Source organism: Sulfitobacter sp. SK011 (assembly GCF_003352065.1).
Lineage (GTDB): Bacteria > Pseudomonadota > Alphaproteobacteria > Rhodobacterales > Rhodobacteraceae > Sulfitobacter.
This window is the reverse complement of record NZ_CP025803.1, coordinates 3,135,016-3,191,929: the sequence shown is the minus strand read 5'-3', so window position 1 is coordinate 3,191,929 and position 56,914 is coordinate 3,135,016. Positions and strand designations below refer to the sequence as shown.

Sequence of the window (56,914 nt, the reverse complement as noted above, 5' to 3'; positions counted from 1 at the left end):
CCAGTTTTTCAGCGTCATCCATTTCTGCGGCGGCAACCTGAATCAGAACATCCTCGAACCATGCAATCAGGGCGACCTCCAACTTGCGATCTGCACTATAGCTGAACACATCCGCCCAAGTGCCGCGCAGGGCTTTCATGCGGGTCAATAGTTTAAAGACGTGACCCATCCACGGGCCAAAGCTGCGTTTGACGGGCCGCCCGCGTGTGTCGCGCCCCGTGGGCCAAAGCGGTGGGGCAAGATGGTATTTAATCTTGTAATCACCCTCAAAATCTGCGGCGATGCGTTGGGCGAAGCCCGACAAGTTGTGCAATCGTGCGACCTCGTATTCGTCTTTATACGCCATCAATTTAAACAGCGATTTGGCCGCTGCGACGCGTTGATCGTCGTTCAGATGCGGGGCCGCTGCGTCAAGCGTGGCCTTGTACCGTGCGGCATAGACGGCATTCTGATAGGCGGTCAGAAACGCCATGCGGCGGCTGATCAAGGTGGCGGGGCTGTCATCGGTGGGTGCCGTGTCTTGTGCAATTTCCAGCTTTGCAGGGGACACCGCCATCACCCGTCCGTAGGCAAAGGCAGCTTTGTTTTTTTCTGGTGCAACACCATTCAATTCAATCGCCTGAAAAAGCGCATCCAATGAGACAGGCACCAGGCCTTTTTGCCATGCGAACCCCAGCATCATCACGTTGGCAAATACCGCATCGCCCATCAGCGCCTCAGCCATCCGGTTGGCATCAAACGCCGCGAGGTTTTCCGCCCCCACAGCATCGGCGATGACCTGTTCGCGCAGGTCGATTTTCAGATCAGCATCCCGGTTCAGCACCAGATCACCGGTTGGCATCTCGGCCCGGTTCAGCACGATCCGGGTGCCGGATCGGTAATGCACAGAGGCTTTGGGCGCGGAACTGACCACCATGTCACAGCCGATAACGGCGTCCGCAGACCCCTGACCAATGCGGACCTGATGCACCTCTGCCGGTGTTTGGGCAATGCGGACATATCCCAGCACAGTGCCGAATTTTTGCGCAAAGCCGGTGAAATCGAGCACGCTTGATCCTTTGCCCTCCAGATGGGCCGCCATTGAAATAAGCGCGCCGACTGTCACAACGCCGGTGCCGCCAACGCCGGTGACCAGCAGGTTAAAGGGCGTATCAAGGGGCGGCAGATCAGGATTTGGCAGATCACAAACCAGCGCATCAATATCAAGCTCTGCGCCAGATTTCTTGCGCCTGCTGCCACCCTCGATGGTGACAAAGGAGGGGCAGAACCCATTCAGACAGGAATAATCCTTGTTACAGGTCGATTGGTTGATCTGGCGCTTGGTGCCGAACTCCGTCTTTTTTGGTTCAACGCTCAGGCAGTTTGATTCCAAAGAACAATCACCACAGCCCTCGCAGACCAGATCATTGATCACGACGAATTTTTTGGGGTCCGCCATCTGTCCACGTTTGCGTTTGCGGCGCTTTTCTGTGGCGCAGGTCTGCTCATAGATAAGAACGGTGACACCGGGGATGTCGCGCAATTCACGTTGCACGGTATCAAGATCGCGGCGGTGGTCGAAGGTTGTGCCGGCGGGAAAATCGGCGCGGGCGAATTTGTCGGGCATGTCTGACACAACTGCAATGCGCGCCACCCCTTCGGCGCGCGCAGATTGTGCGATGGCATGCACGGATACCGGACCATCCACCGGTTGCCCCCCTGTCATCGCAACAGCGTCATTGTACAAGACCTTGTAGGTGATGTTGGTTCGTGCTGCGACCGCCTGTCTGATGGCGAGCGAACCGGAATGGTACCACGTCCCTTCGCCCAAATTCTGAAAGATGTGTTTGCCGCCGTTGAAAAGCGAGGTCGCGACCCAAGGCACCCCTTCGCCGCCCATTTGCGCAAACCCGGCGGTGTCCCGGTCCATCCAGGAGGCCATCACATGACAGCCGATGCCGGATGCGGCCTTGGATCCCAGCGGCAATTTGGTTGATGTATTATGCGGACAGCCCGAACAAAAATATGGGGTGCGGTTGGCCCCCGAGACCTTCAATAGGACAGGGGGCGCGGCGGTTAATGCCTGCGCTTTTTGGGTCAGGTTTTCGCCCGGGAAAAAATCATTAAGCCGTGCGGCGATGATCGGGACCAACAGCAGCGGCGACAATTCCCCCGTCCACGGCACCAGTTCATCCAGATTTTCATCATGCTTGCCCACCATGCGCGCGGGTTTTGATCCGGGCCAGTCATAGAAGGCTTCTTTAAACTGCGATTCAATGATGCCGCGCTTTTCCTCAATGACCAGCACTTCACGCTTGCCCCGCACAAAATCCAGTGCGTCGCGGCGTGCCAAAGGCCAGACCATGCCGACCTTGTAGATGTCGATGCCAAGCGACCGGCACTTTGCCTCGTCCAGGCCCAAGAGCCGCAGCGCCTCCATCGTGTCGAGATGGCCTTTGCCTGTGGTCACGATGCCATAGGGTGCATCGCCATTGCCGTAGATATGGTGGTCAATCGGGTTGGCTTCGACAAAGGCCTGCACCGCGTCCAGCTTGTCATGCAGGCGCGTCTCAATGCCAGGTGAGGGCAGATCGCCCAGCCGAATGTGCAGACCGCCCGTGGGGGGCGTGTAGTCGGGGGTATGAAAAACGCGGTCAGGGCTCAGATCAACAGACGCACCGGATTCCACAGTTTCCGAGATTGCTTTGAACCCGACCCATGTGCCGGAAAACCGCGAGAGGGCGAAACCGTACTCACCAAAGCTTTGATATTCTGCCACCGATGCGGGGTTCAGCGTCGGCATGAACCATGCCATGAACGCCACATCAGACTGGTGCGGCATCGACGATGAGACACAGCCATGATCATCACCCGCCACCACCAACGCGCCCCCCTTTGGCGCGCTGCCATAGGCGTTCCCGTGTTTCAGGGCATCGCCCGAACGGTCCACACCCGGCCCCTTGCCGTACCACATGGAAAACACGCCATCGACCTGGGCCTGCGGGTCCAGATGTGCCTGTTGTGCACCTAGAACGGCAGTGGCTCCGAGGTCCTCATTCACCGCGGGCAGAAATTTGATCCCGGCCTTTTCCAACTGATCTGAGATGCGCCATAATTCCTGATCAAGCCCGCCCAGCGGTGACCCGCGATACCCCGACACAAACCCGCCTGTGTTCAACCCCGCGCTGCGATCACGCCGCGCCTGATCCAACATGATCCGCGCCAGCGCCTGTGTGCCGGTCATGAAAACCCGGCCCTGATCCAACGCATAGCGATCCTTGAGCTGATAGGTGGCAAAGGTATGGTCTGCGTTGGTCATGATGGGGCCTCCTCTTTGACCAGCATAATGCAGGTCTGCCGGTTTTTTCGCTCAAAAATCTTGGCAAAACCGGTTGTATATGAAAGGATTTTTCGTCATATTGGCTACACCCGAGAAAAATGACCAAGAGATGCCATGGACAGCACTGACCGCAAACTGATCCTTTTGCTGCAGCAGGATTCGCGCCTGCCCAATGCGCAGCTGGCCGAACGGCTGAACATCTCTGCTTCGGCGTGCTGGCGGCGCGTCAAGGCGTTGGAGGATGCTGGCGTGATTGCGCGCTATTCAGCTATCGTCAATCCAGATGCGATGGGTTTGAAGTTTGAAGCGATCGTGCATGTCCATCTGACCCGGCACGACACTGAGGCGCTTGGCCGGTTTATTGCAGCGGTGCAGCGGCGTGACGAGGTGACGGAATGTTACGCCACAACAGGTCAGGCTGATTACCACCTGCGCATCCTGTGTCGGGATATCGAGGCCTACAACGAATTTCTGGAAAAGTTTTTATTCGTGCAACCTGCGGTTAATTCAGCGCAGACAAACGTGGTGCTGCGACGGATCAAGTCGAACGCGCCTGTTGGGTGATATCGCGCTATCGCAAGCAATATCAGGGCTTAACGCGCTATCGTTCCAAAATTTAGCCGTGCATCCGCGCGTGGTTGCGGGTTAGGGTAATGGCGCTAACAGCGGCAGAACGTGATTCTGGACTGCCGGAAAAAACCGATAAAAGAAAAGTCTGGGAGGACATTCATGAAACATCACTTTTTTAAGGCGCTGATTACGAGCGCCGTACTGGCAACAGGTGCAGGTACCGCCGCAACAGCGGCAGAGTGCATTGCGCCTGCCAACCCCGGCGGCGGCTGGGATTTCACCTGCCGTCAGATTGGCAAGATCATGTTTGACATCGGCGCTGTTGATCAGCCCGTTCAGGTCACCAACATGGCCGGTGCTGGCGGTGGTCTGGCGTTCAGCCATGTGGTCAATGATCAGAACGACAATGCCGATCTGATCATCGCGGCATCATCTGCGACAACCACGCGTCTGGCGCAGAATGCCTATGCAGGGATGACAGCAGATCAGGTGCGCTTTGTGGGTGCCATCGGTGCCGATCCGGGGGTTATTGTCGTAGCTAAGGACAGCCCGATCCAGAATCTGACTGACATGGTTGATATGATCAAAGCCGATCCGTCATCGGTTGCATTTGCGGGTGGTTCAGCGGTTGGTGGTTTTGACCACATGAAACCTTTGATGATCCTGCAAAAAGCTGACTTCACCGACATCAAGTCCATCAAATACATCGGTGTTGACGGCGGCGCGGACGCAATTACGCAGACCGTCGGCGGTTTCACCCAAGCCATGACAGGCGATATGTCCGAGGTTGTCGGGTTTGTAAAATCCGGCGAAGTGCGGGTCATTGCGGTTCTGACAGAAGAGCGTGTACCGGGCTTTGAAGACATCCCAACTGCCAAAGAGCAGGGCTTTGATGTGGTTGCGGTCAACTGGCGTGGTCTCTATGTGCCCAAAGGCATCTCTGACGAAAAGTTCGAAGAATGGGCTGGCAAGCTGCAACAGGTTGCGGATAGCGACGAATGGAAAGCCGCGATGGAGGCCAATGGCCTTGCGCCGTTCACCAAAGTTGGTGGTGATTTCCAGTCCTATGTTGACGGATTGATTGCCGATATCAACACCATGTCCAAAGAACTGGGAGTAATCCAGTAATGGCTTCTGACCGGATTTTCGGTCTGGTCACCTTGTTCATCGCGCTGGCCTATATGGCCAGCGCGACAAAGATTCAGACCAGCTTTCTTGCCGATCCCGTGGGGCCAAAGGCGTTTCCACTGCTGATCGGTGGTGTCGCCGTCATTTGCGCGCTTGTGATGATCCTGCGCCCTGATCCTGACCCGGATTGGCCGGCGGCCAAGACATTTCTCTCTTTGCTCATCGCGGTGGTTGTGCTGGTTCTTTATGCGTATTCCCTAAAACCATTTGGGTTCATAATCCCAACGGTGATGGCCGCTGGCATCCTCAGCTATCAGATATCACCGCGTCCGGCCTCTGCCGCGCTGGCGGGTGTCGGTTTGTCGGTCGGGCTTTTCATTCTTTTCAAATTTGCATTGGGTCTGGGTCTTGTTGCCTTCCCGAAGGGCTGGTTTTAGACCATGGAACTCTTTTCAAATCTCGCGCTGGGCTTTGGTGTCGCCCTTTCGCCCTTCACTCTCATGCTGGCGATTGTTGGCTGTTTTCTGGGTACGATCATCGGGGCCTTGCCAGGGCTGGGGCCTTCAAACGGTGTTGCGATCCTGATCCCGATTACTTTTACACTGGGCCTTGATGCGACATCGGCTCTGGTCCTGATGACATCCGTCTACTACGGCGCGATGTATGGCGGGCGGATCAGTTCAATCCTGCTCAATATTCCCGGTGATGAACCGGCGTTGATGACCACGCTTGATGGCTATCCGATGGCCAAGGCCGGACGCGCCGGCGATGCGCTGGTGCTTTCCGGTGTGGCGTCATTTGTGGGGGCGTTTCTCGCGACTGTCGGTTTGATGCTGCTGGCCCCGATGCTGGCTCGGGTTGCATATTTCTTTGGCCCTGCTGAATATTTCGCGCTCTACCTGCTGGCGTTTTGTACGCTGGGCGGCATGGCGTCAAACAATCAGGCAAAGTCGGCGATTGCATCCTGCCTTGGCCTTGGCATAGCCATGATCGGTGTCGATAATAATTCCGGTATGCCGCGCCTGACGGGAGGCAATCTGCACCTGATGGACGGAATTGATTTTCTGGTGGCCATTGTCGGCCTCTTTGCCATTGCTGAGGTGTTCTTTTTCATCGAAAGCCACGGCAAGGGGTCTTCCATTGGCGTGAAGCTCGACAAGGTCGGTATCCCCTGGAAGGACATCAAGGAAACCAAATGGACGATGCTGCGGGCGTCCGGTGTGGGCTTTATCGCGGGTATTCTGCCGGGGGCGGGGGCATCGCTGGGGTCGTTCATGGCCTATATGTCGGAAAAATCCATTGCCGGTGAAAAGGGTGGTTTTGGGACAGGCGTGCCAAAAGGTGTTGCCGCACCCGAGGCAGGCAATAACGCCGCTGCGGGTGGTGCGCTGATACCGATGCTGACCTTGGGGGTGCCGGGGTCCGGTACAACGGCCGTGTTGCTGGCGCTTTTGATGACGCTGAACATCACGCCGGGGCCGACCCTGTTTACCGATAATCCAGAGGTCGTTTGGGGGCTGATCGCCTCGCTGTTGATTGCCAACGTGGTGCTGCTGCTGATGAACGTGCCAATGGTCAAGGTCTTTGTGAAAGTCCTGATGGTGCCTGCGTGGGTCCTTTTGCCGGGTGTGACGATGATCAGCTTTGTCGGCATCTACTCGCTTTCAGGAAGCTATTTCGACCTGTTGCTGATGGTTGGTTTCGGGGCACTTGGATACGTGCTGCGCAAGCTGGATATTCCAACCGTGCCGGTGATCCTGGGCATTCTGCTGGGCGGCAACATGGAAAATGCGCTGCGCCGCGCGATGGTGTTGTCGGATGGGGATGCAATGTTCCTGTGGTCCTCGCCGATCTCCATCGGTCTTTGGATATTCGCAATCGCGGGATTTGTGGCACCGATGTTCATGCGCAATATTCTCAGGAAACCACAGGCCGTGACGGATTGATCTGATGGTGCGGGTGTTGATCCCTTCGGGTGCGCTGGGTCTCAATTATGACAATGTCGCCCTGCAACGGGGGATCGACGCGCGGCCCGACATCATCGCGATTGATGGGGGCTCCACTGATAGCGGACCATCCTATCTGGGGCGGGGCGTGTCAAAATATGCCCGCGCTTCGACCAAGGTTGAATGGGCCGGTTTGATGGACGCGCGGGCGCAGGCGGGATGCCCTCTGGTGATTGGCACAGCGGGCACATGCGGTGCAGACGCAGCAGTCGACTGGATGTTGGACATCACCCGAGAGATCGCAGCAGAGCAGGGCAGGCCGCTTAAGATCGCGGTGCTGCGTTCACAACAAAATCCTGACGACATGGTGCGCGCGCTGGCGGCGGGCCAGATTACGCCACTGTCCAACGCCCCCGAGATTTCCGAACAAACGATCGTGAGGTGTTCCAACATCGTTGCTCTTGCCGGGGCCGAACAGATCGCAGCAGCGCTTGAAACAGATGCGGATATCATCATCGCGGGTCGCACCACGGATACTGCCATCATTGCTGCTTTGCCTTTGATGGAGGGCTGTGACGCCGGGGCCGCGTGGCACGGTGCCAAGATCGGTGAATGTGGTGCGCTTTGTGCAACCAATCCGCAATCGGGTGTGATCCTGGTCGATTTCGACGATGCGGGCTTCACCGTCACGCCGCTGGCCGATGGCGCGCACGCCAGCCCGCATACGGTCTCGGCGCATATGCTTTATGAGAATTCCGATCCTTTCATCCTGTTTGAACCGGGCGGGCATCTTGATGTAACAGACGCGCAGTACACGGCGCTGGATGACACCAGTGTCCGGGTGACCGGGTCAAAATGGGTCCCTTCGGATCAGTATACCGTCAAGCTTGAAGGCGCGCGCCCGGCGGGGTTTCAAACCGTGCTGATGGCGATCCTGCGCGATGCGCGATATGTGGCACATGCGGCAGAATGGGCCGCAGATATTGAGGCGAAATGCACTGCAAAAACCTGTGAACGGCTTGGTCTTTCGGTGCAGGATTTCAACATTGAACTGCGTCTGATGGGCCAGTCCGCCAGCTTTGGTGCGTTGGAAAGCCGCATGACAACGCCGACAGAAATTGGTGTGGTCGGGATTGTGACCGCCTCGACGGATGCGCTGTCGATGGAAATCGGCAAGCTTTTGAACCCCTATATGCTGCATCATCCGCTGACCGCCGATGAGGAACAACCGACCTTTGCCTTTCTGTTTTCACCCGCCGAAATGCCGCGCGGTCAGACCTATGAATTTGCGCTCAACCATGTGTTAACGCTGGATGACCCGATGCAGGCCTTTGCGCTTGAGGTGCTCGACGTATGAAAACGCTTGGCACACTTGTGCAAAAGGTACGGTCCAAGAATGCCGGTCCTTTCTGGCTGACAATCGACATCTTTTGCGGCTCGGAAGCGGCATATCAAGAAGTGCTGGGTCAGCTCAAAACGCAGAAAATTGCACAAGTGTTGGGGGCCAATACCCAGGATATCAAACGTTTTGATATTCCTTCCTTGAATGTCATCAAGATCAGCCTGCCGCGCCCGACGATCCAGGGATCAATCAAGGATCGTGATATGCACGGCGCATCCTGGGCAGCGCTGATCGCGGAAATGAACCTCTGAGGACCAGCCCCGCATGCCTTGACAAGTTGCAGCGTCTCAGGCCTTTTCGGATGAAAATACCCAACCAAAGGATACCGCCATGATGAAAACCCGCGCCGCCGTTGCCGTTGCCGCAGGCCAACCACTTGAGATCATGGACGTGAACCTTGAAGGGCCAAGGCGCGGTGAGGTTTTGGTTGAGATCAAGGCCACGGGTCTGTGTCACACCGACGAATTCACCCGCTCGGGCGACGACCCGGAGGGGATATTCCCGGCCATTCTGGGTCATGAGGGCGCTGGCGTCGTGCTGGAAGTCGGCGAAGGCGTTACGACGCTGGAACCTGGCGATCACGTGATTCCGCTGTACACGCCCGAGTGCCGCGAATGCGAGTATTGCCTGAGCGGCAAGACCAACCTGTGCCAGAAGATCCGCATCACCCAAGGCCAAGGCCTTTTGCCCGACGGCACTACGCGATTTTCGATGCTGGATGGCACCCCGATTCACCATTACATGGGGTGCTCGACCTTCGCCAATCACACGGTTGTTCCGGAAATTGCGCTGGCCAAGGTGCGCAAGGACGCGCCGTTTGACAAGATCTGCTATATCGGTTGCGGCGTGACCACGGGCATCGGTGCGGTAATCAACACAGCCAAGGTCGAGATCGGCGCGCGCTGCGTGGTGTTTGGTCTCGGCGGCATCGGGCTGAACGTTATTCAGGGGCTGCGGCTGGCCGGGGCTGATCAGGTGGTCGGTGTTGATCTGAACGACGACAAGGAGGAGGTCGGTCGCTATTTCGGCATGACCGATTTTGTGAACCCGAAAAACGTCGAGGGCGATCTGGTTGCGCATCTGGTGGACCTGACCAAGGGCGGTGCTGATTACACCTTTGATGCGACCGGTAATACCCAGGTGATGCGCACAGCCTTGGAGGCCGCGCACAAGGGCTGGGGCGAAAGCATCATCATCGGTGTTGCGCCTGCGGGTGCCGAGATTTCCACCCGGCCCTTCCAGCTTGTCACGGGCCGGGTCTGGCGCGGGACGGCGTTTGGTGGGGCCAAGGGACGCACCGATGTGCCCAAGATTGTCGACTGGTACATGGACGGCAAGATCGAGATCGACCCGATGATTACCCACAAGCTGACACTGGACGAGATCAACCATGGTTTTGATCTGATGCATCAGGGCAAGAGCATCCGCGCCGTGGTTGAATTCTGAGCCACACCGCGTTGCCGCCGATCCCGTATATCGCCACGGGTTTTGTCGTGGCGCTCGCCAGCCGTGCGGGCCTATCTTTGGTGAATGTACCGGCTGGATAGACCAAAGCGGCGTTTGCCCAGCCAGCAGACCGCGAGGCCGTGATTGTCACCTTGTTGGCCACTGCATCCGGGATCAGCCTTCTTGATATCAGCGCGCCGGTTTGAGGATTGCTGATTGGGGGCGCGGTTTACCTGATCGGCAAAGGCAGTGAGCTAGGCCAACTGCCGCAACGGTAGGTGTTGCATCCGGTATCTGGTCTTTACAGTCTTAAGTTGTGCGCTAATTTCAACCCATAGTTCAACTGACCGGAGCCACGCACATGCAGATCACTGTCAACGGAACCGATCATAAGATTGATGTCGAGGATGACATGCCGCTGCTTTGGGTGCTGCGGGATGTCGTCGGGATCACCGGACCAAAGTATGGGTGCGGTATCGCGCAATGCGGGGCGTGTACGGTGCATGTCGATGGGGTTGCCGTGCGTTCGTGCCAATTGGCTGTGGGTGATCTGGACGGTGAGGTCACCACCATCGAAGGGCTGGGCACGCCTGAGGCTCTGCACATCGTGCAGGCCGCATGGGTGGAACATCAGGTTGCGCAATGTGGATACTGTCAGTCAGGTCAGATCATGCAGGCGGCATCCTTTCTGGACCTGAACCCCGCCCCAACCGACGATCAGATTGATGCCGCGATGAGCGGAAATTTATGCCGTTGTGGGACCTATCCGCGTATTCGCGCAGCGGTCAAGACGGCTGCGGCCAAATTGCAGGGGGTTTGAGGTATGGGGCGCATCAAGACCATCGCACGGCGCAGTTTTCTGGTCGGGTCTGCCGCTGTTTTTGGCGGTGTGGCATTTGGCACCTATATGTACAAGCGCGACGTCGCGAACCCGTTGCTGGCGGATGTCAAAGCAGGTGAGGCGACCTTTAATCCGTTTGTCAAAATTGACGCGCAGGGGGTCACATTGATCACGCCGCGGGCTGATGTGGGGCAGGGGGCCTATTCAATCCAGGCGCATCTGATTGCCGAGGAAATGGATGTCGACCTCGCAACCGTGCGCATTGATCCCGGCCCGCCAAGTGCCGCGTATTACAACGGGGTTGTCGGGGCCGAGGCCATGCCGATTGCGGCAACATCTGACACGGTTCTGGCGCGCACTGGCCGCGGGGCGGCCGATGTTCTGGGAAAGCTTTTGGGTTTGCAGATAACGGGTGGCTCTTCAACAGTTCCCGACATGTATGAGAGATTGCGCACCGCCGGTGCGGTGGCACGCGAGACGTTGATTTCGGCGGCAGTTGAGCAGACCGGCTTGCCGCGTGAGCAGTTAAAGACTGACATGGGGGCTGTGGTTCTGCCTGATGGCACACGGTTGGACTATGTCGATCTGGCTGCCACCGCGGCAGAGATTGAGCCGGTTCAGGACGTCACGCTGCGCGATCCTGCGACATGGAAATATCTGGGGAAGCCGCAGGTGCGCACGGATATTCTGGCCAAGTCGACGGGCACGCAAACCTACGGCATTGATATGGTGATGGATGGGATGGTCTATGCAACCACGCGCACAAACCCGGCCATTGGTGGCGGCATGCTGGGCTTTGATTCAAGCGTCGCGGACAAGATGCGCGGCGTGCAGGCGATCTTGCCGATCAAAGGTGGTATCGCGGTCGTCGCTGATAACACGTGGCGGGCGTTCCAGGCAGCGCTGGCAGTGGAATGCGATTGGGGCCCGTCGCCCTATGTCAGCGATACAAAGGCACAGTTTGAAGCGGTCGCAGCTTCTTTTATGGATGATTTCCAAGACAGCCGGTTCAAGGATCTGGGCGACGTTGAGGCGGCATTTGGCGAAGGCGAGGTCTTTGAGGCCGAGTACCGCATACCCTATCTGGCCCATGCGCCGCTGGAGCCAATGTCAGTGCTGGTGCGCCTGTCAGACGGGCGGCTCGACATTTGGACCGGCACGCAAATCCCGCGTTTTATGCAGGACAATGCGGCAAAACTAGCAGGGTTCGAGGCGGACGCGGTTCATGTGCATGTGTTGATGTCCGGCGGCAGCTTTGGGCGGCGGCTTGAAGATGATTATGTTTTGCAGGCTGTTGAGATCGCCATGCAACTGCCCGACACACCGATCAAGATGGTCTGGACCCGCGAAGAGGATTTCACCCACGATTTTCCCCGACCTCTGGCCATCGCGCGCGGGCGCGGCAAAGTGATGGACGGCGCAGTTGACGCCTTTGATCTGCGCATTGCCGCGCCTTCTGTGGCGGAATCGTCTCTGGCCCGGCTCGGTCAACCCGCGATTGGGCCGGACGTGGCGATTGTCGCAGGTGCCTGGGACCAGCCGTTTGACATTCCAAATTACCGGGTGACCGGATACCGGGTGCCGGCGATGGTGCCGATCTCGTCCTGGCGATCGGTCGGGGCCTCGGGCAATGGATTTCTGCACGAGAGTTTCATGGATGAGATGTGCCATGCGGCGGGTGTTGACCCTTTGGCCGAACGGCTGCGTTTATGTTTCCACGAACCATCAAAAAAGGTGCTTGAGGCGGTTGGCGAGATGTCCGGTTGGGGCAGCGCGCTGGAACCACGCCGGGGGCGTGGACTGGCGTTTACACTGGCCTTTGGTGTGCCAGTGGCACAGGTGGTTGAGGTGACAGACACCGATAAAGGCATTCGCATCGACAAGGTATTTGTGGCCGCTGATGTGGGCCGGGTGATTGATCCGGTGAACTTTGAAGCGCAGGTGAGCGGTGGTGTGATCTGGGGGTTGGGGCATGCGATGAACTGTGAACTGACCTATCAGGGGGGCGTCGCCCAGCAGGACAATTACCATGCGTTTGAGGGGATGCGCCTGTATCAGACGCCAGAGATTGAAGTGCGGGGGCTGGAAAACGGCGACAAGATCAGGGGGATCGGAGAGCCCGGCGTGCCTCCGGCGGCACCGGCGCTGGCCAATGCGATCTTTGCCGCAACGGGTCAGCGGATCAGGGAACTGCCGCTGTCAAAATCAGTGAGGTTTGTCTGATGCGGATGCTTATTGCCGTGATGTTTATCGCGCAGCCACTGGCCGCGCAGGACGTGACCGTGACCCGTGAAGAAGGGCTGGCGGCCTGGGACCGTGTGTTTGCGGTGGCGTCCCACCCGCGCTGCACCAATTGCCATGTGGGAGAACAAGGCGCGCCGATGTGGGACGGGTTGGGATATGGCGAGGACAGGGTGCACGGGATGAACGTGCGCGCTGACGAAAGCCGCATTGGTGCCGAAAGTGTGCCGTGCCGCACCTGTCATGTCACCAGCGCATCTGAAAACACAGTACCGCACGCGCCGCCGCATATCGATGAAGCGTGGCGGTTGCCGCCTGCTGAATTTTCGTGGCTGGATAAAACCAGCGCCGAGATTTGTGCACAGATGCGCAACCCCGATACCAATGATGGCCATAGCATCGCTGAATTGATGGACCACGTGAAGACATCCAAATTCGTAAACTGGGGTTTTGCGCCCGGTGCAGGGCGTTCAATGCCACCCGGCAGCACAACGCAGTTGGCGCAAGATCTGGACGTATGGGGGGCTGCAGGAACGCCTTGCCTGGATGGCTGATGGCACCCTGTGCCGCTGATGCCGCGCAAGGTATTTAAGAAAAGGGTGAAGGGGGAAGAAGGGCGTTAAAAGCTCTGGTTCAATTCATCAGCGGCCGGGATTTCGCTTTCACGTCGGGTAATGTAGGCCAGCAGTTCTTCGTTCTTTGCCGCGTCCAGTGTTGGTTCCTGATACTCGCTGAGCATCTTTCTGGCATGCTTCAGGGCACGTTCGGTAATCTCGACCGATCCATCTGCCTGCCATTGTTCGATGGAATTGTTGTCGAAAAGCTCTGGCATGAAATAGGCCGTTTGAAAGTTCTCTTGGGTATGCGGATGACCCAGGTAATGCCCGCCCGGCCCCACATCGGGAATGGTGGCCAAAGCCGCGTCAAAGTCATCAAAGTTGGGTCCCTGGGCCATGCGGTAGGCCATGGCGCATTGTTCGGCATCGACCATGAATTTGGCCACCGAGCAATGCATGCCGGCCTCATTCCACCCCGCAGAATGCCAGATGTAATTTGCCCCCGCATGCATGACAGCAGAAAGTGTCGTCGCACTTTCATAACCCGCTTGCGCGTCAAATGTCTTGGCCCCGCCCAGCGTATTTGAGGTGCGCCAAGGCACGCCGTAAAACCGCGCCATCTGACCAATCATGAAATTCATCAGCGATATTTCGGGTGTCCCAGCCATGGGTGCGCCGGATTTCATGCTGACCGTGCTGAGGTAATGGCCGTAGATCGCAGGACAGCCCTTGCGCACAACCTGTGTGTAGGCCAGCGCGCTGAGGGCCTCTGCATTCAACTGCGCCACAGATGCCGCGACAGATGCGGGTGTGTTCGCCCCACCCAACACGAAGGGTGAGCAGAGCACCGGCTGGTTTGCCCTGTTAAACGCGCGCATTGCGCCCAGCATCGTTTCGTCCCAGACCAGTGGCGAGTTGCCGTTGCAATTGCCTGTCACCACAGGATGCGTGTCAATGAAATCAGCCCCAAACAGGATCTGGCACATCTCGATCACATCCTCGGCGTTTTTCGGGCTGGTGGTCATGCCCATGAAAGTCTTGTCAGAATATTTCATCGAACTGTAGGTGATGCGCAAATGGCGTTGGCTGATCGGGTGATCATAGGGTTCCACGATGTGATGCGCTGATGAATGTAGCGCCGGCATCATCTGGGCCAGTTTGTGGAACATCGCCAGATCATCAAGCGTGGGATTGCGGCGCACATCCTCAAGATCACGCAGATAGGGGGCCCCGGTCATCGGGACAAAGATGCATTTGTTGCCGCCGAGGGCGACGTTTTTTTCAGGGTCGCGGGCGTGGTAGGTGAAGGCAGCCGGGATCGTGGCAATCAAATCACGCACCAGCGCGCGGTCCAGATAGACCCTGTCGCCTTTCACCTTGGCCCCGGCGCGCTTCCAATCGGCCAGCGCGATGTCATCACGAAACACGACGCCGGTGTTTTCGAGTATGTCCATAGAGGCCGCGTCAATGCGTTCGATCTGTGATCCGGTCATGATTTCGCAGGTGGGGATCTTGTTGTGCAGCCCCGGCAACATCTCGACATTTGGCACGGCACGCAGGGCGCGACGGGCGGCCCGGCCACCTGAACGGGCACGGACGGGATTTTCTGACAACATGATGTGATCCTTTGAGACGTGTCCGGACTATTGCAGATCAGCGCCACTGATGCTTGTCTGCTGGCGAAGTGTTTTATGCCGATTGTGCCGCGAAAGGGTTGACTGTTGCGCCGGGGCGATGTCGGGTGAGCTATGGATATTTTACATGTAAAACGCCCCGTACCTGTTGCCGGATTGGATGACATTCCTTTGCCGTCGATTGACACCGCAGCCCCGCAGGCTTTGGTCGCCCGTTGCCCTGTCGCGGCGGAAACGCCGCTGGTGGATGCACAGGCAATTGCAACTGAGGCGGGTGTGGCGCATGTGTGGGTCAAAGATGAACGCGGGCGCATGGGGCTTGGCAGCTTCAAGGCGCTGGGTGCTGCCTATGTCATTGCCCATGATGCATCGCAGGGAAAAGCACGGGGGCAGACTTATGTGACCGCCAGCGCGGGCAATCACGGGATGTCGGTCGCTGCGGGTGCTGCGGCGTTCGGTGCTTCGTCGGTTGTGTATATTGCTGAGACGGTACCAGAGGCCTTTGCACTGCGTCTGGCAGAGCAGGGGGCCACGGTTGTGCGCGAAGGCGCAACCTATGAGGCGTCGATGGCGGCCGCAATGCAGGCGGCGGAGGATCAGGGTTGGGCGCTCTTGTCAGACAGCTCATGGCCCGGATACACCACGCGCCCGCACCGATTGATGGAAGGCTATCTGGTCTTGATGGCCGAGGCGATTGCGCAGATGCCACAGGTCCCGACCCATATTTTTCTGCAGGCGGGCGTCGGCGGTCTGGCCGGTGCCTGTGCCGCACTGGTGCGCAAGGTCTGGGGGGACGGGCCGCGTATTATCGTGGTCGAGCCAGAGGTCGCACCGGCATTGCACGGATCGGTCGCCGCCGGGTGCCCCGTGGAAAGCAGCGGCCCGGTCAGCGATATGGGCCGTCTGGATTGCAAGATGCCGTCCCTGATTGCGCTCAAAGGGCTGGCACGGGATGCCGATGCCTTTGCGTTGATCTCGGAAAGTGAAGGTCAGGCAGGGGCTGGCACGGCGATGGTTGCAGGGTTGCCTTCAACACCATCTGGTGCTGCGGGGATCGCAGGGCTGCTGTCGCTGTCCGAGACACAGCGCGCGGAACTGGGACTTGATGGCACATCAGTGGTGTTTTGCGTGCTCAGCGAAGGGCCGGAATAAGCGCTAAGGCGGGATTTCGCGGCAATAGGGTCACCCCCACCTTATCTTGGGCCGATAGAGACCCAAAGCATCAGGTGACATGCCGCCCTGAACCGCAGCCATGTCGCCCAGATAATACTGCAGGCCCCAGAAAACGTGGACGTAGAGCCGCAAAGTGCGTTGGCCGTCCGACATTGTCCTGATCTCGTCGAAGGGTTTTCACATCCGCACTTGCTATCAACTGCATGCTGCCCAATGATCCATCATTGCCATTTCTAATGTGGATTAAGGTCTAATGGACGAGACAACTGAGTTTTCCAAATCCACGCTGAATGCCGCCATATTTGCTGGCTGTATGATTGCATTCCTTGGTTTTGGGTTTTCCGCGACCTTCGGGGTTTTCCTGCGGCCGATGTCAGCCGAACTGGGATGGGGCAGGGAGGTCTTTTCGCTGTCCGTCGCGATTCAGGCGTTGGCCTGGGGCATTACGCAACCTTTTGCAGGCATGGCTGCGGACAGATACGGCACTGCGCGCGTTCTGGCATTTGGGGCGATATGTGCGGCGCTTGGCTTTTACCTCAGAGGATCAGTCATGATTCCACAGGTATTTGTATTTTCTGGCGTCATTGTCGGAATGGGCACTGGCGCATGTTCGTTCCCGGTGGTGATCGCCGCATTAAGCAAGGTCGTGACGGCGAGGCAGCGCAGCTTTGTCATGGGGCTTGGGACGGCTGCCGCGTCTCTGGGGATGTTCGCGGCAGCGCCAGCCACCTCTGCGATGATCGACTATTTTGGCTGGCAGCAGACCATTATTCTCATCAGCCTCAGTTTTCTTGCCATTCTGCCGTTTCTGATCTTTGTGTCTCGTGTGTCCATGCCGACAGCGTCGTCGCAGGGTGTTGGCGCATTCGGAAGTGCAATCAAAACTGCGTTCCAAGACCGAAGCTATTTGTGTCTGTTCTTTGGCTTTTTCGTCTGTGGATTTCATGTGGCGTTCATTGGCACGCATCTGCCTGCGTATATTGCGGACCTGGGCTTACCGATCCTTGTGGGCGGCTGGTCGCTTGCCCTGATCGGGCTTTTCAACATAGCCGGGTCGCTTTTGGCCGGGTGGAGTGGGCAAAATCATTCCAAAAAGAACATGTTGGCCGGCATCTATCTGTCGCGGGCCATTGTGATCGTTGTTTTTATTCTGACTCCAGCGTCGCCGACCACCATCTATGTCTTCTCTGCTGTCATGGGGTTGCTGTGGCTGTCGACAGTTCCGTTTACGATGGGATTGGTCGCCCAGACGCAAGGGCTCACATATCTTTCAACGTTGGCGGGCTTGGTTTTCTTTAGCCATCAGGTGGGCAGCTTTACCGGTGCATGGCTGGGTGGACGCATTTTTGATATCTACCAAAGTTACACGCCGATGTGGTGGGCTGCCGTCGTGTTCGGGATTCTTGCCGCGATCATCCACATGCCCATTCAAGAAAGCCAAAAACCCAAGTTTGCCTGACTTAAGTGGCGGCATTTGGATGCAAACATATCAGGCCCTTTAGTCGGCGGTGAAAACTGCTATTTTCATCCGAGAAAGTTCACCGAGTCATCATAAACCCGTCAAAGAATTCTGCGATGCCGTCTAAATCCGTCAAAGGTTGAACAGATGCCACAAATTGATCGGGGCGCAGGATGATCAGGGCACCACGCAGCCGATCAATGCCGCGATGGTCAAATATGTCGGGGCTCGGTTTAGAAGCCGGGCAAAAGACCTTTTCATAATCAACCAATCCGTACTGGCCTTTGTTCGGCAAGAGCAGCTTTGGCAGCGTTTCAAGCGCGATGTCATGATGGTGCGGCTGAAACACCGCGCGCAGGTCTATGACGCTGTCGATATCGGCACCCCTGGCGGTATATCGCAAGACAGGGCTGGCGGGGTCCTCAGCCAGATAGCTGCATAGATTTGCGATGTCGCCGCCGGGCTGTCCAACATCATCCGACGCAGCAAATGCGATCAACCGCCATCTGCCGTCTGCCTTGAGGACGTGACCAAGATGCATGGGTTTGCCGTCGCCCAGTCGGATCGCCGGGGCGGAATGAAACCTCGTTCCTACTTTCAGGCCTGAGGCGAGGGGCTGATGCCGATCCGTTCGGGTGATCAATGAGGGTTCATAGCGCGTCTCGACCCCGGCGGTATACCGCCCGTGTTTCTTGAAATACGTCTGGAATTGTTCGGCCTCTGCGGCGGTTTTTGGCTTTGCGCTGAACAGCCGGGCCATATCACGGTCGAAATCAACTAATTCCTTGGCTTTGACCTGCCGCTCTTGCGTATACGTGTGCAACAGTCCCGGTACGGCCTGAAAACGCAGAACAGCGGCCAGTTTCCAGCCCAGATTGAACGTATCGGCCATAGAGACGTTCATGCCCTGTCCAGCCTTCGGGCTATGGGTGTGGCAGGCGTCCCCGGCGATAAAAATGCGGGGCGCGCGATGGTGTCTTTCTGTATCGGGCACATCATCAAAAGCGTCACACACCCGTTGTCCGATCTCATAGGCCGACCACCAAGCAACCTCTTTCACATCAAGCGAATAGGGTGAGAGGATATCGCGGGCCTTGGAGATCAGCATCTGCGGCGAAACGTTGCGATCTGCGGCGCGTTCATCACCGTGCAATTCATCAAGCTCGATGTACATCCGCACCATATAGCCGCCTTCGCGCGGGATGATCAGAATGCTGCCGTGATCCACAGACTGAATGGCGGATTTCAGACGAATATCGGGAAAGTCTGTAACCGCAAGTACATCCATCACCCCCCAAAGCTGACGCGCGGCTTCGCCCTTTAACACCTGACCCAATGATTTGCGGACAGCACTGCGGGCACCATCGCATCCCACGACGTAACGCGCGCGGATGGTTTCGGTCCTGCCCTCTGCATCAAGGCAGTTGAATGTTGCGCAGACCGGATACTCTGTGTCGTCGGTTGTCGCTAATGCAACCAGTTCCCGGTTGTAGTCAGGCTCCAACCGGTGCGGAGATTGCCGCATGATGTCCAGATAGAAGTCATGTACCCGTGCCTGATTTAGGATGACATGCGGCATTTCCGAGAGGTCGTCTTCGACATCCTGAATGCGGTCGGCACGGTGCAGGCTGGTGCCGTCCTGATCTTGCCGCCAGAACGCCACTTCGTTTACCCAATACGCTTCTTTCAGCACCCTTTCGGCAAACCCGAAAGCCTGGAACATCTCGATGGACCGGCAGGCAATGCCGTCAGCCTGCCCCACGTCCAGCGGACCGGATTTGCGTTCGGTGATGCGGGTGGAAATTTCAGGAAAAGCGGCAAGCTGTGCTGCCAATGTCAGGCCAGCCGGGCCACAGCCAACGATCAGCACATCTACGGTGCCTTGGGACGATGCGGCGCGTCTTGTCTGAGGTGAGACCGATGGATCACCGGTTCGAAAGCCATTCAAATGGTATTGCATCCGGCAGTGTCCACTATTTGATAAGTACACATACTAATTACTGGACGCCTGAGCCGACTGTCAATATGATATGTATACTTACTTATTCGCGGACCGATTGAATGACCGATGATATTGCTCTTACTGAGATGCCCGGCCACCTCATCCGAAGGCTTAATCAACAGTCTACCTCGGTCTTTCAGGACCGTATCAAACAGGCAGGGCATGACGTGACATCGGTGCAATTCGCCGCGATGGACACTTTGAAAAATTTCCCCGGTCTGGATCAGGCCAGTTTGGCCAAACGCATCAAATATGATCGTGCAACGATTGGTGGCGTGGTTAGACGGCTGGAGCAGAAAAACCTGATCCGGCGGGTCCCAGACGAAACCGATCGGCGCGCTTTCAGGCTTTGGTTGTCGTCAGATGGCGCGGCGCTTCTTGCCGCGCTTAGGCCCATTGTGGGTGCACTGCAAGCGGAGATCCTGCAAGGTTTGACTGAAGAAGAAAAAGCCATCTTCTTAAATTTGATGACAAGAACACTGCGCGATCAGCACTGACCGTTGGGGCGGTGCAGGTGATGCCGCTTGCGCCGCATCACGTTAAAAATCGCAGATGTTTCACGAGAGTTTGGGTCCGCTCACACTGCATAGTGGTCATACTTCAACCGATTGCCACTTGTTTTCCGGGCAGGAAAGCTGGACGTTCTGTTTTCTGATAATTGGCACGGGTTTCAAGGCTGCATGTTCGAGATATGGGAAGGCCTGAAGGCAGCGTTCTGGCTGGTTGTCACGTTCGACGCCGAGCTTTGGGAGATCAGCCTCAGATCTCTGCGCGTGACGCTGACCGCTTTGGTGATCGCCTCGGTCATTGCAATTCCGCTTGGGACCTACCTTGCGCTGCAACGCTTTCGCTTCCGCCGTCTGGTCATTTCCATGATCAACGCGTTGATGGGGCTGCCGCCCGTTGTGGTCGGGCTTGTGGTCTATATCCTTTTGTCGCGCGCCGGACCTTTTGGTGTTCTGAACCTGCTTTTCACACCCACGGCAATGATCATTGCACAGGTTATCATCATCACACCGGTCATCGCCTCCATCGCGCACCAGTCGATGCGCGAGCTTTGGGCCGAATATCACGATCTGCTGATTTCCCTGAATACATCAAAGCGTCAGCGGATCTTTACGCTTGTGCGGGACGGTCGCCGCAATCTGTTGACTGCTGCACTGGCCGGGTTTGGACGCGCGATCGGCGAAGTCGGGGCGATAATGATTGTGGGCGGCAACATTGACCACGCGACCCGCGTTCTGACCACTGCAATTGCCTTGGAAACTGGCAAAGGCGACTTTGCGCTGGCTCTGGGTTTGGGCTTTGTGCTGATTGGGATCGCGATTGTGGTGAACATCACGATACACACCTTGTCGCAAACCGAACGGGAGGGGCGCTGGTGACCGTGCTGTTCCCCCTGGAGCTGAAACAGGTTGTCGTCAGACGGCAGGGCAGGAGGGTCATAGGCCCTGTTGACCTGACCCTGAACCCGCAAGGGCCGACCATAATTGTTGGCCCAAACGGGTCTGGTAAAACCACGTTGTTGCGCGTGATGCATGGGATCGACCGGATCAACGCCGGTGAGGTGACATGGGCGCAAAACGACCCGGCGAAACATGCCTTTGTTTTCCAATCTCCGATTGTGATGCGTCGCTCCGTTGCAGAAAACCTTGTCTATCCCCTGCGGTTGGCAAAATTGTCCAAGGCGGCCATCCGTGCAGAAGTGGACCACTGGCTTGCCCGGATCAATCTCTACCCGCTCAGGGATACGCCGGCGCGGCGGCTGTCAGGGGGCGAGCGGCAGAAACTCGCGATTGCCCGGGCGCTGGTCTGCAAGCCTGAAGTCCTGTTTCTTGATGAGCCTTGTGCCAATCTGGATGGATACGCGACGCGCGACATTGAGGTGCTTTTGCAAGAGGCCGCTGCGGCCGGCACGCGACTGGTGATGTCGACCCATGATATGGGACAGGCGCGCAGGCTTGCCGATGATCTGATCTTTATGCTCGATGGTAAAATACACGAAACCGGTGCCGCGGCGCAGGCCTTTGCGGACCCGAAAACGGACGCTTTGGCCGCCTTCCTCAGAGGTGATATCGTCACATAAGTGCGGCGAATTGGGTGTCATTCTGGTATCAGCGCGACACGCGGTCTTTGGCTATTTAACGCCGTGAATGAACACTCAATGGTGATGGGGTTCTTCATCAAGCGATCCGTGCACCGCAAATTGATTGATATCGGCTTCCTGCGCCTCAATGACACGGTAGGCTTCTTTCACGCCTGCTGGTGTCAATTCTCTGGCAACGGTCAAAAGGGTGTTGGGGGCATGATCTGCGCAAAGCTCAACCATCTGATCTATCTCTTCGCGGGCCACATCAAGGGCGGCCTCCACAGATGGCGCGCCATAGATATCAACGAAGTGATGGGCGAGCAGCGTCGCGAGTGTGTCCCGCTCTTGTGGCTCGATCTGTGTGACGGCGACAAAACTGACCCGCCCGAAGGTTTCGCACCCCATCCAGCCGTTTGCAAAAGCCTGTCGTGCCTTGCCGACCAAATCGGCTTCTCCCCAGTTTGAAAATTCAAATCCGCCCGAAATGCACCATTCCCCGGTGCGTGCGGGGTTGTGAAAAACGCGCGTGTCGCTTTCGTCAAAATGGATGGCACGGGCGAGTTTCATGTGGGCCTCGTTAGATTTGCGGTGAGCGGGATTAGAACGGTATTGTCGTCGATCTTCAAGAGAAGTCCCAGTGTTTCATCCAGTCCTACGTACGTGCCTGACTGTCCGGCGACAGTCATGGAACCCTTTAGCCCATGCGCAAGCCCGGCCCATTCGCGGTGCAGCGATGCCATGCCTGTGTCGGTCCAGGTGTTGATCCCAATAAGGGTGTGGCGCACCCAGGCCTCAAGCAGGTCTGTTGCATCCACCTCTGCACACCCTTCGGCAAAAAGGGCGGTGACGTCAGGTGTGAGACCGGTTTCATCGCTGTCTGGCCAGAGCGAAAGCGTCAGGCCGATCACCATCCAGTTGGGGATGTCTTCGACCGTGTCTCCCGCTGCCATTCGCAAATGGCCACAACGCCCGCCGTTGACGTATAATGAGCCGTCCCAGCCCAGATGCACCGCGACTTCTGGCGGGGCCAATGCTCCCAGTGCATTCTGGAAACCAACACCGCAGATCGGCAGGATCGCCACAGCCTCTGACAGGACCGCATCCGGGGCAAAAACAATCGCGGCGCGCAGGGTGTCATGTGCGAGATCGTAAACCACCAGACCGGCATCGCAGCCGACCTCTGCGGCCGCGCAGGCAAGTGTAAAAGGATCACCGCCTGCCGCTGATTGACCCTTGAACAGCGGTGGAAAGCTGGGTTCGTTCATGCGTGACCCTTGGCGATCAGGCCCTTTGCGATGGTGCGAAAAGCCTGCGCTTGTGGACTGTCAGGCTTGGACACAACAATGGGTGCACCGCCATCCGAGGCAAGTCGGATGTCCAGATGGAGCGGGATTTCAGCAAGCAACGGCACGTCCAGTTTCGCAGCCTCGGCAGCGACACCACCATGACCAAACAGATGTTCTTCGTGCCCGCAGGCCGAACAGATGTGCGTCGACATGTTTTCGATCATGCCAATGATCGGCGTGCCCAACTGGTTGAACATATCAATGCCCTTGCGTGCATCAAGCAAGGCGATGTCCTGAGGGGTCGAGACGATGATCGCACCATCAAGCTGCGCCTTTTGCGCCAGCGTCATCTGCACATCACCAGTGCCGGGCGGCAGGTCCACAATCAGCACGTCCAGCGCGCCCCATTGCACCTGACCCAGCATCTGCTGCAACGCGCCCATCAGCATCGGGCCACGCCAGACAACCGCCTGATCGTCATTTGTCATCAGGCCAAGGGACATCATCGTGACGCCAAAGTTGCGCATCGGCAGGATGGTTTTGCCATCTGGCGAAGCGGGCCGTCCCGACACACCCAGCATTCTGGGTTGGGACGGACCATAGACATCGGCGTCAAGCAGACCGACGCGCCGCCCCTCGGCGGCCAGAGCGCAGGCAAGGTTGGAGGCGACAGTCGATTTTCCGACACCGCCCTTGCCGGACGCCACCGCGATGATCCGGTCGACACCCGGTACTTTTTCCGGGCCAGCGGGTGCTGCACTGCGCGAGGGTTTCAAATCCGGCGGGGCAGACTTGGTACTGTGCGCCGTCATCACGATCGAAACGGCCTCCACACCGTCCAGCGCGTTTATGCGCGCCTCAATATCGTCTTTGATTTTTGTGTAGGTCTCGGCATGGGCACCGCTGACCTCCATGACAAAGCGTATCTTTCCGTCATCGACGGTCAGTGCCTTGATGATCCCTGCCTCAGCGAGAGAGGTTCCGCTTAACGGATCATCAATGGATTGAAGGATGGCGGTGACGGCGTCGCGGGTGACAGCCACGTTATGACTGCCCTTCAATTGTGCCCGTCACGACATGTTCAACGTCCAGCCCATCGATGGTCAGAACCATCTTTGCCTCGAATTTCTGACCAGACGTGGCACCGGCATTGCGCATCGCCTCTTCAATAGCCTGCTGTGAGGTGACGCCAACCTGTTTGAGGAATTTGCGCATCGACATGTTGAAATCTTCGCTCATGATCGTTTCTCCGATTTTCTTGACTGTGTGGCGGGACGCCCTTTAGGCTGCGCCCATCGCTGGGGAATGACTGATGTGAAATTTATCTTCGTTCTGTGTTGTGCGCTACTGCCCATTTGCGTGCATGCGCAGGACAGAGATTTTACCTTGTCCGCCCCGCCTGAAATCACCGACACAGGATTTCTGCGCTACGTCCTGCCGCGCTTTTCTCTGAAACATGGCGCACGCGTTTCGGTGATAGAGTCGGGCGGTGATGTCGTCATTGGGCCGGATGGTGTCCCGGTCTTTGCAGGTCTGGGGACCGTGTGGCACATCTCTGGGTCCGATGACGCGGGTCCTGTGCTCTTTACCGAATGGCTTCTTTCCGACATTGGCAAGCGGACGATAGATGGGTTTCAGCCAGAAGGGACCGCGCCATTCAGCAGCCAAGTTTTCGCTGAAGAGGTCGCGGTTGAGGCCGTTTTTGAAGGCGATCCCGTTCTTGGCGAAACGCTGTCGCTGCGTCATTGCGGGCGCTGCCATGTGATCAACGAGACCAACCGCATGAAGGGCATGGGCCAGACCCCGTCGTTTGCGTTGATGCGCACCTTTGATGATTGGGAAAACAGGTTCAGCACGTTTTACGTTCTCAACCCGCATCCGAGTTTCAGTCAGGTCGAAGGGATTACGCCGCCTTTCCGTGCGCATCTGCCGCCAGCCATTGTACCGGTCGAGATATCCCAGGACGACCTGGACGCGATCCTTGCCTATGCGGCGACGATTAAGCCCGCGGATTTGGGCGCACCCTTGCAAAGTCAGTGATCCTTTCGCTTTGACAAATAGTCGTCCGTCGTGCGCGGGCGCGGTCTTTCGCCTGCTGCAAAGGGATTGTTGTCGGAATGGTACTGCGCGTTGATCCGGCAATTATCGCACATCTGGATCATCCGCGCCGCTTCGGGATTGGCAAACATCGCATGTTTGCCGGCAAGTTTCTCGGTGATCTTCTCAACAGTGGATTTGACGCCAAAAAGACTGCCGCATTCGATGCAGGCAAACGGCTCTTCTTCGTTCAGGATCGTTTGGCTCAGCGCCATGTCCGTGAGGTTCAACTGTGGTTCCAGCGTAATTGCGTCTTCAGGGCAGACGTTGGCGCATAGGCCACATTGCAGACAGGCGTCCTCCTGAAACCGAAGTTGCGGCAGGTCCGGATTGTCGCCAAGCGCGCCTGATGGACAGAGCGATGCGCAAGCAAGGCACAGGGTACAGGCATCGGTGTCAACAATGACCGCGCCATATGGTGCCCCTTCTGGCAGAGCTATACTTTGGGCTTCGGGGTTCAATGCCTTGGCTGAAAGCCGCGCGATTTGCCGTCTTGTGCCCATTGGCAAGACCGGTTTTTCAATCGCGGTCCCTGGCTCTTTTTCAAACAGATGGTCAGACAAGGCATGAGGGTCCGAGATGTCGAGCAGTGCAATTCTTTCACCTGAAATTGCGAGGGCCAGTTCCAGTTGGGGATCAAGCGCATCGCGCTCTGTCTTTGGGGCAAGCAAGAGGTCGACCCGTGCAAATCCAGCGGCAAGCGCGCCCAGCATTTCCGCATGACCAAAGCCCGATAAGGCGCTGATTTCCATCGGAATGACATGGGCAGGCAGCCCACGGCCATAGCGCGCGGCCAGGCTGATCATTTCAGCGCCGTGATCATCGTGGACCAGCAGGGTTCCATTTCGACCGCCCGCCGCGCGATAAGCCGTCGCGAGCGCCGTGATCCGGCGAAAGATGAAATCGGTCGAAGGCGCATCATAGCTGATCGCGCCAGAGGGGCACACCGCCGAACAGGCACCGCAACCCGCACAGATCAGCGGGTCGATGCTGACGTGTTCGCCCGCCGAAACAATTGCACCGGTGGGACACACGTTCAGGCAATTTGAGCATGCCGGTTTTTCCGCCCGTGAGTGGGCGCACAAAGACGGCTCCAACCGGACGTACAGTGGTTTTTCAAATGTGCCAACAAGCTGACTTGCCGCGAATATTGCGTCAGCGACGGCAGGCTGGCTTTTTGGATCAGCCCTAAGATAGCCGTCACGTTTTTCAGGGGCGGGGAACAGCGGCACGCCACCTGTGAGATCAAGGATTATGTCACACTGCGACAGTGCGCCGTCGCGGGGCGCGGTCAGTGCAGGCGTTCCACGCCCCCCAACGACGCTTTGTTGGAAGGCGTTGATCCGGATATCGAACCTTCCCAGTGTCCCTGTGGCCTGATGCAGTGCACCGACAACCGTATCAAAGGCCTGCGTTGGCGCAATGTCATCGCCGGATGCCAGCAAAACGGTCACAGCAAGGATGTCTGCAAGTTTTTCTGCGGCGGGCTGGCATACCTCGGCCTTGCCGATGATCAGACAGGTTCCTTCGGTGACAACATCAATCGATTTGGATGCTGGGTGCGCCAGCTGTGCGTCAGCGACCAGCGCGGCCATCTTGGGCGTTGTATCATCTGATCCATCAGACCAGCCGGCGCGGTCACGGATGTCGACAAACACTGGTTCGGGCGCGTCGATTTCATCGGCGATTTCAGCAAACAAACGGGCCTCTTGCTGACAGGCGACAATCACGTCGCCCGACGCGATTGCAGCCGTTGCAATGTCGATCTGATCCGTACACAGGCTGTTATGACAGGCCCCACAGGCCAGACCTGTCGCCTTTTCCAAAGCGGCGGTGTCGATTTTTTGCGAACCCAGACAGTCGCATAGCAGCAATGACTTAGACATGGTTTTCCCCATTTGGCACAGCATTCGCCGATCCGCAGCTATTCAGGAAACGGGCCGACAGTAAACCGATATTTGGATGCGATTCTGTTATGGACTTATATGCATATGCAGCAATTGCTGCGACAACTTGACAGTGCCGTGAGCGGCTGCGACCCAAATAGGCATAGAAACCTGGGGTCTGAGTATTCTGCGATGCAGCAATAAACGGCAATATACCAATGTATACAAAAAGGCTTTTGGACTTTGGGCAAATAGGTCTAAGTTATACGAAGATAAGTGCTTCTTGTCCGGGGATTTTCTTTGAAGTTGAACTATCCAAATGCACAGACCATTCCATTGGGTGTCGTTGTTCAGCGGTCACCGGGTGTAACGCGTTGGACAAAGTTCGCCTGGAAAGCGTCTTCGGTTTTGCCGGGTGCACCAGATGCTGATTGGAAAATTCTCAGAACGGAAGATGGCGTGACAGAGTTTCATGCCGCAACGCTGCCGCTCACGCTTTATGTGTCAGATGCAGAGGCCTACGCACACGAGTTGCAGGCCCGTTCGCCGTCGGTCTATGTTGTCTTGCGACCAAATGATGCCACAGCAGACAAGCCTTGGTCAGTCGCGCTTGTGACGGCCTCGCCTTATGAGGCACAAGATTACTGCGATTCTGCGGAAGAACTGGTTGAGAAGGTGACAATGCCCGAAGGCTTGCACGCCTGGATCGCAAGCTTTGTGGATCAGCACTATGAAGAAGAGGTGTTTGTGAAGCGTCGCCGCAAGAACATGTCGGTCGACCAGACCGAAGACGGGATCGGCGATCCGCGCATTCGTCAGGTCAGTGATGTGTACCGCGCGCCACGCCGCAGGGAGGTCATCAATTGAGCGGCGTTCTTTCGTCATGGTCGCGCAGACGTGCAGCCGTCGCAGCAGAGGCGGCGGCTGAAGAGCAGGCTGCGCTTGACGCCGTGGTTATGAAGGACGCTGCGGCGTTAGAGGAAAAGTCTGACGCGGAAATCTTGCAGGAACTTAACCTGCCTGATCCGATGACTTTGGTGCAGGGCGATGATTTCAAAGCGTTCATGTCTAAGGAAGTACCGGCACATCTGCGCAAGATTGCCCTGCGCAAGCTTTGGACCAGCAATCCGGTACTGGCCTGTGTGGACGGATTGAACGATTACGATGATGACTATCTGACCGGCAGCACCGGGCAAGGTGCTATCAAGACGACCTATCAGGTGGGCAAAGGCATGTTGGCGCATCTGATCGAGGTCGAGCGTCAAAAAAATGAGATGCACGCCGCTGAGGCGGAGATTGAAGAGCATGATATTGTGGCTGACGATACGGAGGTTGAAGTTGAGGTTTTAGAAGCCGAAACACCGGACGTTCAGCCAGCCGCTCATGATGATGAACCCGCATCCCCCGCGCCGCGCCGGATGCAGTTCCAATTCGAGGATCGCACCGCATGAATGTCGCGACCGCCCTGCCAGATATCACCGATGAGGATCGCCTGCGCGCTGATCTTTACAACTATCTGGGTTTGATGTTGTCGGCACCGCCAGATCAAATGTTGCTGGACCAGACAGCCGCATTGACGGGGGATGACACAGATTTGGGGCAGGCGATCAAGGGCCTTGCCCGTGTCGCGAAAGTGTCAAAACCCAAGGCTGTGCGTTCAGAATTCAATGCGCTGTTCATCGGTCTGGGTCGTGGCGAGCTTTTGCCATATGCCAGCTACTATCTCACCGGGTTCCTGAATGAAAAACCCTTGGCGAACCTGCGTGCGACGATGGCCAACTTTGGCATGGTGCGTGCTGATGACGTCTTTGAACCCGAGGACAATATCGCGTCGCTCATGGAAATGATGGCTGGCATGATCGTCGGTCGTTTTGGCCGGGTCGCGACACTTCAGGAACAAAATGAGTTTTTCAATGCTCATATTGGAACATGGTCCACGCATTATTTCACGGATCTGCAGGCCGCAAAATCATCGGTGCTTTATGCATCCGTGGGGGCCGTCGGGTCCGCGTTTATGAACATTGAACGCGAAGCATTTCGCATGACAGCAAACTGACGGGTTTGCTTTTTAACCGGCGGGGATGCCCGCCAAGCATGGAAGGGGAGACATCCCATGACCGATAAGACCGAAGGCAAAAGCCGCCGCGATTTCCTGAAACTGGCGGGCACCGCTGCACCTGCTGCAGTTGCAGTGGTCGCAGGCGGGACCACGCAAGCCGCCGCGGCGCAACCGGCAGACCTTTCGTCTGAGACAATGCAAGACACGGCACATACACGGGCCTACCTCGAAAGCACACGCTTCTAGGACTGCGCGCGACGACGATACAAATTTGTCCAGCCAAGCTGGATCAGGGAGGAAGACAATGCTTAGGAAGAAGACCAACGGGTACACACGCCGCTCCGGCCGTTCGCCGATTGTCGTGAACAAGGGTGCAAGCGGGATCGACAGACGCGGATTTCTGCGGGGATCGGGGCTGGCGATTGGCGGATTGGCGGCGATTGCGGCCACAGGTGGTTCTGTCACGCAAGCGACGGCGCAGACCGCAGCGACCCGAGCCGTTGAGACGATCAAGTCTGTCTGCACCCACTGTTCCGTCGGGTGTACGGTCATTGCCGAAGTCGACAACGGTGTGTGGACAGGTCAGGAGCCCGGCTGGGACAGCCCCTTCAACCTTGGTGCCCATTGCGCAAAAGGCGCGGCGGTGCGTGAGCACGCGCACGGCGAACGCCGGTTGAAGTACCCGATGAAGAAAGAAAACGGCGAGTGGGTCCGCATCAGCTGGGAAGACGCGATCAACGAGATCGGCGACGGCATGATGAAAATCCGCGAAGAAAGCGGACCGGATTCAGTGTACTGGCTCGGCTCTGCCAAGCACAGCAACGAACAGGCCTATCTGTTCCGCAAGTTTGCGGCCTATTGGGGCACCAATAACGTTGATCACCAGGCCCGGATTTGCCACTCGACCACTGTGGCCGGTGTTGCGAACACATGGGGCTACGGTGCCATGACCAACAGCTACAACGACATCCATAACTCCAAGGCGATTTTTCTGATCGGCGGCAACCCGGCCGAGGCGCATCCGGTGTCCTTGCTGCACATGTTGAAAGCCAAGGAACAGAACAACGCGCCTTTGATTGTGTGTGACCCACGTTTCACGCGGACCGCGGCGCACGCTGACGAATATGTCCGCTTCCGGCCCGGCACTGACGTGGCCCTCGTCTGGGGCATTCTGTGGCACATCTTTGAAAATTCATGGGAAGACAAGGAATTCATCCGCACCCGCGTTTGGGGCATGGATGAGATCAAAACAGAAGTGGCCAAGTGGACACCGGAAGAAGTCGAGCGGGTCACAGGGACCCCCGGCACACAGTTGGAGCGTGTGGCCCGGACCTTGGCCAACAACCGTCCCGGCACCGTGATCTGGTGTATGGGTGGCACGCAGCACACCAACGGCAACAACAACACCCGCGCGTACTGCATCTTGCAACTGGCGCTGGGGAACATGGGGACCGCCGGTGGTGGCACCAACATCTTCCGTGGTCACGACAACGTGCAGGGCGCAACTGACCTTGGCGTTCTCGCAGACACGCTGCCGGGCTATTATGGTCTGTCAGCGGGATCATGGGCACACTGGGCACGCGTGTGGGAAGAGGACCTGGATTGGCTCAAAGGCCGGTTTTCGCCGGAAACTGTCGGCGAAACGGCGATGATGAACCTGACGGGCATCCCGGTGAGCCGTTGGATTGATGGCGTGCTGGAGGACAAGGAAAATCTTGATCAGCCTGACAACACCCGCGCCATGGTCCTGTGGGGCCACGCACCGAACTCGCAAACCCGCCAGAAAGAGATGAAGACGGCGATGGAGAAGCTCGACATGCTTGTCGTGGTTGATCCCTATCCGACGGTCTCAGCTGTGCTGCAGGATCGCAGCGACGGTGTTTATCTGTTGCCAGCTTGTACACAGTTTGAAACGCGCGGTTCCGTCACAGCGTCCAATCGGTCGCTTCAATGGCGTGACAAAGTTGTCGAACCGCTGTTTGAATCGCTGCCGGATCATACGATCCTGGCGATGTTTTCCGAAAAGTTCGGCTTTCACGACAAGATTTTCCGCAACATCGCGATTGATGAAGGCGGGGAACCAAATGTCGAGGATATCACCCGCGAATTCAACCGGGGTATGTGGACCATCGGCTATACGGGTCAAAGCCCTGAGCGGATGAAAATGCACATGGCCAACCAGCACACCTTTGACCGCACCAGCTTGCGGGCGGTCGGTGGACCGGCTGACGGTGATTTTTACGGGATGCCCTGGCCTTGTTGGGGCACGGCCGAAATGAACCACCCCGGTACGGCAAACCTTTACGATATGTCGATGCCAGTGGCAGAAGGCGGGCTGACCTTCCGCGCCCGGTTTGGTGTGGAACGCGATGGCGATAACCTTCTGGCCGAAGGTGTCTTTACCCCCGGTTCAGAGATCGAGGATGGCTACCCTGAATTCACCGTTCAGATGCTCCGTGATCTTGGATGGGAGGGCGACCTCACAGATGGCGAAAAATCGGCGATCAACGCGGTTGCCGGGTATCCAGAGGGCGCGCCGCTGACCACCGAGGCCGCTGACGATGGCGGTACCGGTGACACCAAAGCCGAAGAAGTGGGTGAAACCTCGCAAACAGGCGAGATTGAATCCGATTTCGCAAAGGCGACTGGCGGCGTAAACTGGAAAACCGACCTGTCAGGCGGTATCCAGCGCGTGGCGATTGCGCGCGGATGTGCACCGTTTGGTAACGCCAAGGCGCGGGCGGTTGTCTGGACCTTCCCCGACCCTGTCCCGATCCACCGCGAACCGCTTTATTCCAACCGGCGTGATCTGGTGGCTGAATATCCAACCTACGAGGACAAGAAGTTCTGGCGCGTCCCGACAATGTACGCGTCCATTCAGCAAAACGACTTCTCAGCCGACTATCCCATTATCCTGACCTCAGGTCGTCTGGTCGAATACGAGGGTGGCGGTGACGAAAGCCGCTCCAACCCATGGCTGGCCGAATTGCAGCAGGACATGTTCGTTGAGATCAACACCCGTGATGCCAATAACCTTGGCGTCCGCGACGGTGCTCAGGTCTGGGTCGAAGGCCCCGAAGGCGGCAAGGTCAAGGTGATGGCAATGGTGACGGAACGGGTGGGCGAAGGCGTGGCATTCATGCCGTTCCACTTTGGCGGTCATTTGGAAGGCGTTGATCTGAGGGACAAATACCCCGAAGGGGCCGATCCATTCGTGCTTGGTGAATCCTCCAACACGGCACAGACATATGGCTATGATAGCGTAACCCAGATGCAAGAGACCAAAGCGACTCTTTGCAAAATCTGGACAGCATAAGGGAGATTGAGAAATGGGAGCTAGAGCAAAATTTCTCGTAGACGCTGAACGCTGCATCGAATGCAACGCCTGTGTCACTGCGTGTAAGAACGAGCATGAGGTGCCGTGGGGCATCAACCGCCGGAAAGTTGTCACGATCAATGACGGCAAACCCGGCGAGCGATCAATCTCGGTTGCGTGTATGCATTGTTCGGATGCGCCATGTATGGCCGTCTGTCCGACGGATTGCTTTTACCAGACCGCCGATGGCGTCGTCCTGCATTCCAAAGACCTGTGCATCGGGTGTGGGTATTGCTTTTACGCATGCCCCTTCGGCGCACCGCAATACCCGCAGGCGGGCAACTTTGGCTCACGCGGCAAGATGGACAAATGCACTTTCTGCGCCGGTGGCCCGGAGGAAAACAATTCCACTGCCGAGTTCTCCAAATACGGCCGCAACCGGATTGCAGAGGGCAAACTGCCCATCTGTGCCGAGATGTGTGCAACCAAGGCTCTGCTTGCAGGCGACGGCGATGTCGTATCCGGCATCTACCGCGAACGGGTTGTGGCGCGTGGTTTTGGATCCGGCGCATGGGGCTGGGGTACAGCTTACGATCAAAAAGGCGGGTAATGGCCCCTTTTGAGATTGCTAAAAGGGGCGGCCTAATCTGGGCCGCCCCTCTTTGATCTATGATGAGGAAGTTGCTGATGCTGCGTCTTTTAGGCTTGCTTGCCCTTATGTTGACCCTCGCTGTACCTGCTTCGGCGCAAGAGGCACCAGATGATCCGCGCGCCTCAACTGGGGGTGCGCAGACGCTTGAGGACATCCTGCGCAGGCAGGAAGGCATCGTGATAGATGACAGTTTTCGCAGTGTCTTGACGGGCAATCCTGATGCCGCTGCCAGTATCAACGATCAACTTGGCACCCTTGGTGGGGCATCCGATCCTGACCTTTGGCGGGCGCTGCGGTATGGGTCAGCCGATATTACCACGCAAACCCGCGGTCCAGCCGTAACCACACTGATGCAGGACGGTGGTATGTGGTGGCTCAAGTTCCGCGAGGGACCGCTTTTGTCTTTTGGAGTCTACCTTTTGGGTGGCACACTTGTGTTGCTGGTGCTGTTTTACCTGATCCGCGGTCGCATTCGCATTGACGGCGAAAAAACCGGGCGCACGATCACGCGCTTCAAGGCGTTTGAACGGTTCGGCCATTGGCTTTTGGCGTCTTCCTTTCTGGTACTTGGCGTCACCGGGCTCATCTCGCTCTTTGGCCGAAAGGTCCTGATCCCGGCGTTTGGTCACGAGACGTTTGCGTTTCTGGCGGTTGGCAGCAAATGGGTTCACAACAACATCTCTTGGGCGTTTATGGTGGCACTGGTCATCATTTTTGTCGTCTGGGTCGTTCATAACATTCCCGATCGCACCGACCTGCATTGGCTTGCCAAAGCAGGCGGCCTTTTCGGAGGGGAGCATCCGCCAGCCAAGAAGTTTAACGCAGGTCAAAAACTGATCTTCTGGGCGGTGATCATCTTGGGGGGGTCGATATCACTGTCCGGCTTGTCCCTGCTGTTCCCGTTCGAAATGAACCTGTTCGGTCATACATTCTCTACGCTCAACAGCTGGGGCATACCCGGCTGGTTTGGTGCCGCAGACATGCCATACCCGCTGCAGCCTCAGGAAGAGATGCAATACGCGCAGCTTTGGCATGCGCTTGTCAGTTTGATCCTCACGGCGATCATTTTTGCGCATATCTACCTTGGCTCTGTCGGGATGGAAGGTGCGTTTGACGCGATGGGCAAAGGCGAGGTTGAAGAGCAATGGGCGCGCGAGCATCACAGCATCTGGGCAGATGAGGTCCTGACCACGACCGACCAGCCCAAGAAGGGGACCGCGACATGAAAGCGTTTCTTTTGGCCCTCGTGGCACTGGTCGTGATTTCGGTTGGTGCAAATCAAGCACTGACGCGCATCGGTTTTTCCAGTGCTGAGGCGGGGTCTTCGGCCACGAACGTGCGGATCGCCGAGTAGCGCAACGATCAGTCCCGATGAAATCAGCAGGGCCGCAAGGTCTGGATGAACCGCCGAAACCCTGAAACCTTGCTGCCTGCGATCAGAGGCTGTTCCATTGGGCGCGCTGACAGACTAAACTTGATGTCGAGGCAGAAATTAGGAGAAACCGATGCGCAAAGCCATCTTTGTCGGGCTGTCAGTATTGGCGCTGGGAACCATCTTTCGAGCTGATCCCGCGGCGGCCGCGTCGCTTGGATACTACGAGGTTCATGGCGTCGAGGATGACGACATGCTGAAAATGCGGGCAGGTCCGGGCATTGGATACAAGGTGATTTTGGGTCTTCCCAATGGCACCGTCTTGAGGGTTCAGGACTGCCAGCAGACAGGAGGCACCCGCTGGTGCAGGGTGACTTTGAAGCAGGCGCGTGGCCTCAAGGGACATGTATCTTGGGCCTACCTTCGCAAAAAGTGATCTTGCCCTGATCGACTTCACTGAAATTCTCGTGCTCGACCTAGCTGCCCGTTTTTTGGCGGAGCATATAGTCTCGACGGAGTCATCGCCCTTGTGTTAATAAACGGGTGGATGTTAGCTCGCTAGAAAAACGTTGCGGCATTACGGGTAGAGGTCGAAGCAGTGACAAACGCCAACCAGCAGGAAAACGCATGCTCTTTTGCGTTCTGTGCCAGTACTGGCAGGACAGCGACGATGTTTGTCGCCAAGACACTGAATGCGCTTCCTGAGGTGACGGCGTTTCATGAGGGGCATTTGCTTGATGGCACGCCCACACAGCGGCTTCCGCTCATCAATCTTCAAAACCGCAAAGCATGGAATGATGCAGCCTATGCAGAAAAAACTGTCGATGAGCTGAGATCGAAGGAAGTGTTGGAGCAAGCTGCAGGGGGTGCGTCGCTTTTGGTTGATGTCGCGTTCAACAACGCGCCGTTTTTGGTACCACTTGCAAACCGCCATCCCACATCGGGTTTTGTTGCGATTTTCAGGCAGTGCGAGGGGTTTGTAAGATCAGCTACCATCGTTTCGGGTGAAGACACCCAACCTGCCGGCTGGCCCGATCGCGACAAGCCGCTGACAGACAGAGAAAAATTCATATCACTTGGCAGACTGAAACCAAACAAAGACAGTGCGTACTTCGACGCTTGGACCGATTGGTCCGCCATTCAGCGCAACATCTGGCTCTGGACAACTGTGAATACACATCTTGCCAATTTCGTCAAAAATGGTGCTTTGCGCCGCAAGGTGCTTTTTGAGGATCTGATCGAAGAACCAGACCGGTTTTGGGTGCCGCTGCTTCAAACGTTGGATGTCAGTACTGAGGCCAATCGGAAAAAATGTATGGAGCTGTCGACCAAAAAGACAAATCAACGGGCATCTTATCAGATCGGTCCCGTTTCTGAATGGAGCCCTGCCGAACGGGCACTTTACGAAGAACTTGCACGCCCTCTGGAGGATACAATTTATGGCTGATGATGTGCGCGACAAAGTAATTCTGATTGTTCAGGACACACTGCGAGCCGAGAGTGGTCGGGATGATCTGCTTGTGGCACCTGAGGATTCAATGGACACGGTGCCGGAGTGGGACTCGCTGAATTTCATGAGAGTGTTTTTGTCGATAAACGAAGCCTTTGAGATCACCCCCGATTTTGATGATGCGATTCATTATACATCTGTTGCAAAACTTACTGACTTCCTGAGAGAGCAGGTCACCTAGTGTCCGATAGCCGCACACTTTTGTTGCAACGGATGCAGGCGGTCGTTCAAGATCGCGCTGACGCTGTTGCGGTCTGCGAAGCGGCCGGGAATGTAACCTATCAGCAATTCAGCCGTATGGTCGGTGGGTATCGTGGCATGCTGAACGCCGCAGATCGCGATGGACGGTCGGCCATAGGGTTATTGCTGGATCGGTCTTCGCAAGCCTACGCAGCAATGTGGGCCGCCATTGGTGAGGGACGTCCCTATGTGCCGCTCAATCAGACCTATCCAACCAGCCGGTTAAAGCCAATCGTCAGCTCTGCGGACGTGGAATTTGTGATCTGCCAAGCGAATACCGTCGATCTGGCAGCCGAACTGGGGTTTGATGCCGAGCATATTCTTTTGCTGGACCTCGACGCTGATGGTGCCCTTACCGGTCCTCAGATTTGGTCTGCAGGTAACAGCGGCGGTTCAATCGCCTACGTTTTGTATACTTCGGGTTCAACGGGAAAACCAAAGGGCGTTCCAATTTCATATGAAAACCTGTTGGCGTTTGTTGACAACATGATGGCGACGATCCCTTACCCGCCCGACAGCATATGTTCGCAGGTCTGCGAGCTTTCATTTGATTTCAGTGTGCATGAAATCTATCTGGCACTGCTGAGCGGGGCCATACTTTGCCCGGCACGCCAGATTGACCTGTTCAATCCGGCGCAATTTATCGCAAAGAACGCGATCTCTGTCTGGATTTCAGTTCCGTCGCTGGCGCGTGTCATTTTGACAAACAGAGCCTTCGAGCAAAGTTCCCTCGATAGCATCCGGTTATCAATATTCAACGGCGAGCCTTTGACCGCGCAGATTGCACGGGACTGGCAGTCGGCCATTCCAGAGACCGTTGTCTGGAACACTTATGGCCCTACTGAATGCACTGTGGCCGCCACTGCGCAGCTTTGGACAGATCGCGATGATCTTTGTGAGATCGGTGTCGTTTCCATCGGTTCACCCCTGCCTGGCTGCCAGGTCGCGGTTGCAGATGGAGACGAGGTCTTGCCGTTGGTTGTGGACACTGCGGAACGTATTGGTGAGCTGTTGCTCAAGACTGCACAGTGTTTTGATGGCTATGCAGATCCTGCGATTGCAAGGCCGTTTCTGAGTGATGGAAGCGCATCTGAATATTACAGAACCGGTGATAAAGTGTTGTGGCGCGACAATCGGCTTTTTCACCTTGGGCGTCTGGATCATCAGGTAAAAATCGGTGGGCATCGCATTGAACTGATGGAAGTGGAGTGGCATCTGCGCCGACTGCTCGGGGTCGAGACTTTGGCGGTCGTCACTTTTCCCAAGCAGCACCCCACAGAACTGGTGCTTTTTGTTGAAGGCATCGATGAGATACCGCGTCTGGATGCCGCAGAGCTGAGCCTGCCGACGTATATGATGCCAAAACGATCTGTCAAACTCGATGCTCTTCCCGTGACACCACACGGAAAACTCGACCGCATCGCGCTTCAGTCCATGTTGGAAACTGCTTAGTGCGTTTTCTGTTCAGCAAATCAACGGCTGTTCTGGTTTGCCTTTTGGCTTTGTTGGCGTCGCTTATCGTCATTGACCAGACGCGAGGCGGTCCCGCGACGATTTTGTCGCGGTGCAATCTGATGCTGGCGCGCGTGAACGCCCCCGCCGCAGATGTTCTGATTGTCGGCAGCAGCAGATCCGGTGTGGCGCTGGATCCGTTGACACTTCAAAGCATTTTACAGGGCGAAATTACCGGAAATCCAACTGTCGAACGAATGGCCATGGGCAATATCACCCTGCGGTCCTCCCACGCCTTGCTCAATACCTACCTAGATCGGCGAGGCGCGCCAGAAATCGTTCTACTCGAAGCCTCGTTTATGACACCGCGTACCGTGACACGCCTTGCCCCGGCCGCCAAAGGACAGGCGTCAGAGCATTACCTTTTCGGGCGCGACGTAAACCTGATGACTTTTGGGCAATTGTTGACACAACCCGCAGTTGCCATGCCATATACGGAAGCCGAAAATCTGGCCACGGTTTGGCGGTTGCGGTTGCGCGGCACCATCCTCAGAGCCGGGGCGCTTGTCTACCAATTTGCAAAAGCGCCCTTTGAGGACTGGTCGTTCAGCCGCTGTGGCTATGATGAGATCACGCGCGAAGCGACATGGCCAAAGGATTTTTCTTTTACCTATGGTGATTTCAAGCCAGAAGCCGGGCTACCTGAGCTTATCGCTGCGTTGAGGACCGAACTCGCGGCCTTGTCTAAAGATCGAACGCTCAAGGACTGGCAGGGAAATCTGCCTACCGATCAGGATTATCCCTACGACATTGACCAGACTTACAGAGAGGGAGAGATGGTTTACCTCACGGGCATGGCCCGGATGGCTGCCCAAAGGGGCGCGCAGGTCATTGTGCTTCCTATGCCGCTTTATGGGTATACCATTGATCCCGATGACATGGTCGCGTTGAAAAATGCATTGCCCGACAGCGCCAGGATATTTGATCTTTATGCGCAGATTGGCATGGAATTCAACGACTTCTGGTATGACGATGCCCATCTTGAAAAGCATCCGACGGCCCTGCTGACAACGGCCCTTATGGCGGAGCATGTCGTTGATATTCTGGGCCCGGGCGCGCGCTGATGATTGACCCGGTCTCATATGTCGTGCTCATTCTGGTTGTCCTGGGTCTGTCTCACGCAACGCTGGTGTTTCGCTTTAGTCCGGGCAACCGCATGTTTTGGTGTATCGCGCCCGGTATGTTACTGCTTTTTGTAACGCATCCGGCTGCTCTGGCTTTGGCTTTCGCGGCCATTGCTTTTAACATCGCGGTATATGGCACAAGCCGGATACTGGGGAACGACCGCGTCAATGCACGGCTCCCCTATCTGATCCTTCTGCTGCTGTTTGTTCCTGACATTCTCGACCTGTTATGGGACGCGCCCATTCTGTGGCTGGGAAGTGCCTTTTTTATTATCCGGCAAATGATGACGACGACGCAGGCGATCAAGAAAAAGGCAGGCCCGCGCGACTACTTTCCCGCACTTGCAATCGCCAGTTTCTTTTTTGCCGCACTTCCGTCGGGCCCGGTTTTCAATGGACTTGATGTGCTTAAGGCGCTCAGGGAACGCCGCCGCCCAAACTACAAAGACGGGCTTTACCGGATATTCGAGGGGTTTGTCTTTCTTTTTGCAGTAGCTGGATTTCTCGGCATGGCGGTTCAATATGCACACTTTCGGGAGAACATGTTTTTTGAGCAAAACAGCCTCATCGCCTATGGCACCTTTCACTTTCTCTTTTTACCGCTAAGCAGTTTCGGATTTCTGTTTGCCACCTTCTATGGCTATTCGCGCATGGCTGAAGGAACTGCACTTGTTCTTGGGTTCTCGGTTCCGCAGAACTTTAACAAGCCCCATCTGGCCAGCGACGTCGGCGATTACTGGAAAAGGTGGCACCGGTCGATGGCCGATTTCGTCATACAATACATCTATCTGCCCCTCGTCGTCACCTCGGCCAGTTCAAAGCTGGCATTGATTTGCGCGTTTGTGTTCATGGGCTTGTGGCACAATCTGTCAGTGAACTTTCTAATCTGGGGTCTTGGGCACGGGCTTGCTTTGGCATATGTTCTGCCTTGGGCCAAAAAGAAAAAAGTGAACCCTTTGATGATCCGTGTCCTTTCCTTGGCTTACGTGGTCTTCCTGTCTGCCATTGCGCATGGAGTTTGGTTTACATGATGGAACCCGGACGCATCCTTTATATAGCCGCATGTGTCGCGATCCTGGTTCTGTGGATTGCCTACGGGAGTTTCGAGGCGGCGGAAGCCCCCTATGTTGGATTTTAGCAGCATAGTGCGCCAACGAAACCTATCCTGCTGAAAGAGCACTGATCACGTTTCGCTGCGCGACCCGGCTATGGCTTCAACGCCGTTTGCCCCGGATTTCAGGTTTCTTGTTGCCACGCGCCCCGGATGTGGTGGCGGTGTTGTCGCGGTTTTCGTCATGAAGTTTGCGCCAACGCTCAAGGCGTGCAGGGTCAATCGTGCCATCGGCAGCGGCTGCCTGAATCGCGCAACCCGGTTCATGCAAGTGGGTGCAATCGCGAAAGCGGCACTGGGACGCACGTTCAGCGATCTCGGCAAACAGAACGTCCAGACCCGTCGAGACATCGCTCAGATGAAGGGTACGCATGCCGGGGCTATCAATCGCCCAGCCACCGGCTTGGATGGCGTGCAGTGACCGCGACGTGGTTGTGTGTCGTCCTTTTGCGTCATCCTCGCGAATGCCACCTGTTGTCTGTGCTTCTTCGGGCGGCTTGGCCGCAAGTGTGTTGAGCAACGTGGATTTTCCCACCCCGGAAGACCCGACAAGGGCGACCGTCTGTCCATGCCCGCACCATTGCGCCAGCACCGCAGCGGCGTCTTGTGATTTCGCGTTCAACGTCACAACGGCCAGCCCGCGTTGCAGGGCGGCTGCCTGTTTTGTGTATGTCGCCGCGTTTGCCACTTGATCTGCTTTGGTCAGGACGATCACTGGTTTTGTTCCGGCTTCATTTGCAAATGCCAGATATCGCTCTAACCGAGCTGCATTGAAGTCGTCGTTGCACGAGGTCACAATGAAAAGGGTATCGACATTCGCTGCGATCAACTGCGGGGTGCGCGACCCCACAGTCTGGCGTTGCAGCAAGGATTGCCGTTCCAGTCGCCGGACAAGCATATGGTCTGCCATCTCGGCCAGCACCCAGTCCCCCACGGAGAAATCTGCGGTATTTGTTTGGGCGGGAAGACGCAACTTGACCGGGCCGTTTTCGGACACAGCTGTCATTCGGGTCCGATGGACAGTTGCAATGCGCAAGTGGGCCAGTGCCGTCTCATCTGGTTCAAGTTGGTCGGCAAAGAAATGTGACCAGCCAAGGGATGCCAGCAATTTGGAAGCGTGAGGTCTTTCATTGTGCATGACACTCCACATGGCCGCACTGCGTGAATGGTGCAAGTTTTTCATGCGCATTCCATCAAAACGACATTTCATACAAAGGCCGAAATCAATCGCGACTTTGCGCTTGCTCAAAGAACTTAAATTGGCCGGTTGCTAGATGCATGAGCATGAAGAACGTCAGTTCCTTTCTGCTCACCCTGCTAATGGCTTTCGGCCTTGCTTTTCATGTCCCAACTGGGGTGGCGACTGCTGGACGCAAGGGAGGAGCGGCTTCCACGGAAATTAACGCCACCGGTGTTTCAAAGACAGCGCCTGCCGATGATCTGATCGCACCAAACCAGAATCCCCGTGACTTTCTGATCAGTTGCCCCGGACACCTCCCTCGCAAGGGTGGCCGCGCATGAAGCATTTCCGTTTCCTGTTTACCGTGCTGGCCTTTTTGGTAACTGTGATGCTTTGCGCGCAACCAGTTGTTGCGGCTGAATCGGTCCTCTCAAAATTGGTGTCTGACGTTCAGGCCGGTGAATTGGTCGACGGGGCCGATGCCTTTGGTCCCTTCCATGCTGACGTCCCGGCAGTGCAGATTCTCAAGGGTGGGGACCGCATCGGCTGGGCATTTGTTACATCTGATTTTGTCTCAACCACCGGCTATTCGGGAAAGCCGATCCATACGATGGTTGCCGTGGATGATGAAGCAAAGGTCATCGGGGTGCAGCTGGTCAAACATTCTGAGCCGATTGTTCTCATTGGCATTTCAGAATCGAAGATGAAGGCGCTGGTCGCAAATTACCGTGGCCTCGACCTTGTTGCCGAGGCTCAATCAGGCGGCACTGCTCACCAGCTTGATATTATTTCAGGCGCGACGGTGACGGTCATGGTGATCGACGATTCCATCATTCGGGCGGGTCTCAAGGTTGCCCGAGAGCTTGGGTTGGGCGGGCTGGCTGTTGAGGAAACGGGGACTGAGCCAAAATTTGAAATCGACCCGGACGCCCAGGCCGCATCAAGCTGGATGGCGCTGGAAGGGGACGGCACCCTACGCCGGCTGTCGCTTGATGTCGGGCAGGTCAATGCCGCCTTTGCGGGCATGAAAGATCAGCGCGCAGGCAAACGTGCCCTCAAAGAAGCGCCTGAGACAACTTTTATTGAGATGCAAGTCGCGCTTGTTTCTCATCCGACAATCGGTCGGGCGCTGTTGGGGGAAGCTGTTGCCGGCAATCTGGACGACTGGCTGGAAGAGGGCGACCATGCCATCGCAATCGTTGGGCGCGGGCTCTATTCCTTCAAGGGGTCGGGGTATGTGCGGGGCGGCATTTTCGACCGGATTGTGCTGATCCAGCATGACGTTTCCGTGCGGTTCCGGGACCGGATGCACAAACGCATCAACACAATCGCCGCCGAAGGGGCACCTGTCTATCACGAGGCGGACCTGTTCAAGATCCCCGCAGACAGCGGTTTTGATCCGACACAGCCTTTCCGCATTCAGCTTCTTGTTCAACGCGAGGTGGGGGCGATTGAAAAAGTCTTTACGACTTTTGATCTGGGTTATCAACTTCCGGACAAATACTTGCGGTCTGTGGCACCCCCACCAGCCGCCGAGGTGCCTGCAGAGGTGGTCCAGGTCACATCGCTCACAGAATCGGATGCACATCAGGCGCTGTGGAAGCGGATTTGGCAAAGCAAACAGGTCGAGATTGTCGTGCTTTGCATCATGTTGAGCGTGCTGACTGGCGTGTTCTTTTTTCAGACTTACGCAACCCGTAACGAACGCGGGTTTCTCTGGTTCCGCATCGCATTCCTGACGGTGACGCTGGTCTATCTGGGCTGGTATGCGAACGCGCAACTGTCTGTGGTCAACCTGATGGCGCTGTTTGGCTCGCTGGTCTCTGGATTTAGCTGGCAGGCGTTTCTGCTTGACCCAATGACGTTCATTTTATGGTTTGCGGTGGCGGCAGCGCTGTTGTTTTGGGGCCGGGGTGCCTATTGTGGCTGGCTTTGCCCGTTCGGTGCCTTGCAAGAGCTGCTAAATCGCGTCGCGCGCGCCTTGCACATTCCGCAATGGACGCTGCCATGGGGGCTTCATGAACGCCTCTGGCCGCTGAAATACATGATCTTTCTTGGTCTGTTTGGTGTTTCTCTTGCCAGCATCGAACAGGCCGAACGTCTGGCCGAGGTTGAACCGTTCAAGACGGCGATCATCCTGAACTTTGTGCGGGCATGGCCGTTCGTGGCCTATGTCGCGGCCCTGCTGATTGCCGGTTTGTTTGTCGAGCGGTTCTTTTGCCGTTATCTCTGCCCGCTGGGTGCCGCACTCGCCATTCCGGCGCGGTTGCGGATGTTCGACTGGCTTAAGCGCTATCATGAGTGCGGGAACCCGTGCCAGACCTGCGCCAACCAATGCCCTGTCCAAGCGATCCATCCGACGGGCGAGATTAATCCAAACGAGTGTGTGAACTGCCTGCATTGTCAGGTGCTTTACCAATCGAAAACGATCTGTCCCGTCGTCATCAAAAAAGTGAAGCGCCGCGAAAAGGTCGGTGCAGCACCGGACGTCGTGCGCCCCAATCTGGGGCATCCAAACCAACCCAATTCACAACCCACCAACTGAAAGGACGAGCTATGTCTGATGATAAGAAAATGCCAATCACACGGCGCGGTCTGCTAGGGGCCACGGCCGGGGGTACCGCGCTTGCAGGTGCATTCGGCACACGAGCCATTCTTGCGGGCGGTGCCATTGGTGCCGCGACACTGGGCACTGCCACCAGCGCGCGCGCCGCGGCTGACGTCGGTCCGGGCCAGCTTGACGAATACTATGGCTTTTGGTCCTCGGGCCAGTGCGGCGAGATGCGCATTCTGGGCATCCCGTCGATGCGTGAACTGATGCGGGTCCCGGTGTTCAACATCTGTTCTGCAACCGGGTGGGGCATCAGCAATGAATCCAAGAAGATCCTGACCGAGGGTCTGACCGAAAAGACCAAAAAGTATCTGGCCTCGAATGGTCATGAGTTCCCGCCAAATGGTGATCTGCACCACCCCCATATGTCTTTCACCGAAGGCACCTATGACGGGCGCTATCTGTTCATGAATGACAAGGCCAACACCCGCGTGGCCCGCGTGCGCTGTGATGTGATGAAATGTGACAAGATCATCGAGATCCCGAACGCCAAAGCCATCCACGGGCTGCGTCCGCAAAAATGGCCGCGCACCAACTATGTCTTCTGTAACGGTGAAGATGAAACACCAATGGTCAACGATGGCTCGGTTTTGGACGAGCCGGAAAAGTACGTGAACTTTTATACCGCCGTGAACGCCGACGAAATGACGGTGGCATGGCAAGTCATGGTTTCGGGCAACCTTGATAACACCGATTGCGACTATGAGGGCAAATACGCGTTCTCAACTTCGTATAATTCGGAAATGGGGATGACCCTTGCCGACATGACAGAAGCCGACATGGATCATGTCGTGGTATTCAACATTGCCGAGATTGAAAAAGGCATTGAGGCCGGTGACTTTATTGAGCTGAACGGCGTCAAAGTGTTGGACGGGCGCAAAGGGCTGGACAACAAATACACCCGCTACATTCCTATCCCGAACAACCCGCATGGCTGTAACATGGCACCAGACAAGATCCACCTGTGCATCGGGGGCAAGCTGTCGCCGACGGTCTCAGTGATTGACGTGCGCAAGCTGGATGCGGTTTTCAACGATGGGGCTGAACCGCGCAGCGTCATCGTGGCAGAGCCGGAACTGGGTCTTGGACCGCTCCACACCTGCTTTGACGGCAAGGGCGGCGCTTACACCACCCTGTTCCTCGACAGCCAGGTTGTGAAGTGGAACATTGAGGATGCGATCAAGCTTTACAACGGCGAGGACGTTGACCCCATACGCACCAAAAAGGATGTGCATTACCAACCCGGTCACAATTCGACCGTGATGGGCGAGACGCTGGAAGCGACGGACAAGTACTATCTGACGATGAATAAGTTCTCGAAAGACCGCTTTCTCAATGTGGGTCCGCTCAAGCCGGAGAACGAACAGCTCTTTACCATTGATGGCGATGAGATGACGTTGATCCATGACGGCCCGACCTTTGCCGAGCCGCACGATTCAATCATCGTGGACCCGTCAAAACTGAGCCCGAGGTCGGTCTGGGATCGCAACGATCCGATTTGGGCTGATGCGCGGGCACAGGCCGAAGCGGACGGCATTGATCTGGATGACTATCAGGACACAGTGATCCGCGACGGCAACAAGGTGCGCGTCTACATGTCCAGTCAGGCACCGGCTTTCGCCATTGAAAGCTTTACCGTGCAGGAAGGCAACGAGGTGACAGTGATCGTCACCAACCTTGATGACATTGACGACCTGACCCATGGTTTCACCATGGGCAACCATGGTGTGGCGATGGAAATCGGGGCGCAGGCGACTTCGTCAGTGACCTTCGTTGCGGCACAGCCCGGGGTTTTCTGGTACTATTGTCAATGGTTCTGTCACGCGCTCCATATGGAGATGCGCGGCCGGATGTTTGTCGAACCAAAGCCGAGCTAAGCCATGCTGCGCTCCCTGACCTTACTGGTGTCACTGCTGATCGCTCTGCCCGTTTGGGCAGCAGAGGTTCGCGTGCTGCCGGGGGCGGGGACGCTTGCCAATGCCATCGCCGGGGCAGCGCCCGGCGATGTGCTGGTTCTGGATGCGGGCCAGTTTGCTGGCCCGGTCACGATTGACAGGCCGCTGACAATTACCGGACCCGAAGACGCCTTCATTGATGGCTTGGGGCGGGGGACGGTGATCACAATTGATGCCTCAGATGTGCGTATTGCGGAGCTGACAATAACCGGATCAGGGCTTGATAGCCAAAATCTGGACGCCGGGATCAAGATCTTGAAAAAGGCAGATCGCGCAGTGATTGAGGGCAATCGCCTGTTGGGCAATCTGCATGGCATAGATGTGCATGGCGGGCGGGACGCAGTGGTACGCAACAACACGATCGAAGGGACGCAGACGCCTCGCATGAACGACCGCGGCAACGGCATTTATGTATGGAATGCCCCCGGCACATTGATTGAAGGCAATACGATCCGCTGGGGTCGTGACGGGATATTCTCGAACACCTCCCGCAAGGGTATCTACCGCAACAACCTGTTCCGCGATCTGCGCTTTGCCGTGCATTACATGTACACGAACGATTCCGAAATCTCGGGAAATGTGTCGATTGGCAATCATCTGGGGTATGCGATCATGTTCTCAAACAAGGTTGTTATCAAAGACAACCTGAGCCTGTCCGACATCAGCCACGGGGTGATGTTGAACTATGCAAATAACGCGGATGTGTCGGGCAATCTGGTGCGCGGCGGCGCGGATCGCTGCACGTTCATCTACAACGCCCACAAGAATTTGATCTATGATAACCGGTTTGAAGGCTGCGCCATAGGCATTCATTTCACGGCTGGTTCAGAACGTAACATTCTGACGGGAAACGCTTTCGTTGGAAACCGGACGCAGGTCAAATACGTCGGTACCCGTGACATCGAATGGAGTTTTGAGGGCAGGGGCAACTATTGGTCTGATCATCCTGGGTTTGACCTTGGCGGTGACGGTATCGCAGACAGCGCCTTTCGTCCAAACGACCTGATGGATCATATCTTGTGGTCGCAACCGGCCGCTGCCTTGCTGACCGGTGCCCCGGCTGTGCAGCTCATTCGATGGGCGCAATCCAGTTTTCCCGCCACACTGCCCGGGGGGGTTGTGGACAGCGCACCCTTGATGGCCGCCCCCATGGTAACAGTCCCGCCCGAATACACCGCGATGGAGGCCGAGGCGGTCGCCCGACGGAAAGAAAGTGATTTAGATGACTTCGACATTGACGATCTCACATCTCACTAAGACATTTGGCAGGGTGACAGCCCTGTCTGACGTTTCGCTCTGCGTGGCACCGGGCGAACGTGTGGCATTGCTGGGCCATAACGGCGCCGGCAAATCCACGTTGATGAAGGTCATACTGGGCTTGATCGCACCGAATACCGGCGACATTTCAGTCTGCGGTGCGGTTCCGGGCAATCCCGGCGCGCGTTTGCAGGTGGCGTATCTGCCGGAAAACGCCGCCTTTCATTCCGCTTTGACCGGGCTGGAGCAGATTACGTACTACATGCGTCTGCGCAAGGTGGACCCCAAGGGGGCGATGGACCTGCTGGCGCGCGTCGGGCTTGGCTTTGCGGCCAAGCGCCGGATTGGAACCTATTCGAAAGGCATGCGGCAGCGGGTCGGTCTGGCTCAGGCCTTGATCGGGCGTCCGGCCCTGTTGGTTCTGGATGAGCCGACCAGCGGCCTTGATCCCGTCTCGCGGCGCGATTTCTATGATCTGCTGGATGATCTGGCCGCCGATGGTGCCGCGATCCTTTTGTCGAGCCATGCCTTGACCGAAGTTGAAGCGCGCACCGACCGATTGTGCATCTTGTCGGGCGGGAAAATGGTGGCTGAGGGGTCCTTGCAGGCATTGCGCCGGGAAGCGGCGCTGCCGATCTCCATGCAGATCACCGCGCTCAATGGATATGACACGGAAATCATGGCAGCCTTGCCGCATGCGATCCGCGTTGAAAATACGCTGCATCTGACGTGTGCACAAAGCGACAAGCTTGCCACTCTCGCTCGCATTTCGGCGATGCAGAACATGGTTGCGGACCTCGACGTCATCCCGCCGAGCCTGGAAGACATTTACGGACATTTTAGCCGGAGGGACGGACAATGATCGCCCGCATCCTTGCCACGGCCATCACCGAGGGTCACATCGCCCGTCGCAACCGTTGGGTGCTGATTGCGGTGCTGCTGATGGTGGTCTTTTCGCTGGTGTTGTCGGCAGCGGGGTCGGCCCCGACCGGCGCGCTTGGGGCGGACCGCCTGTCGGTCGTAGTGGCATCGCTGACGTCTTTGTCAGTCTATCTGGTGCCGCTGGTCGCGCTTTTGATGGCGTTTGATGCCATTGCCGGCGAGGTGGAGCGCGGCACATTACCCTTGTTGCTGACCTATCCTGTTGCCCGTTGGGAGGTTCTTGCAGGTAAGTTGCTGGCGCATACGGTCATTCTGATATTTGCCATCGTCGCAGGCTATGGCACGGCGGCAGCCGTCACCATAGCGGCTGATCCCGCGGCAGTCATAGGGCTGGGGTCCTTGTGGCGGTTGACATGGACATCCATATTGCTTGGAGCAACATTTCTGGGGATCGGGTATGCGCTTTCGGCCTTGGCGCGGCGCGCCTCGGCAGCAGCGGGTCTGGCAATCGGGCTGTGGCTGGGGTTGGTGGTGCTCTATGATCTGGGGTTGCTGGCGGCGGTTGTCGCCGATAGCGGCGGCACGTTTACGACCCATATTTTCCCTGCGGCCCTGCTCGCCAATCCTGCAGACGCCTTTCGGCTGTTCAACCTCACCGCATCGCAAGCCACATCCGCAGCTTCAGGCGTTGGGGGGGCCGCAACGGTCATTCCGCAATGGCAATCGCTCTGCTCTTTGTTGGTTTGGCCGCTGTTGGCGCTGGCCTTGGCCGCACTTGCCTTTAGAAAGTTCGAGCCATGAGACACCTTTTGTTGGCCACGGCCGTGCTGGTCCTGACTGCCTGCAAGCAAGATGGGGTGCACGACACGGCAGCTCTGCCTCTGACCGAAGAGACGGTTGGGCATTTTTGCCAGATGAACCTGCTTGAACATCATGGCCCAAAGGCACAGGCGCATTTGTCAGGATTGCCGGGCGCGCCGCTGTTTTTCAGTCAGGTCCGCGACGTCGTGGCCTATATGCGGATGCCTGAGCAAAGTCATGATATTCTGGCGGTCTGGGTCAATGACATGGGCGCACCTGATGCCACTTGGGAAGCGCCGGGTCCGACAAACTGGATCGCTGCTGAAGACGCGCTTTATGTTGTGGGTGGCCGTGCCAAGGGCGGCATGGGTGCGCCTGAAATCGTGCCTTTTTCAACACCTGAAAATGCCAATCGGTTTGCCAAAGCCAATGGCGGGCAAGTCATGCGCCTTGCCGACATACCGAACAGCGCCGTTCTGGCCCCCGTGGCCTTGGATGGCGACACGGATGATGCAGATTTTAGCAATCGCTTGCGCGCCTTGTCGCGCACCCCTGGGGAGTAAGACCATGACCAGCCGCCGTCGTTTCCTTGCGATCAGTGCCGCCGCTTTTGCCTTGCCGGGTCAAGGCCACGCGCAACCTGTCTACACATGGCAGGGTGTGGCCCTTGGTGCCCGGGCCACGCTTCGTCTGGCGCATCCTGATGCCAAAAAGATCAGTGCGGGGGTTGCTGCAGAAATCTCGCGGTTGGAAGATTTTTTCAGCCTTTTCCGCAACAACAGCGCCTTGGCAAAGCTGAACAACGCTGGCGTGCTTCACGCGCCGCCATTTGAATTGCTGGAGTGTCTGTCACTAGCGGGTGCTGTTCATGAGGCAACCGACGGTCGGTTCGATCCGACAGTCCAGCCCCTTTGGGCCAGTTTCGCTGACGCATCTGCGCGTGGCACAGTGCCAACGGACACTGAGTTGAGCAAAGCACATGCGCTGACCGGCTGGCAGCATGTTACATTCAGCGCCGATGCCGTTGCCTTGCAACCCGGTATGGCGCTGACCCTGAATGGGATCGCGCAAGGCTACATCGCGGATCGCATAGCACTGATGCTGGGTGCCGAAGGATTGACCAATATTCTGATTGATACCGGTGAAATTCGTGCGCTTGGCGGGCATCCCGATGGCCGTCCGTGGCCTGTCAAACTTTCGGCTGGTGGTGAAGTGCCGCTTGCCACGCGGGCTCTTGCAACCTCAGCGCCGCTTGGCACAACTTTTGATCAAGATGCGTCTGTCGGTCATATCCTCGACCCACGCACGGGCCGACCATCGCGGGCAAAATGGCGTGAGATCACAGTATCAGCAGCTTCCGCTGCGCTTGCGGATGCCCTGTCGACGGCGGCCTGCCTGTTCCAAACGCGTGATGAGATTGATCTTTGTCTTGCCCGATTTCAGGATGTGAAACTTGAAGCGATTGCAATTATCTGAGGTCGGCTGAAGCGCTCAAGCCTGACGTGGCACGTCAAATTTTGCGCGACTGAGTATTCGGTTGGTGTTGTCCACCGTCATGCGAAAGGCACGGTTTTGGTAAATGAAGGTTAACCGCCAGCGCCCCTCATCCTCATCAACCCCTTTTTCGCACCGGGAGGTCATGGCCTGAGATCGCATAAGCCCCTGCACCTCGGAGGGTGCGATACCGAAGGCCTGAGCAACTATCTCCGCATCTACCACGAAGCCATTGTCGTCAAATTCTACGGAGGTCATGAGGTGGTTTCCAAAGACTGGGGGCGATGCCAACGTTTGCGGAACCCAGAGGGAACACGGCAGATAGACTGGCTTTTGCCAAGCACATATTTTTACGGATGTCCGGGTCAGGCTGGGTCATTTTGATCGGTAAGCGTAGACCACATTCGGTGACTGAGATGAGGCGCATTTTGCTTCCTGTGATTTTAATAGGCATTTACAATACCTATTAACAGGTCTACGTATTAACGCAACAGTATTGGCCAAAAGCTGCCGCCTGACGATGGTCAATAGTTCCGCAAAAGGCCCGAGTGAGATGAGCCGTGATCTATGAGTCAATCAGTGAATTCCTGACTCATCTGCATCAGATAATCTGTCCGGGAAACGACCGACCTTTTGCCCAATTTGAATGCCAGAGATAAGGCGATGAATGATCCAAAACCAAACGACCGCTATGCTTCACGCCCCTGCACCTTTGGGGTTGAACTCCAATCGGGGGGATCATGAGCAGCACATCCGCACAGATGCGCGCCTGGCGCGGACCGGCAATCTTTACCTTTGGCTTTCGCCCGTTCTTTTTTGGGGCCGCGGTGTGGGCAACCCTTTCGATGGCGCTTTGGTTGCTGATGCTTTTCGGAATGATGAGCTTACCCACGGCATTTGACCCGGTGTCGTGGCATGCCCACGAGTTCCTGTTTGGCTACCTCTCTGCTGTTGTTGCAGGTTTCCTTTTGACGGCGGTGCCGAACTGGACCGGGCGATTGCCGATCATTGGCTGGCCGCTCGGGGCGCTCTTTGCGCTGTGGGTTGCAGGTCGCATCGGCGTGGCGGTTTCGGCCAATCTGTCGCCCTTGGGGGTGGCGTTCGTGGATCTTGCTTTCCCTGTGACCGTGGGACTTGTGATTGCGCGCGAGATTGTTGCGGGAGAAAATTGGCGCAACCTAATCGTGCTGGGCATGCTGGCTGTTTTCACGCTCGGAAATGCGCTGTTTCATTGGGAAGCGGCAGCGTCGGCCGATCCCGCAGGGGGATATGGGCTGCGCATTGGCCTTGGTGCCGGCGTGATGATGATCGGCGTGATTGGCGGGCGGATCGTGCCGTCATTCACCCGCAATTGGCTGGTCAGACGAGGCAGCGGTCGTCTTCCCACACCGCCCATGCAACGGTTCGACAAAGCAGCGCTATTGGTGCTTTTGGCGGCACTCTTTGCCTGGGTTCTGGCCCCCACCCATTCGGTAAGTGGAGCCTTTCTTTTATTGGCGGGGACTCTGCATATCATCCGGCTGGTACGATGGGCGGGATACCGGACGGGATCAGAACCACTGGTGGCGGTGCTGCACATCGGATATGGTTTTCTGCCGCTGGGCGCGCTGGCAATTGGGGCAGAGATTCTTTGGCCCGGCAGTTTTGGGTCGGCAGCGGCGCAACATCTGTGGATGGCCGGTGCCGTCGCGATGATGACATTGGCGGTCATGACCCGCGCCACACTTGGCCATACCGGCCAGCCGTTAACAGCAGGGCCGGCAACGGTTGGCATATATGTGTCCGCGCTTATCGCGGTCCTGTCCCGTCTAGGGGCGGGGCTTTGGCCGTCAGAGGCGGCTTGGCTTCACGCCCTTGCGGGGCTTGGTTGGGTCGTGGCCTTTGGTGGGTTCTCTTTGGTGTACGGTCGTTTGTTGCTGACCCTGCCGGCGGACAAACAGCGGGGAGGGTAAGCGACAAGACACCGGTTGTTTCTGTATTTGTTAAATCGGGTTGGTTCCCTGACGTCGTGCCGCGCGACAGAAGACTGGAGAACACCAGAAGGAAGAAGGAAGAAGGAAGAAGGCAATGGTTGAACATTCGACAGGCAGTTGGGCATCAAAACTAGCGGCAGGTGTCGCCGTTGTGTTTGGCGTCCTGACCATTCTGTCTGGCAGTCAAGCGCTGTTTGGAAGTGCCGCAATGCGTGACGCGGCTGGGGATGCCGTTCCGTTTGTGCTCTGGTTCAATTTCCTCTCTGGTTTCTTTTACATTTTAGCGGGCATCGGCATTGCGATGGGCCGACGCTGGGCAGCCCGGATGGCAGTGTACATCGCGCTTGCAATAGCTGCGGTTTTCGCGCTCCTCGGTTTGCATATCTTGCAAGGTGGCGCATTTGAAATGCGCACCGTCGGTGCCATGACCTTGCGCTTGATTGTGTGGATCATCGTCGCGACGGCCGCGGTCCGGAAATTCCCCATGGCGCGTTAATGTCCTGGGATGTCTTTTGACATACCTCTTGATGCGTGGGGGATAGACGCGGATTAATCCAACGCAGTGTCTTTTGCCGGTGAATGAAAAATAACTGAACTGAAAATCTTTGCGCTAAATCAAAGAAATCGGGTCCCGCCAAACATAGACAGGTGGTCGAAGGTGCCTGCCCCTCGGGTTGGGCGCGCTGATTTTTCTGCGCTGCTCGTGCCGTGCGCATTTAGCTTTCGCTGAACCAAAGGATCCAATGATGGACACTGTGTTTGCCCGCTACGCCAGCCGCCCGGCACCGCGTTATACCAGTTATCCGACAGCGCCCCATTTCCAAAAGGATTTTGCGGAAGCGCGCTATCGCGACTGGCTTTCGAAACTCGACAGGGACGACCCGGTGTCCCTTTACCTGCATGTCCCGTTCTGCCGCCAGATGTGTTGGTACTGCGGGTGCAACATGAAGCTGGCATCCCGCTATGGGCCGGTGGGGGAATATGCGCAGACCTTGCGGCAGGAAATAGATCTGACCGCCCGCGCTTTACCGGGACGGATGACTGTCTCGCATCTTCATTGGGGCGGCGGGACGCCGACGGCGCTAAGCCCCGATGACCTGCAATCCCTCATGGAGGACGTGCGCGCGCGCTGGGATTTTGCGCGGGATGCAGAGATTGCCATCGAAAGCGACCCTCGAACCCTTACCGCTGAAATGGCAGAACGCATCGGTGCATTGGGTTTTAACCGGGCCAGTTTTGGTGTGCAGGAATTCGACATCCAGGTGCAAAACGCCATCAACCGCTTGCAACCTCCTGACATGGTTCAAAGGTCTGTCGAACAATTGCGCGCTGCGGGGGTGTCGGGTATCAACTTTGATCTGATCTACGGCCTGCCGCATCAGACGGTTGCAAGCATCGTGAAGACGGTCCGGCTGTGTGCCGCCATGCGGCCGGACCGCGTGGCCCTCTTTGGGTATGCTCATGTACCTTGGATGGCCAAGAACCAGCGGATGATCGAGACCGACGCGCTTCCCGGTTCCGCTGCCCGTGCGGCCCAAGCCAGTGCAGCCGGCCAAGCGCTGGTGGCAGAAGGATACGTGGCCATTGGCCTGGATCACTTTGCCTTACCCAACGACGCACTTTCGGTGGCGTCCCGCACTGGACAATTGCATCGCAATTTTCAGGGCTACACAACGGATCGCGCTCAGACGATGATCGGCATGGGGGCGACCTCGATCGGCAGAACACCGTCGGGATATGTGCAAAATTTCGCGGAAACGGGTGCGTGGGCACGGGCTGTGACTGCGGGGTCATTGCCTGTTGCCAAGGGCCTGCCGCTGACCAATGACGACCGATTGCGGGCCGAGGTGATCGAGCGGCTGATGTGCGACTGTCATGTCGATGCAGCCGCAATAGGTCGGCAGTATGGTGCACCTGAGCGATGGTGGGCTCCAGAATTCGAAACGCTGCAAGAGATGGAAGCCGATGGTTTGCTCATCCTGTCCGAAGGCAAGATACGGATGACGCCGCAGGGTCGCCCCCTGGTGCGCATCGCGGCAGCAGCTTTTGATGCCTATCTTCAATCCAGCAGCGCGCGCCATTCCGTAGCTGTATAAGACTAACGCAATGGTGCTTGAATCAGGCGAAGGCAGAGGAAGCGTTTCCGTTCAAAGTTCGCGCAAATGAGAAAGGCACCAAGGTCTGTTGGCAAGGGCGTTAGTCACAGAAAGAGCGCGTCAATTATTGCCCGACCGAGGAACGCTTTACGCTTCCTTAAGAAACTCACCTATCTCAGTTGCGGTCAAAACCCGTCCTGAAGCCACAACTTTTTCGTCGATAACCAATCCAGGCGTGGACATTATGCCATAGCCCGCGATTGCGACAAAATCGGTGACCTTTTCGATCTCAAAATCGATTCCTGCAGATTGTGCCGCAGCCTGTGCGTTGTCGGCCAAAGCCAAACATTTTTTGCAGCCGGACCCTAGAATCTTGATGTGCATCGTCTTTCTCCGTTTCAAATGAGCAGATGGGTGGTGCTGTTAAAAAGATATCCGATCACAACGATGCCAACTGTTACGATGCCAACAAAAATGACCAGCAACGGCATTTTCACAACCCGTTTGAGCATGATCATCGACGGCAATGACAACGCCGTAACCGACATCATAAAGGCAAGCGCGGTCCCAACACCGACACCTTTGAGAACCAGTGCTTCGGCGATCGGCAGCGTTCCAAAGATATCGGCATACATCGGCACGCCAGCCACAGTCGCAACAACGACGGACCACCATCGGTCTTGGCCCAAGGTTGCAGTAATGAAACTTTCGGGAATCCAGTTGTGGATTGCTGCCCCGATACCCACACCGATCAGGACAAAAAGCCAGACCCGATGCACGATGTCGAATACCTGATCACGGGCGTAGGTCAGCCGTTCCCGGCGGCTGATCTGACCGTCATTGTCGTGATCACTGACCGGGCTTTGGAAAACAAATGCCTCGACCTGATTTTCTAGTCTTAGGTGACCGATCAACGTGCCGCCCAGAACCGCCAGGATCAATCCAACGGCGACATAACTCAAGGCAATGGTCCAGTTAAAGATGCTTGCGAGTAGGATCACAGAGGCAAGATCAACCAACGGCGATGAGATGAGAAAGGAAAACGTCACCGAAAGCGGCAGTCCCGCGCTGGTAAAGCCGATGAACAGGGGAATGGATGAGCAAGAGCAGAACGGCGTAAGGGTGCCCAGAAGGGCCGCAAGTGTATTGGCCCCCAATCCCTGTCGTTGTCCAAGGATGCGGCGTGTCCGTTCGGGTGGGAAATAGCTTTGCACATATGAAATGGCGAAGATGAGAAACGACAATAAAATGAATATTTTAACGACGTCGTAAATGAAGAAATGGACGCTGCCGGCGACCCGACTGGTCATTTCCATGCCCAGACCATCGCGCAAAATCCAAGTGACAAGATCCGATAGCCACTCCATGCGCAGCAATTGGTCATTTAACCAGGTAAACAGATCTCTCAATGGATGGAATTCCTCGATAGGTTTTTGTGTCGCCTGTCTCGGTAATCTAAGCTGCGCGGTGGCGGGTGATATGACATCGATCAATTTGGGCGATCAATCGCATGCAATCTCGCGTGGTTGTACTGCCCCAAAAATCGCACCGATCCCACCACCACGATCATCGCCCTCATTTTGGATGGTGTGGGGGGGCATCACGTATTGATTTATTTATACTTTCCATCGGAAAGGTGGTAAAAATTTCATATTCCAAGTCGAGCAAAATGGCGGGTACACGTGAATGTAGATACTGGTGGCGACAAGCAAAAACTGCTGGTGGACGGACTGCACCGCATTTGCACAGCCCAGCAGACGCTTGATCGCATTTTACCGATCAAACATGAGTTTGGAATTACCCGCCTCGCCAATGTCACGGGACTTGATCGGATCGGATTGCCGGTCGCACTGGCCATCCGCCCCAATGCGCGCTCCATCGCGGTCTCTCAGGGAAAGGGGTCGACACTTGCTCTGGCCAAGGTCTCGGCCCTGATGGAAGCGGTGGAAATCTGGCATGCGGAACATTTTGACCAGCCGGTCTTTTTTGCGAGTGTTCAAGACCTGTCAAAGCATCATGCATTCATCGATCTGGACCGGCTTCCACGTATCCGGGGGCGCGCCCCGGGTCGCTTGGAGCGTTTGCATTGGGTCGATGCGACTGATCTCATGAGCGATCGAAATGTGCTTGTCCCGCTCGAAATGGTGCATGCGAATTACACCCATCCGCTGTCGCCCGACACCGGTTTCTTCCCGGCGAGCACCAATGGTCTGGCGTCCGGCAACAACAGGCTTGAAGCGATATGCCATGCGATCTGCGAGGTGATCGAGCGTGACGCGCTGGCGCTGTGGCATCATTGGCCTGACGATGCACAGCGGGCGTCACAGCTGGATATCACCTCGATTGATGATCCGCTTTGCCTGATTGCCCTGAAGAAGTTCGAGGATGCGGGGCTGGACTGTTTCGTGTGGAATGTGACGTCCGATGTCGCGGTGGCCACATTCATGTGTGTCATTTGTGACCCTCAGGCCGAAACAAGTCACCTTGGGTTGGGGTCAGGGACCCATCCGGACCGCGCAGTGGCCCTGCAACGCGCACTTAACGAAGCAGCACAGACCCGGTTGAATTATATCACGGGTGCCCGCGAAGACCTGTCTTTTGAGGAATATAGCACGGCGGGCAGGGACCAGAAGATGGCCGGTTTTGCCGTTGAACAGGATGGAAAGAGGGCCTTGCAGCGATTTGATGAGGTC

General features: G+C 56.8%; 54 protein-coding genes (2 of these 54 running past the window's edge). 41 read left to right on the top strand and 13 right to left on the bottom strand.

From position 1 onward, the window contains the following. Positions 1–3,298: the 5' portion of an indolepyruvate ferredoxin oxidoreductase family protein gene (locus tag C1J02_RS15725; protein WP_114879426.1), read on the bottom strand. It extends 104 nt beyond the left edge of the window; 3,298 of the gene's 3,402 nt are visible here — the first part of the coding sequence; it begins with the start codon at positions 3,296–3,298; the stop codon falls past the left edge of the window. 135 nt (positions 3,299–3,433) lie between these two features. Here C1J02_RS15725 and C1J02_RS15720 point away from each other — a divergent pair, with 135 nt between their 5' ends. The 10 genes from C1J02_RS15720 (at position 3,434) to C1J02_RS15670 (ending at position 13,447) form a co-directional block, all read left to right on the top strand. Next, on the top strand, positions 3,434–3,883 hold the full coding sequence (locus C1J02_RS15720) for an Lrp/AsnC family transcriptional regulator (RefSeq protein ID WP_114879425.1): 450 nt from the start codon (positions 3,434–3,436) through the stop codon (positions 3,881–3,883). Between the two features lie 165 nt (positions 3,884–4,048). After that, positions 4,049–5,017: a tripartite tricarboxylate transporter substrate binding protein gene (locus C1J02_RS15715; protein WP_114879424.1), complete on the top strand. Its 969-nt coding sequence runs from the start codon at positions 4,049–4,051 to the stop codon at positions 5,015–5,017. Further along, the gene (locus C1J02_RS15710) at positions 5,017–5,454 is read left to right on the top strand and encodes a tripartite tricarboxylate transporter TctB family protein (protein ID WP_114879423.1); all 438 of its coding nucleotides are present in this window, start codon (positions 5,017–5,019) and stop codon (positions 5,452–5,454) included. Before C1J02_RS15715 ends, C1J02_RS15710 begins: the two co-directional genes overlap by 1 nt. Positions 5,455–5,457: 3 nt before the next feature. Then, entirely contained in the window at positions 5,458–6,963 is a 1,506-nt protein-coding gene (locus C1J02_RS15705) for a tripartite tricarboxylate transporter permease (protein ID WP_114879422.1), read from the top strand. Between the two features lie 4 nt (positions 6,964–6,967). Then, positions 6,968–8,320, top strand: a complete 1,353-nt coding sequence (locus C1J02_RS15700) for an acyclic terpene utilization AtuA family protein (RefSeq protein WP_254693122.1) — start codon at positions 6,968–6,970, stop codon at positions 8,318–8,320. After that, positions 8,317–8,616, top strand: coding sequence for a DUF4387 family protein (locus tag C1J02_RS15695; RefSeq protein WP_114879420.1), 300 nt, complete (start codon positions 8,317–8,319; stop codon positions 8,614–8,616). The genes C1J02_RS15700 and C1J02_RS15695 overlap by 4 nt, the downstream gene beginning before the upstream one ends. An 82-nt stretch (positions 8,617–8,698) precedes the next feature. Further along, the gene (locus C1J02_RS15690; protein WP_114880642.1) at positions 8,699–9,811 is read left to right on the top strand and encodes an S-(hydroxymethyl)glutathione dehydrogenase/class III alcohol dehydrogenase; all 1,113 of its coding nucleotides are present in this window, start codon (positions 8,699–8,701) and stop codon (positions 9,809–9,811) included. Positions 9,812–10,172: 361 nt separating this feature from the next. Then, the gene (locus C1J02_RS15680; protein ID WP_114879419.1) at positions 10,173–10,631 is read left to right on the top strand and encodes a (2Fe-2S)-binding protein; all 459 of its coding nucleotides are present in this window, start codon (positions 10,173–10,175) and stop codon (positions 10,629–10,631) included. Positions 10,632–10,634: 3 nt separating this feature from the next. After that, a complete protein-coding gene (locus C1J02_RS15675; RefSeq protein WP_114879418.1) occupies positions 10,635–12,875 on the top strand; it encodes a xanthine dehydrogenase family protein molybdopterin-binding subunit in 2,241 nt (746 codons plus the stop codon). Next, on the top strand, positions 12,875–13,447 hold the full coding sequence (locus C1J02_RS15670; RefSeq protein WP_114879417.1) for a hypothetical protein: 573 nt from the start codon (positions 12,875–12,877) through the stop codon (positions 13,445–13,447). Before C1J02_RS15675 ends, C1J02_RS15670 begins: the two co-directional genes overlap by 1 nt. A 65-nt stretch (positions 13,448–13,512) precedes the next feature. Here the strand turns inward: C1J02_RS15670 and C1J02_RS15665 are convergent, their stop codons facing one another. Then, on the bottom strand, positions 13,513–15,066 hold the full coding sequence (locus C1J02_RS15665; protein ID WP_162798344.1) for a trimethylamine methyltransferase family protein: 1,554 nt from the start codon (positions 15,064–15,066) through the stop codon (positions 13,513–13,515). A gap of 132 nt (positions 15,067–15,198) precedes the next feature. Between C1J02_RS15665 and C1J02_RS15660 the strand changes: the two genes are divergently transcribed. Next, positions 15,199–16,236, top strand: a complete 1,038-nt coding sequence (locus tag C1J02_RS15660; protein ID WP_114879416.1) for a pyridoxal-phosphate dependent enzyme — start codon at positions 15,199–15,201, stop codon at positions 16,234–16,236. Positions 16,237–16,266: 30 nt separating this feature from the next. Here C1J02_RS15660 and C1J02_RS20950 read toward each other — a convergent pair whose 3' ends face one another. Next, complete coding sequence (locus C1J02_RS20950) at positions 16,267–16,410, bottom strand: hypothetical protein (RefSeq protein ID WP_162798343.1); 144 nt, start codon at positions 16,408–16,410, stop codon at positions 16,267–16,269. Between the two features lie 100 nt (positions 16,411–16,510). On the opposite strand from C1J02_RS20950, the gene C1J02_RS15655 reads away from it, so the two are divergent. Continuing rightward, on the top strand, positions 16,511–17,716 hold the full coding sequence (locus tag C1J02_RS15655) for an MFS transporter (protein WP_114879415.1): 1,206 nt from the start codon (positions 16,511–16,513) through the stop codon (positions 17,714–17,716). Positions 17,717–17,795: 79 nt separating this feature from the next. Here the strand turns inward: C1J02_RS15655 and C1J02_RS15650 are convergent, their stop codons facing one another. Then, positions 17,796–19,676 carry an FAD-dependent monooxygenase gene (locus tag C1J02_RS15650; RefSeq protein ID WP_114879414.1) on the bottom strand — a complete coding sequence of 627 codons (1,881 nt, stop codon included), beginning with the start codon at positions 19,674–19,676 and terminating at the stop codon, positions 17,796–17,798. A gap of 101 nt (positions 19,677–19,777) precedes the next feature. On the opposite strand from C1J02_RS15650, the gene C1J02_RS15645 reads away from it, so the two are divergent. From C1J02_RS15645 to C1J02_RS15635, 3 genes are all read left to right on the top strand, one after another. Next, positions 19,778–20,215: a MarR family winged helix-turn-helix transcriptional regulator gene (locus tag C1J02_RS15645; RefSeq protein ID WP_254693121.1), complete on the top strand. Its 438-nt coding sequence runs from the start codon at positions 19,778–19,780 to the stop codon at positions 20,213–20,215. A 183-nt stretch (positions 20,216–20,398) separates the two neighbouring features. Beyond that, complete coding sequence (locus C1J02_RS15640) at positions 20,399–21,103, top strand: ABC transporter permease (protein WP_114879413.1); 705 nt, start codon at positions 20,399–20,401, stop codon at positions 21,101–21,103. Continuing rightward, positions 21,097–21,804, top strand: a complete 708-nt coding sequence (locus C1J02_RS15635; protein ID WP_114879412.1) for an energy-coupling factor ABC transporter ATP-binding protein — start codon at positions 21,097–21,099, stop codon at positions 21,802–21,804. The genes C1J02_RS15640 and C1J02_RS15635 overlap by 7 nt, the downstream gene beginning before the upstream one ends. Before the next feature lie 75 nt (positions 21,805–21,879). Here the strand turns inward: C1J02_RS15635 and C1J02_RS15630 are convergent, their stop codons facing one another. The 4 genes from C1J02_RS15630 to C1J02_RS15615 are packed head-to-tail and all read right to left on the bottom strand — an operon-like array spanning position 21,880 to position 24,332. Next, positions 21,880–22,374 (bottom strand): DUF6505 family protein, encoded by a 495-nt coding sequence (locus C1J02_RS15630; RefSeq protein ID WP_114879411.1) that lies wholly within the window; start codon positions 22,372–22,374, stop codon positions 21,880–21,882. Further along, positions 22,371–23,072: a biotin/lipoate--protein ligase family protein gene (locus C1J02_RS15625; protein WP_114879410.1), complete on the bottom strand. Its 702-nt coding sequence runs from the start codon at positions 23,070–23,072 to the stop codon at positions 22,371–22,373. The genes C1J02_RS15630 and C1J02_RS15625 overlap by 4 nt, the downstream gene beginning before the upstream one ends. Next, positions 23,069–24,136 carry an Mrp/NBP35 family ATP-binding protein gene (locus C1J02_RS15620; protein WP_114879409.1) on the bottom strand — a complete coding sequence of 356 codons (1,068 nt, stop codon included), beginning with the start codon at positions 24,134–24,136 and terminating at the stop codon, positions 23,069–23,071. The genes C1J02_RS15625 and C1J02_RS15620 overlap by 4 nt, the downstream gene beginning before the upstream one ends. 1 nt (position 24,137) lies before the next feature. Continuing rightward, entirely contained in the window at positions 24,138–24,332 is a 195-nt protein-coding gene (locus C1J02_RS15615; protein ID WP_114879408.1) for a DUF6494 family protein, read from the bottom strand. A gap of 75 nt (positions 24,333–24,407) precedes the next feature. On the opposite strand from C1J02_RS15615, the gene C1J02_RS15610 reads away from it, so the two are divergent. Beyond that, positions 24,408–25,133, top strand: coding sequence for a cytochrome c (locus C1J02_RS15610; protein ID WP_114880639.1), 726 nt, complete (start codon positions 24,408–24,410; stop codon positions 25,131–25,133). Here the strand turns inward: C1J02_RS15610 and C1J02_RS15605 are convergent. Beyond that, positions 25,127–27,076 (bottom strand): 4Fe-4S binding protein, encoded by a 1,950-nt coding sequence (locus C1J02_RS15605; RefSeq protein ID WP_114880638.1) that lies wholly within the window; start codon positions 27,074–27,076, stop codon positions 25,127–25,129. The two genes, C1J02_RS15610 and C1J02_RS15605, sit on opposite strands and share 7 nt — an antisense overlap. A gap of 300 nt (positions 27,077–27,376) precedes the next feature. Between C1J02_RS15605 and C1J02_RS15600 the strand changes: the two genes are divergently transcribed. From C1J02_RS15600 to C1J02_RS15535, 14 genes are all read left to right on the top strand, one after another. Next, a complete protein-coding gene (locus tag C1J02_RS15600; protein ID WP_114880637.1) occupies positions 27,377–27,943 on the top strand; it encodes a DUF3305 domain-containing protein in 567 nt (188 codons plus the stop codon). Next, positions 27,940–28,527 carry a DUF3306 domain-containing protein gene (locus C1J02_RS15595; RefSeq protein ID WP_114879407.1) on the top strand — a complete coding sequence of 196 codons (588 nt, stop codon included), beginning with the start codon at positions 27,940–27,942 and terminating at the stop codon, positions 28,525–28,527. Before C1J02_RS15600 ends, C1J02_RS15595 begins: the two co-directional genes overlap by 4 nt. Beyond that, entirely contained in the window at positions 28,524–29,132 is a 609-nt protein-coding gene (locus C1J02_RS15590) for a molecular chaperone (RefSeq protein WP_114879406.1), read from the top strand. The genes C1J02_RS15595 and C1J02_RS15590 overlap by 4 nt, the downstream gene beginning before the upstream one ends. 57 nt (positions 29,133–29,189) lie before the next feature. After that, positions 29,190–29,381: a twin-arginine translocation pathway signal protein gene (locus C1J02_RS15585; RefSeq protein ID WP_114879405.1), complete on the top strand. Its 192-nt coding sequence runs from the start codon at positions 29,190–29,192 to the stop codon at positions 29,379–29,381. Positions 29,382–29,439: 58 nt separating this feature from the next. After that, positions 29,440–32,451 carry a formate dehydrogenase subunit alpha gene (locus tag C1J02_RS15580; protein WP_114879404.1) on the top strand — a complete coding sequence of 1,004 codons (3,012 nt, stop codon included), beginning with the start codon at positions 29,440–29,442 and terminating at the stop codon, positions 32,449–32,451. A gap of 13 nt (positions 32,452–32,464) precedes the next feature. After that, positions 32,465–33,061: a formate dehydrogenase FDH3 subunit beta gene (gene fdh3B, locus C1J02_RS15575; protein WP_114879403.1), complete on the top strand. Its 597-nt coding sequence runs from the start codon at positions 32,465–32,467 to the stop codon at positions 33,059–33,061. 77 nt (positions 33,062–33,138) lie between these two features. Then, a complete protein-coding gene (locus C1J02_RS15570) occupies positions 33,139–34,329 on the top strand; it encodes a formate dehydrogenase subunit gamma (protein WP_114880636.1) in 1,191 nt (396 codons plus the stop codon). Further along, the gene (locus C1J02_RS21260; protein WP_302622756.1) at positions 34,326–34,457 is read left to right on the top strand and encodes a hypothetical protein; all 132 of its coding nucleotides are present in this window, start codon (positions 34,326–34,328) and stop codon (positions 34,455–34,457) included. The genes C1J02_RS15570 and C1J02_RS21260 overlap by 4 nt, the downstream gene beginning before the upstream one ends. A 151-nt stretch (positions 34,458–34,608) precedes the next feature. Continuing rightward, positions 34,609–34,911 carry an SH3 domain-containing protein gene (locus C1J02_RS15565; RefSeq protein ID WP_114879402.1) on the top strand — a complete coding sequence of 101 codons (303 nt, stop codon included), beginning with the start codon at positions 34,609–34,611 and terminating at the stop codon, positions 34,909–34,911. Positions 34,912–35,145: 234 nt separating this feature from the next. Beyond that, positions 35,146–35,922 (top strand): hypothetical protein, encoded by a 777-nt coding sequence (locus C1J02_RS20945; RefSeq protein ID WP_162798342.1) that lies wholly within the window; start codon positions 35,146–35,148, stop codon positions 35,920–35,922. Continuing rightward, positions 35,915–36,166: an acyl carrier protein gene (locus C1J02_RS20940; protein ID WP_162798341.1), complete on the top strand. Its 252-nt coding sequence runs from the start codon at positions 35,915–35,917 to the stop codon at positions 36,164–36,166. The genes C1J02_RS20945 and C1J02_RS20940 overlap by 8 nt, the downstream gene beginning before the upstream one ends. Continuing rightward, positions 36,166–37,677, top strand: a complete 1,512-nt coding sequence (locus C1J02_RS15545; protein WP_162798340.1) for an AMP-binding protein — start codon at positions 36,166–36,168, stop codon at positions 37,675–37,677. The genes C1J02_RS20940 and C1J02_RS15545 overlap by 1 nt, the downstream gene beginning before the upstream one ends. After that, positions 37,677–38,801, top strand: coding sequence for a hypothetical protein (locus C1J02_RS15540; protein ID WP_114879397.1), 1,125 nt, complete (start codon positions 37,677–37,679; stop codon positions 38,799–38,801). Before C1J02_RS15545 ends, C1J02_RS15540 begins: the two co-directional genes overlap by 1 nt. After that, positions 38,801–39,892, top strand: coding sequence for an MBOAT family O-acyltransferase (locus C1J02_RS15535; RefSeq protein ID WP_114879396.1), 1,092 nt, complete (start codon positions 38,801–38,803; stop codon positions 39,890–39,892). The genes C1J02_RS15540 and C1J02_RS15535 overlap by 1 nt, the downstream gene beginning before the upstream one ends. A gap of 183 nt (positions 39,893–40,075) precedes the next feature. Here the strand turns inward: C1J02_RS15535 and rsgA are convergent, their stop codons facing one another. Continuing rightward, entirely contained in the window at positions 40,076–41,155 is a 1,080-nt protein-coding gene (gene rsgA, locus C1J02_RS15530) for a ribosome small subunit-dependent GTPase A (protein ID WP_368073759.1), read from the bottom strand. Between the two features lie 334 nt (positions 41,156–41,489). On the opposite strand from rsgA, the gene C1J02_RS15520 reads away from it, so the two are divergent. The 7 genes from C1J02_RS15520 to C1J02_RS15490 are packed head-to-tail and all read left to right on the top strand — an operon-like array spanning position 41,490 to position 50,134. After that, positions 41,490–43,697, top strand: a complete 2,208-nt coding sequence (locus C1J02_RS15520) for a NosR/NirI family protein (protein WP_114879394.1) — start codon at positions 41,490–41,492, stop codon at positions 43,695–43,697. Positions 43,698–43,708: 11 nt separating this feature from the next. After that, positions 43,709–45,640, top strand: coding sequence for a TAT-dependent nitrous-oxide reductase (gene nosZ / locus C1J02_RS15515; protein WP_114879393.1), 1,932 nt, complete (start codon positions 43,709–43,711; stop codon positions 45,638–45,640). 3 nt (positions 45,641–45,643) lie between these two features. Continuing rightward, on the top strand, positions 45,644–46,975 hold the full coding sequence (locus C1J02_RS15510) for a nitrous oxide reductase family maturation protein NosD (protein WP_114879392.1): 1,332 nt from the start codon (positions 45,644–45,646) through the stop codon (positions 46,973–46,975). Beyond that, positions 46,941–47,837 carry an ABC transporter ATP-binding protein gene (locus tag C1J02_RS15505; RefSeq protein ID WP_114879391.1) on the top strand — a complete coding sequence of 299 codons (897 nt, stop codon included), beginning with the start codon at positions 46,941–46,943 and terminating at the stop codon, positions 47,835–47,837. Before C1J02_RS15510 ends, C1J02_RS15505 begins: the two co-directional genes overlap by 35 nt. Continuing rightward, positions 47,834–48,658: an ABC transporter permease gene (locus C1J02_RS15500; RefSeq protein ID WP_114879390.1), complete on the top strand. Its 825-nt coding sequence runs from the start codon at positions 47,834–47,836 to the stop codon at positions 48,656–48,658. Before C1J02_RS15505 ends, C1J02_RS15500 begins: the two co-directional genes overlap by 4 nt. Beyond that, a complete protein-coding gene (locus tag C1J02_RS15495) occupies positions 48,655–49,221 on the top strand; it encodes a nitrous oxide reductase accessory protein NosL (protein ID WP_114879389.1) in 567 nt (188 codons plus the stop codon). The genes C1J02_RS15500 and C1J02_RS15495 overlap by 4 nt, the downstream gene beginning before the upstream one ends. Before the next feature lie 4 nt (positions 49,222–49,225). Next, entirely contained in the window at positions 49,226–50,134 is a 909-nt protein-coding gene (locus C1J02_RS15490; protein ID WP_114879388.1) for an FAD:protein FMN transferase, read from the top strand. 15 nt (positions 50,135–50,149) lie between these two features. On the opposite strand, the gene C1J02_RS15485 is transcribed toward C1J02_RS15490, so the two are convergent. Then, the gene (locus tag C1J02_RS15485; RefSeq protein WP_114879387.1) at positions 50,150–50,410 is read right to left on the bottom strand and encodes a DUF6522 family protein; all 261 of its coding nucleotides are present in this window, start codon (positions 50,408–50,410) and stop codon (positions 50,150–50,152) included. A gap of 482 nt (positions 50,411–50,892) precedes the next feature. Here C1J02_RS15485 and C1J02_RS15480 point away from each other — a divergent pair, with 482 nt between their 5' ends. The 3 genes from C1J02_RS15480 (at position 50,893) to hemN (ending at position 54,221) form a co-directional block, all read left to right on the top strand. Further along, positions 50,893–52,104, top strand: coding sequence for an NnrS family protein (locus C1J02_RS15480; protein WP_114879386.1), 1,212 nt, complete (start codon positions 50,893–50,895; stop codon positions 52,102–52,104). A 115-nt stretch (positions 52,105–52,219) separates the two neighbouring features. Further along, entirely contained in the window at positions 52,220–52,621 is a 402-nt protein-coding gene (locus C1J02_RS15475) for a hypothetical protein (protein WP_114879385.1), read from the top strand. Between the two features lie 247 nt (positions 52,622–52,868). Then, a complete protein-coding gene (gene hemN, locus C1J02_RS15470) occupies positions 52,869–54,221 on the top strand; it encodes an oxygen-independent coproporphyrinogen III oxidase (RefSeq protein WP_114879384.1) in 1,353 nt (450 codons plus the stop codon). A 147-nt stretch (positions 54,222–54,368) separates the two neighbouring features. Here hemN and C1J02_RS15465 read toward each other — a convergent pair whose 3' ends face one another. Then, a complete protein-coding gene (locus C1J02_RS15465; RefSeq protein WP_114879383.1) occupies positions 54,369–54,605 on the bottom strand; it encodes a thioredoxin family protein in 237 nt (78 codons plus the stop codon). A 14-nt stretch (positions 54,606–54,619) separates the two neighbouring features. Further along, positions 54,620–55,630, bottom strand: coding sequence for a permease (locus tag C1J02_RS15460; RefSeq protein ID WP_254693119.1), 1,011 nt, complete (start codon positions 55,628–55,630; stop codon positions 54,620–54,622). A gap of 273 nt (positions 55,631–55,903) precedes the next feature. Between C1J02_RS15460 and C1J02_RS15455 the strand changes: the two genes are divergently transcribed. Then, positions 55,904–56,914: the 5' portion of a YcaO-like family protein gene (locus tag C1J02_RS15455; RefSeq protein WP_162798339.1), read on the top strand. 225 nt of this gene lie beyond the right edge of the window; the window shows 1,011 of its 1,236 coding nt (coding positions 1–1,011); the start codon lies at positions 55,904–55,906; the stop codon falls past the right edge of the window.

Excerpts from the sequence above, each read along its gene's own strand:
- C1J02_RS15720 (WP_114879425.1), top strand. The coding sequence starts at position 3,434 with ATGGACAGCACTGACCGCAAACTGATCCTTTTGCTGCAGCAGGATTCG.
- C1J02_RS15715 (WP_114879424.1), top strand. The coding sequence starts at position 4,049 with ATGAAACATCACTTTTTTAAGGCGCTGATTACGAGCGCCGTACTGGCA.
- C1J02_RS15710 (WP_114879423.1), top strand. The coding sequence starts at position 5,017 with ATGGCTTCTGACCGGATTTTCGGTCTGGTCACCTTGTTCATCGCGCTG.
- C1J02_RS15705 (WP_114879422.1), top strand. The coding sequence starts at position 5,458 with ATGGAACTCTTTTCAAATCTCGCGCTGGGCTTTGGTGTCGCCCTTTCG.
- C1J02_RS15700 (WP_254693122.1), top strand. The coding sequence starts at position 6,968 with ATGGTGCGGGTGTTGATCCCTTCGGGTGCGCTGGGTCTCAATTATGAC.
- C1J02_RS15695 (WP_114879420.1), top strand. The coding sequence starts at position 8,317 with ATGAAAACGCTTGGCACACTTGTGCAAAAGGTACGGTCCAAGAATGCC.
- C1J02_RS15690 (WP_114880642.1), top strand. The coding sequence starts at position 8,699 with ATGAAAACCCGCGCCGCCGTTGCCGTTGCCGCAGGCCAACCACTTGAG.
- C1J02_RS15680 (WP_114879419.1), top strand. The coding sequence starts at position 10,173 with ATGCAGATCACTGTCAACGGAACCGATCATAAGATTGATGTCGAGGAT.
- C1J02_RS15675 (WP_114879418.1), top strand. The coding sequence starts at position 10,635 with ATGGGGCGCATCAAGACCATCGCACGGCGCAGTTTTCTGGTCGGGTCT.
- C1J02_RS15670 (WP_114879417.1), top strand. The coding sequence starts at position 12,875 with ATGCGGATGCTTATTGCCGTGATGTTTATCGCGCAGCCACTGGCCGCG.
- C1J02_RS15665 (WP_162798344.1), bottom strand. The coding sequence starts at position 15,066 with ATGTTGTCAGAAAATCCCGTCCGTGCCCGTTCAGGTGGCCGGGCCGCC.
- C1J02_RS15660 (WP_114879416.1), top strand. The coding sequence starts at position 15,199 with ATGGATATTTTACATGTAAAACGCCCCGTACCTGTTGCCGGATTGGAT.
- C1J02_RS20950 (WP_162798343.1), bottom strand. The coding sequence starts at position 16,410 with ATGTCGGACGGCCAACGCACTTTGCGGCTCTACGTCCACGTTTTCTGG.
- C1J02_RS15655 (WP_114879415.1), top strand. The coding sequence starts at position 16,511 with ATGGACGAGACAACTGAGTTTTCCAAATCCACGCTGAATGCCGCCATA.
- C1J02_RS15650 (WP_114879414.1), bottom strand. The coding sequence starts at position 19,676 with ATGCAATACCATTTGAATGGCTTTCGAACCGGTGATCCATCGGTCTCA.
- C1J02_RS15645 (WP_254693121.1), top strand. The coding sequence starts at position 19,778 with ATGACCGATGATATTGCTCTTACTGAGATGCCCGGCCACCTCATCCGA.
- C1J02_RS15640 (WP_114879413.1), top strand. The coding sequence starts at position 20,399 with ATGTTCGAGATATGGGAAGGCCTGAAGGCAGCGTTCTGGCTGGTTGTC.
- C1J02_RS15630 (WP_114879411.1), bottom strand. The coding sequence starts at position 22,374 with ATGAAACTCGCCCGTGCCATCCATTTTGACGAAAGCGACACGCGCGTT.
- C1J02_RS15625 (WP_114879410.1), bottom strand. The coding sequence starts at position 23,072 with ATGAACGAACCCAGCTTTCCACCGCTGTTCAAGGGTCAATCAGCGGCA.
- C1J02_RS15615 (WP_114879408.1), bottom strand. The coding sequence starts at position 24,332 with ATGAGCGAAGATTTCAACATGTCGATGCGCAAATTCCTCAAACAGGTT.
- C1J02_RS15605 (WP_114880638.1), bottom strand. The coding sequence starts at position 27,076 with ATGTCTAAGTCATTGCTGCTATGCGACTGTCTGGGTTCGCAAAAAATC.
- C1J02_RS15590 (WP_114879406.1), top strand. The coding sequence starts at position 28,524 with ATGAATGTCGCGACCGCCCTGCCAGATATCACCGATGAGGATCGCCTG.
- C1J02_RS15585 (WP_114879405.1), top strand. The coding sequence starts at position 29,190 with ATGACCGATAAGACCGAAGGCAAAAGCCGCCGCGATTTCCTGAAACTG.
- C1J02_RS15580 (WP_114879404.1), top strand. The coding sequence starts at position 29,440 with ATGCTTAGGAAGAAGACCAACGGGTACACACGCCGCTCCGGCCGTTCG.
- fdh3B (WP_114879403.1), top strand. The coding sequence starts at position 32,465 with ATGGGAGCTAGAGCAAAATTTCTCGTAGACGCTGAACGCTGCATCGAA.
- C1J02_RS15570 (WP_114880636.1), top strand. The coding sequence starts at position 33,139 with ATGCTGCGTCTTTTAGGCTTGCTTGCCCTTATGTTGACCCTCGCTGTA.
- C1J02_RS21260 (WP_302622756.1), top strand. The coding sequence starts at position 34,326 with ATGAAAGCGTTTCTTTTGGCCCTCGTGGCACTGGTCGTGATTTCGGTT.
- C1J02_RS15565 (WP_114879402.1), top strand. The coding sequence starts at position 34,609 with ATGCGCAAAGCCATCTTTGTCGGGCTGTCAGTATTGGCGCTGGGAACC.
- C1J02_RS20945 (WP_162798342.1), top strand. The coding sequence starts at position 35,146 with ATGTTTGTCGCCAAGACACTGAATGCGCTTCCTGAGGTGACGGCGTTT.
- C1J02_RS20940 (WP_162798341.1), top strand. The coding sequence starts at position 35,915 with ATGGCTGATGATGTGCGCGACAAAGTAATTCTGATTGTTCAGGACACA.
- C1J02_RS15535 (WP_114879396.1), top strand. The coding sequence starts at position 38,801 with ATGATTGACCCGGTCTCATATGTCGTGCTCATTCTGGTTGTCCTGGGT.
- rsgA (WP_368073759.1), bottom strand. The coding sequence starts at position 41,155 with ATGAAAAACTTGCACCATTCACGCAGTGCGGCCATGTGGAGTGTCATG.
- C1J02_RS15520 (WP_114879394.1), top strand. The coding sequence starts at position 41,490 with ATGAAGCATTTCCGTTTCCTGTTTACCGTGCTGGCCTTTTTGGTAACT.
- nosZ (WP_114879393.1), top strand. The coding sequence starts at position 43,709 with ATGTCTGATGATAAGAAAATGCCAATCACACGGCGCGGTCTGCTAGGG.
- C1J02_RS15510 (WP_114879392.1), top strand. The coding sequence starts at position 45,644 with ATGCTGCGCTCCCTGACCTTACTGGTGTCACTGCTGATCGCTCTGCCC.
- C1J02_RS15505 (WP_114879391.1), top strand. The coding sequence starts at position 46,941 with ATGACTTCGACATTGACGATCTCACATCTCACTAAGACATTTGGCAGG.
- C1J02_RS15500 (WP_114879390.1), top strand. The coding sequence starts at position 47,834 with ATGATCGCCCGCATCCTTGCCACGGCCATCACCGAGGGTCACATCGCC.
- C1J02_RS15495 (WP_114879389.1), top strand. The coding sequence starts at position 48,655 with ATGAGACACCTTTTGTTGGCCACGGCCGTGCTGGTCCTGACTGCCTGC.
- C1J02_RS15490 (WP_114879388.1), top strand. The coding sequence starts at position 49,226 with ATGACCAGCCGCCGTCGTTTCCTTGCGATCAGTGCCGCCGCTTTTGCC.
- C1J02_RS15485 (WP_114879387.1), bottom strand. The coding sequence starts at position 50,410 with ATGACCTCCGTAGAATTTGACGACAATGGCTTCGTGGTAGATGCGGAG.
- C1J02_RS15480 (WP_114879386.1), top strand. The coding sequence starts at position 50,893 with ATGAGCAGCACATCCGCACAGATGCGCGCCTGGCGCGGACCGGCAATC.
- C1J02_RS15475 (WP_114879385.1), top strand. The coding sequence starts at position 52,220 with ATGGTTGAACATTCGACAGGCAGTTGGGCATCAAAACTAGCGGCAGGT.
- hemN (WP_114879384.1), top strand. The coding sequence starts at position 52,869 with ATGATGGACACTGTGTTTGCCCGCTACGCCAGCCGCCCGGCACCGCGT.
- C1J02_RS15465 (WP_114879383.1), bottom strand. The coding sequence starts at position 54,605 with ATGCACATCAAGATTCTAGGGTCCGGCTGCAAAAAATGTTTGGCTTTG.